Below are 56,622 nucleotides of genomic sequence, written 5' to 3' on the forward strand. Positions count from 1 at the left end.
GNNNCTCAAAAGCTGCATCACCAGCCGCCTTGCTTCAATGAGGCCGCAGCTCTTCGCTGCGGATCACAGTCCATCCGCAAGTCGTTGCGCGGGTTGACTGTTTGGTGGTTGCTTGCGAGAGGTGTCTGCCACGGTGGGATGCCAAGCTAACGCGCGTGTTGCCGGATGGCAACAGGGGCGGGTAACAGCTTGATTGTCAGAGAGCATTGAGGTGCGAGCGGTGACCGGGTTTCGCGGTGTCACTGGAGCGCTCGCGGCGATAGGGCGAAAGAGGACGGGTGTGAAGGTCAAACGATGATGGGCTCCCTGGCGGCGGGTTCGAACTTGTCTCCAAGGCTGACCACGCGAGGCTTGACCTTGTCGGCGGGGCCGATGTCGATGATCAGCAGGGCATCGGTGCGGCGCAGGATGATGCCGTCGAGCAGCTGCAGCATTTCGGCGTGCCGACGCCGGCTCAAGCGGCACTGGAAGACCGACAGCTGCAGCCATTCCCCGAACCCTTTCATGGTCTTGAATACGCGCCGCCATCGTTTGTCGTCGCGGATGTCGTAGGTCACCAGATACAGATGTTCGTCCATGGTCGTCTCGCCGGTTGCGACGCGCTCAGCGTGTCGTGAAGTTGGGGTAGTCGTCGAGTTCGCCGAGCAGGAAGCGCCCGAGCAGGCGAGCCTGCAGCTCCAGCAACCGGCGGTAGCTCAACCGGTAACCGAACAAGGGATGGGTGATCTCGTGGCTGAGCCGGCGCTCGAAAGCGGCGATGAAGCGCTTGCGGCCACTGGCATCGAGGTTGACGCTGCCGGCGGCACTGACGAAGTCGCTGGGGTGCACCTCGCCGTTGTTGATGACCTGCATGACCACCGAATCGGCCAACAGCGGTCGGAACGGCTCCATCATGTCCAGCGCCAGTGCGGGGCGGCCGTAACGGGGTTGGTGATAGAAGCCGCGGAATGCATCGAAGCCCACGGCCGTCAGCGTCGTTGTCCAGGTGCGGGCCAGCATGGTGTAGGCAAACGAGAGCATGGCGTTGACCGGGTCGGTGGGTGGGCGCCGGTTGCGCAGGGTGAAGTCGAAGGCAAGCAATGCCTCATCACTCGGCGCGGCGGGCTTCAAGGTCTGGCGGAACTGACCGAAATACAGCGCGGCGGCCTGGCCCTCGATGCCAAGCAGGGTTTCCAGGCTTTCGGCCCGCTCGGCTTGCTGGCGGATGCGTTTCAGGTCGGCGAGCAGCCGCTCGGGTTTCTCCTCCGGCTTCCAATTGCGGCGGATCTGCGTGCGGCAGTTGGTGATCTTGGCGGCCACCAGGCCGCGGGCGATGCGCAGGCAGGTGGCGTCGTTGAAGCTGGCGCGGTACTGCCCGGTGCGCAGCTCCACGTTCTTGTGTCCGTTACCCTGGGTGTGGCCGAAGAAGAAGCCGCCATAGCTGTGCCAGCTCACCGGGATGTCGCGCTGCATCAGTTCCTGCAGACACGGCGTGGTGACGTAGACGTTGCCCTGGATGACCACCTGCGAAACCTCCCGCAGGCGTGCGCTGGCAAGCAGGTGGCCGTCCTTGTCGGTTACCTCCAGCACCTCGCCCTTCTTCGCCAGCTTGGCGCTGTAGTGCTGGATGTACAGCGGCAGTGCCTCGTGATGCGGCACGGCCAGCGGACGCGGCGCCAGCTCGGTCTGGTGCAGGAACTGCACCTCGTCCGGCAGGCAGATGGTCACCAGCGAGCAGCGCGGGCACTTGGGGCTGTCCACCAGCGGCGCGGGGATGCGCCCGCCGGCAGCCATGGCACGCAGCTCGGCAATGGCGTTGCGGGTAAGCGAGAGCAGCTCGTCGTCGAAGGCAACGGCGACGCGCTCCTTGCTGGTCACGTAGTAGATGGCGCCTTCCTCGCAGGTGTAGCCGTGCTCGCGCAGCAGCAGGCCCTGGGCGCACAGCTGCACGCGCTCCGGGTCGTAGACGCCGCGCGCGGTGTGCGGGCGCCTGCCGCGCTTGTAGTCGACGGGAGTGACCGTGCTGCCTTCGCCTTCGATCAGATCGAGCTTGGCGACAAGCCCGAGCTTGTTGGACGACAGGGTGATCGAGCGCGCATGGATCTCGGCGCGTTCTTCCTCGGCGGTTTCGGCATCGGGCAGGTCGCCGGATGGTTTGTCCACGCGCTGGTGCTTGTGGCGACCATCCACGGTGTCGGCCGAATCGGCCCACTCGCCTTGCACCCATTCCAGGTAGGCCAGGCGCGGGCAGTACACGTGCTCGTTGAGCATCCGCACCGGAATCGGCGGCTGGTCGCCGCCCAGTTCCGGAAACGGAAGTTCCAGATCCCCCTGCTTCGGTTCCATCGAAAGCCGCTCCCCTGTGGCGTCCGCTGATCCGTCTTCGGGTTTTACTCCCGCTCGGCTGGGGCGGCAACTTCTTGCGCCCTGCGTGGCAGCTTCAATCCCCGATCAAGGCCGCCAGTTGATCGCGTGCCGTGCGCGGCAGCTTCAGTTCGGTGGCGATCGCCGGCCAATGCGCTACGGCGTCGCGCGCTTCGGCCTCGATGGTTTTCGCCTGCACCGCATTGAGACGGTAGAAGGCATGGGTGGCGCGCAGGTTGGCCAGCCGCGGGCTGGGATCGTGTGCATCGATCGCCAGCGCATGTTCGTGCTTGTCCGGGTTCGGATTGATGTCGAAAGCGGGCGCCATCCGCCATCCATCGGGTGTGCGCAGGAAACCGTGGTTGCGCAGGTGGTCGTCACGGTTGCCGATCAGAATGGAGAACGCGACGCGCCGGTAGAGCTGGGCCAGGTCGTGGGCGAGGGTGGCCGGGTCGCCGTGGGTCTGGATCGCCTGTGCGATGTCCAGATAGCTGCCGCCATCGCCGTCGTTGCGGCCGGTGAGAGTCATGGTCGAGGCATACAGGCGACGCGAATCGCCCTGGCGGTCGAAGCGTCGCACGGCAAAACTCCGGTAGCCGCGGCCAAAGCGCAACAGCCGGGCATCGGGAACGATTACGCCGGCAGCCTTGGCGAGCCGCCAGGCCAGATATTCCCAGGCGCCGATGTCGCGACGATCGTCGTAGGCAGGAAACTTGGCCAACCACAGCGCTCCGTGTTCGTCGGTGAACGAAGCCTTCGGGCGTGCTCCGCCCATGCTGGTGCCGGGAGCCACCAGTTGCGCCAGCCAGCGAGCGTACTCGGGGCGTTCCTCGACGTCCTCCCGCCCCAGTTCGCGGGCAATCGCTTCCAGCTCGCGCAAACGCGTTGCTGGCGGAGCGCTGCGCTCGCGCTCATCGACCCAGGCGTGCGGCGGCGCGGTTCGGCGAAGGCGCAAGGCGCCCATGCGCGTGCAGTCATCAACGCCCGTCAGGAAGTCCCACTCGGAGAGACGCCGCAGGCGCCGCTTCGCTTCGCGCGCCTCCAGTGCCTCACGCCGCTCCATCAGCATGCGGCCCCAGCGATCCGGCGAAATGTCGCGGAAGATGCCGAACAAGGCCTGCTCGCGCGCAGGCCACGACGGTCCGGCGACCAGGGGCAGGTCGGGCGCGATGGCCACGCTCCGGCGTCGTTCGATATAGTCGCGGTGGTAAGCGAAGCTGATCGCCTCGCTGCCACCGTGCCGCTCGCAACGCAAGCTGCCGATGGCTATGGTTGGCCCGAGCATGGCGTCGTCCAGCACCACGTCCAGTACGGTTTCCGAGCGCGCACTCACGACTTGCGCCTGCCGCGCGGCGCACCCACCTGTCGAATGTCCTGCAGGCGGCGGCCGAGTTCGTCCTCCTTGGCCAGCAGGTCGAGGTCGTGATCCAGCCCCAGCACCTCCGTCGCCCGCAACAAGGTGGCCAGACTGCTCGAACCTTCGCCTTGTTCCAGCTTGCGCAAAGTGGGCAACGACACGTCGGCCCGCGCCGCCAGCGCCGCCTGCGTCATGCGCCGCCGCAAGCGAGCAGCGCGCAACCGGGCGCCGAGGGCTGTCAGACGCTCGGCGGCGGCGGGGAAGATGGGTGGGGTGCGCTTTGACATGGAAAATAAACTAGCCGTTTTTAAATCAATTAGCAATTTTATTTACTATTTTGCGCTGAGCTATCGAATCCGGCGGACTAAACAGCCCGGATCGAAGTGACCAACGAAACCAAGTGCCAGCGGTTCTTGAACCGGTTTCGTGAAAGTCAGGTACCAGCAGTTGTCGGGGCGACGAAGTTGGCAATGATGCAAGTGCTGGAAGTGGGTGAGACAGGGGTTTTCGCCTTTTGTCGATCGATTTCATGGGTCGGTTCGACAAGAGATGGCGAGCAGGTTGGACAGAAATCGCCACGGCCGAATGTATGTGAGCTTGACTTCTCAGGAATGCGGGATGGGTGCGCCCATCGTGAAGTTGCGGAATTTCCCGGTGGTCAGGCGACGACTGCGATAGACCTCGGCGATTCCGCGGGCGCCGAGTTCCTTAGGCTGCATTCCGGCTCGGTCGCTGCGCTGTACGTCAGTCATGTCGAGCAGGGAGCGCACCGTATCCACTCCCGCGAACACATCCCAGATTGGCCAGGTCCAGTGCGTCTTGCGCGCTCCTTGCGTGTGAAAGCCGACCGTTTCCAGTTGTCGATGCGTAGGCAGGGTCGGGAGCAGAGGAAGCGCCTCGATCGCCAGGCGATTGGCGCCCCACATCGAGCCGGTCGTCTTGCGATCCGGATCCCCGCTTGGGTCGGACCAGCGCAAGGCGTAGCGGTTGTCGTCAGATGGGTCCCAGCGCAAGGTCATGTTCTGCACCGGGTCGTCGTAGCGCCAGTGATCGAACAGCGTCTTGCGCAGGTGCTCAGGTTGCACCTGTTCGATGAAGTTGCGCATGAACTTGAGAAAGTGCTGATGCCCGGCGCCGCTCATCGTGCGAAGCGCGGTATCCGGAACCTTGCCGTCCTTGTCGACGGGATACTCGCCAGCGAATGCCGTGGCGAAATCCGAACAAGTGCGGTCGCCGTTCAGGGCCGCTTGTGCACTGGCCCGTGCATAGGGTCGGAAAATGCCGAGTGGGACGGAAGGGTTGTCGCCCAGCGCGAAGACTTCCGGAGGTACCGAGGAGGCCAACTTCGCGGAAAGGTGTTCGACAAGAGTCTTTTCTTCGAGCGCCATGTCCATTGCCAGGACGGGACGCCAAGCATTTTCGTGTTTTGTCCATCGTAATTGGGCGCCACCTGCGTCGAGCGACAATACGCGCAGGGTGCCGATCGCAGCGAGAAAACCGAGTGGATTCGCGCCATCGATGCCGCGTAGAAGGATGCTATTCGTCATTGTTGACCTCCCCTTCCGGTTCGCTGGCCGTTCGTTCCTCGAACTCACTGCGTCGGTGGTCGGCGAGCATGTGGATGGCCTCGAGGTAGGCCAGTCCCCACCAACCATACTTGCGCACCAGTCGCCAGAAGCGGTCGCTGATGCCGCTGTTGATGCGCTCGGCACCGGTCGGCCCGGTGTAACGGTATGAACGGTCGTTATCGGCCAAGGTCAGTTCACAACCATAGGCATCTTCGACAACGGGTGCGAATGGACGGCAACGGCCGTGATGACTGGCGATCAGGTGCAGCACGAGGTCGAGGTCGTGCGCCAAGACTTTCACTTCGTCGCTCGACTGCGCAAATTTCAGCGAAAGCAATTCGTGGCGGCCACCCTCGGGATAACCTGAGCGGCGGCGGGCGCGATCGCGGGAGCGCCGATCCTGCGCGCCGCTCGACTTCGCTAGCAGGCCATCGAACGTGCCCGAGGTGAAAGTCGGCGCACCACCGCGCAACATTGACTGGAAACGTGGATCGGCTTTGCCGAGGTCATGCAGACTTGCTGCGAGCGTGATGTCGTCAACGAGCGATGCGGGCAGTCCACAGGCTGTCGCATAGGCATGTGCAAAAGTGGAGACGCCATCGAGGTGCTTTTTCAGTGGTACCACGGTGGTGAAGGACGAGCTGTCGTCCTCGGTAGTGAAGTCGCCGGAGCGAGCGAGTTCACCGAGGTTCTGCATTAACTGGCGTGGGAGCGGATGCCTGCGCTCGATGACCCAGCCTTTGCCATGGGAGCCGTTCGTCCCTGGGTACTTCTTGATGCGGAGCGATGAACGTCCCTGGCGCGTGTCGAGAATGCGTGCGGCTATGGAGCGCCAGTCGGCATTGGCATTGGCGCTGGCGTCGAGAGGCGTCAGAGCATCGGCCAGCGCATCGAGCACGTCGACGATGTCCGGATCGGTTTCCTCGGTATCGGCCTGTTGCTTGAGCAGGTCGGCGAGCCGTTGCCGCGATGGTCCCTCGAACCGGTCGAGCAACGTCGGATGCACACGCATGACGAGCCGCCAGCGCGCTTGCAGCATGGCCTGCTCGGCTAGATCGATATTCTTCTCGTCGGCCTGTGGTGCGTAACCGAGCGAATTCCAACCGCGTCGCATCGCTGGGACGACCAGTGTGTCTCCCGGGCGGATTTTCCGAGGTTCGTCGGCAACGAAACTCTGGTCGCCACGCCAGACAAGCACGCTTCGATCGATCGCCTCTCCGTCACTTTCAGCAGCATTATCCGATGCGTCGAAACCTTCGACATCGCCTGCGGACGCATCCTTTTCGCCACGCATCCAACGCCGAAATTGCACCAGCGGCACGCTCATGCACTCGCCGACGCTAGGAGGACACATCGCTACCACGTCGGCCCAGGCTTCGGGTGTGTCCTTATCGAGATCGGCACGCCAGCACACATGCACGTCCGGCGAATCGTCGCGTGTCCCATGCAGGAAAAGCGAGGGCTCCGCTTCATGCTCGGGCTTCGGGCTGGTTTGTACCCATTGGTCAAGGTAGGCGGGGTGCATGATCGGCGCGTCGATCGCCTCGACCAAGGTTTGCGTCGGTGCGCCACCTTCGAGACAAAGCTTCATCGCCGAAACGCCGAAATCCACGCGGCCCTGTTCATCGGCTTGTTCCTCAAGCCAAGCCCAGGTGTTGCGCAAGGCAGAGCCGTAGATCGGGTCGTCGTCCTTCAGGCTATCTTTCGCGATGACGACGATGCCTGGTGGATGCGTTTGGGGGTCGGCGCCATCGGGTTCGCCAAGGCGATACAGGCGCCCGAAGCGTTGGCGCAACGCATCCAGACTCGCGCATTCGGTGACTATGGCGTCAAAGTCGAGGTCGGCACCCACCTCGATGCATTGAGTCGCCACAACGAACACCGGTTTGTCCGGCGACACGGTGGAGCCGCTGCGTAGCGTGTCGTGCCATTGCCGGATACTCGCGTCGCGGTCGAGTGGGCGCATGCGGCCGATGAGCAGCGCCTTCTGCGCGGGTAGAGCGGACAGGCGATCGAATACAAGCTGGGCGCTGCGTACGCGGTTGACGATGATGCCAATGCGAGTCGCGCCCGTGTCGGCTAAAGCTTTCGCTTGTTCAACCAGACGGTCGGCAAACTGGACGGTAGCGGTGCGCTCACCGAGTTCGATCATGCGTGCTGGCTTACGTGCGCTGAGCCGGCGTCCCAGTGTGCCGTTTGCCTCGTCCGCGGCATCCAACCCGAACGATGCAGGCGTTCCAGCACCGTCTTCGCCCGCGGCTCGGGGTGTTGCCGACAACAGGGCGTACGCGAACGGTGCCGGCAGCGCGGGCGATTCGGACAATGTCCGATACTTAGCAATCGCTTCCAACGTCTGCCGGAACGGGTTGGAGCAATGCGCTTCGTCGAGCAGGATCAACGTGTCGTTGGCGATGAGCGCGGCGTGAAGCGGTTGCAGATAGTCGCTTATACCGTAGCCGCGGAACAGCAGGCGCGAGCCGACTTGGTCCACGGTCGAGCAGATCACCGTCGGCTGGCTCGGCGTGCGCGCCCAGGCATTGTCGCGATAGGTGCCGCCGCGCAACTGGAAGCAGGCGAGAGGGTCGGTATCGCCGCTTGGGTCGGTGCCGCGACGTTCACGCAAGCCATCGGCGACTTCGCGGAGAATGCCGTTGTCCGCGTGGCGAAGGCGGTGTGCGATGTCGTTGGCGTGTTGGAAGGCTTCGTCCACGATGACGCGACGGTCCACAACGAACAGGATGCGCCGTGGTGCCCGCGGTGCACCGGTCGCGAGCGCATACAGCGCGATGTCGATGCATGAGGTTTTGCCTGTCGCGGTTGGCAGCGACAGCGCATGGGGCCATTCGCCCTGCATGACGGCGCAGCACAGCCGCGCTTGCCATGGAAATGCCTGTTGCCTGGGATGCAGTGCCGCGAAGAAATCTCCGAATCGTTCTGGCGTCAGGTTCATGACATGTTCCCCCGGTACGGCATGCACAGACCGTAGCCTCGGAAGCGGCCGGCGCCGATCAACACCGGGCCGCGCACGGCCTCCGGGAATTCCAGGCAAACGTGAACCTGCTGGCGTGCACTGCCGTCCTTGCGGAGCAGGGCGGGCACGGAACGGCAATGAGGAACGCCGGTCAGGAAGCCGGTGGACGAGATGAGGATCTTCGTGGGGTGCGGCAGCCCAATACGGGCGCAGGCATGGGCGATCTGCTCCCTCGTTTCATCGTCGAAACGACCATGCTTGCTGTGCCGGTCGAGCGCGACAGGCGTGACACTGGCCCACACGCTTGCACCGCCGACGTCGCCACACCAGCGTTGCGTTCGGAACGCCTCGCGTTCCGATTCACCAAGATCGAAGACCACATCAATATCGAAGTCGTGGCCTTGGTAGACCGATAGAGGTCTTGGATTGCCGTCGGGACCGAGATCGAACAGGGGCCCCAGACAATGGCCGACCTCGTTATCCGGCACGTCGCGCGGTATGGCGAGCGCGACGCCCATCACATGACCTTGCGCGTGCGGATTGGCGACGTTCGCGATCGGCAGTACAGCGAGATGCGACTGAGTCGTCGGCGTGCCATCGGTGCGGTGGCCGCACAGCCATTCCGGCGGCGGCTGAACCTGGCTGCGTGCCATGACGGTATGGCGCCATGCGGCCATCAGCAGCGGCGTGTTGTCGAGCCATAGCCGTTTTCCGGCGGTTTCGGCGCGATCCTTCGACAGTCTGCCGGAGTCTTCGCGGGAAGGCTGGCGTGGTACCTGTCGGAACATCAGCAGGCGATCGCTGAATACCGTCTGGGGGATGACTGGCTGTTGGGGGGGGTAAGTGCGTACGCGATGGCGGTTGCTGGTGGCGGGCGGCGCGATGGCGGTGCGCCCTTGCCGAAACGCGCTTCTTGCTCCTCGCGAAGTTTTTTTCTGGCTGCGCCCTTGGTGTTGGCTATGGCACTTTCGAGCGCAATCCATGCCAAGCGTTCGCTTTCGTTGTAGGCCTGTTCGAGTTGGGTCAGCCGGCCTGCGCCCGCCACGCGCAGCGGCAGTCCAGAGCCGTTCACGGGTTGCATCGTTGGTGCTGGCGGCTCCGATTCGATCCAGCCTTGTATCAGCGAAGCCGAATGGCCGAGGCAAGTCAGCTTGATGCACAACGCGGCCAGTGCCGCGCGGATGCCTTCGCCGGGCTCGGCATCCGGCCAGATGAAATGTACGGTATCGTTCTTTGGCACGACGACCGGAAATTGTCGAGCCTGGCGCAGTCGTCGTTCCGGCAACAGAAGCAGCCCTTCGGCGACTTGCTTGGGGGTGGCGTTTTCCGCAGAGCGCGGTGGAACGACGTCGTTTACTGGCACATAGTGTGTGACGATGGCGCGGCGCGAAACGTCTCGGTCCATGCTGGCGTGCAATGCGGGAGCAGGCTGTTGCTCCAGCCACAGCAGTGCCGTGCGTTCGGCGGGATCGCGGTCGGTTTCGAAGTGGGCGGCGGCCAGGGCCATGAACAAGCGATCCGGGTGCGGCGGCCATTCGGCCGTCGACTTGTCCGATCCCTCCGCCGTTGCCGCCATCGACCAACCGTTCAGGTAACGGATGCCGATGGCGATCATCAGTCTTCTCCCACCTCGGCCGTGGCGACCGCCAGGTCCTGGCTCTTGCGCACCAGTGCAGCGAGTTGCGGCGACGGCACCAGTTCGAGCGGCTCGTCAAGCCACGGCAGGCCGGCGGCCTTGGCGGCCTGGACAGCGTCACGGTACAACGCGATCGCGTCGGCACGATCGAGCGCATAAGACTTCGGTTCCCCGCCTGGCACGTCGAGCAGTTCCCAACGAGGGAGCTCCGCCGGTACCAGGTGGCAGCGCGAGCGCAGGTCGCTGCCGGCCGATTGCGCCAACGTCGCTCCGCACAATGCGAGTGCGACCAACGCGGTCTGCGCGGCACGATCGCGTGAGGAGTCGCGCTGACCGTCGATGGGGAAACGCAGGCGGCGCAGTGCGGGCAGTGACAGCGTGCTGGTGCGCAGAGCGTAGGCGATCGTGAAACCGCCGTCACTGATGGTCGGCGTCACGTTGCCGTGGTTGACCTCGGATGGCTTGCCATCCTTTCCTGCTTTCGTGGGTTTGCCTTTCTCCTTGGCGGCTTCCTTCTCATCGAGTGTCCAGCCACCGTCGGCGCGCAGATATACCGGGCCTGCGCCGCGGCGGATGTCTGCAGGATCGATGCGACTTGCAGTTTTCGTGCCCAACACTGCATCGATGCCGACCACCTCGGATACGTAGGCACGCGCGAACTTCGCGCCGAGACCGCCGCGCGGTCCGGTGGAGTCCCACAGGCCGAACACGAGCGCGGTCGGACACAACTCGAACAGCGCGGTCGCATTGCGCAGATCGACATGATCGATTTTGCTGCCGTGCGTTGACTTACGGAATTCCACACCGTTCAGCAGGCTGTCGCGCAGCAGTGCATCGGCGATGCGATGCGGCGCTTCCAGGCTGGTCACGCGCAGGTCGCGGCGCAGATCCTGCCCAGCGAAATCGACCACGATCACCGGCAGCGGAATCTCCTTGTCGTCCCACGCATCGAGCAGCGCAAGCTCGGCGTGGTTTGCCTCCGACTGCACCGAATTCAACACCACGCATGACACCGGGGCTTCACGCTCGGGCAATCGCCGCTCCTCGGTGGCGTACTTGCCGCCTTCGTAGGTGGCAGGAAACACCGGGCTTCCCTCGCCACCGGCCGGCTGTAGCTTCTGGCGGCAACGAAAAGCTGCGGCCGAGCTGGAAACAGCGTTACTGATGAGATCGAGTGTGAGCTTGTCGTTCATGTGGATTCCCCAGTTAGTGATGGCGCATCAGCGCCTATGCAACTTAGGAGGCATGTGTCTCCTGTCGTGAGACAAAATCGTGAATGGAATGAGGCCCGGCTAGCGGGAGTGCTCGCTTTTGGCGAAGAGGCGAGTTGTTACGTTCAAGCTTCAATGGAGCCCAGGCTGCCTGGGATGATCGCGCTGTTCCATCTTCATGGAAATTGGCTGACCAGCTTGACTGGAGGTGTCAAGGGAGTAGTCTGCTTCCAAGACTACAGAGAAATCAAGTCGTGATGTTCTAGAGAATAGTCTAGTTGTTACTTTAAATAAGTTAACTCTCGGGTCCCTGCCGTGCTCTAGACACGACAGGGGTGCGCGATTCCACCGCTCGGATGAATTTGCGCGTTGCCATAGTGATTCCCTGGCTCGGGCAGCATATCGCTTTCGCGTCAGTTGGCAATCCGTTAATCCGGGTGCTGACGTTGAGTGGAGGCGAAAGGTCATGCCGAGAAGATAACGCGAGTGCGTAACAGAGGGCGGCGGACCCAACAATTCGCCGTCCTCTTCTATATATAGAACGAGGTCAAGCCTACATCCCCCCGAACAACGCCTCCAGATCCTTCTCGTCAAACCGCAGTCGCGTGCTGGCGCCGCCACTTTCGAGCACGGCACGGGCCAGTTCGGCCTTGCGGCCTTGCATGGCCTGGATTTTTTCCTCGACGGTACCGGCGCAGATCAGGCGGTAGACGAACACCGGCTTGTCCTGGCCGATGCGGTGGGCACGGTCGGTGGCTTGCGCTTCCACGGCGGGATTCCACCAGGGGTCGTAGTGGATCACGGTGTCCGCGGCGGTGATGTTGAGGCCGACGCCGCCGGCTTTGAGGCTGATCAGGAACAGCGGCACGCTGCCTTGCTGGAAGCGCTTGACCATGGCGGTGCGGTCGCGTGCCGGGGTCTGGCCGGTGAGGGTCTGGTGGGCGACGCCGCGTTTGTGCAGGGCCGCTTCGATCAGGCTGAGCATTTCGGTGAACTGCGAGAACAGCAGTACGCGGCGGCCGTCGGCGAGCAGGCCGTCGAGCAGTTCCAGCAGGGCGTCGAGCTTGGCGCTGGTCTTGACCTTCTGCGCGCTGGCGAGCTTGACCAGGCGCGGGTCGCAGCAGGCTTGGCGAAGTTTCAGCAGGGCGTCGAGCACGATGATGCCGCTCTGCGCCAGGCCACGTTCGGCCACCGCCTGGCGCACGCGCTCGTGCTGGGCCAGGCGCAGGGTTTCGTACAAGGCGCGCTGGTCGTCTTCCAGTTCCAGCTTGAGCACGATCTCGGTCTTGGGCGGCAGGTCGGTGAGCACGTCGTCCTTGCGCCGGCGCAGCAGCAGCGGACCGATGCGGCGGTTGAGCCGTTGCTGGCGATCGACGTCGCCATGTTTTTCGATCGGCGTGCGATACAGCCGGGTGAACTGGTGCTGGGAGCCGAGCAGGCCCGGTTCCACCGCGTCGAATTGCGCCCACAGTTCGCCCAGGTGGTTTTCCAGCGGCGTGCCGGTCATCGCCAGCCGGCGCGTGGCGGGGATTTCGCGCACCACGCGCGCAGCCTGGCTTTTCGCGTTCTTGATCGCCTGCGCCTCGTCCAGCACCAGCAGGGCGAAGCGTTGCGCCAGCAGTTGTTCGCGATCGCGCGGCAGCAGCGGGTAGGTGGTGATGATCAGGTCGTGACTGGTGATCTCGTCGTAGCGATCGGCGCGCGCGATGCCGTGGATCACCAGCACTTTCAGCGCAGGCGCGAAGCGCGCGGCCTCGCTCTGCCAGTTGCCGACCAGACTGGTCGGAGCGACCACCAGTGCGGGTTGCTCCAATCGGCCGCGCTGCTTTTCGCCGAGGATGTGCGCCAGCACCTGCACGGTCTTGCCCAGGCCCATGTCATCGGCGAGGATGCCGCCAAGGCCCGCCGCACCGAGAAAGTCCAGCCAGGCCAGGCCTTCGCGCTGGTACGGGCGCAAAGTGGCCTTGAAGCTTTTCGGTGCCCTGACGCTGCGCGTGGTGCGCTCGAGCAGGGCGAGCTGCGCGCGCAGCGCGTCGCCGCCGCGCCAGTACAACTGGGCGTTGTCGGCCAGCGCCTGCAGCGTGCGTGCCTGGCTGCGATGCAGACGCAGCGCCTCGCCGCCTTCGAGCCATTCAAGCAGCGGCTCGATCAGCACACGCAGGCGTGCCAGCGGGATCTCGACGCTGCGGTTCTCGTCCACAGCAACGCGCCAGCTAGCGTCCCTGCTTTCGCGCGCGGGGGCGACGCGGGGAAAGGCCGGATCGGCCAGCACGCGGCGCAGGATCGGCAGCAGGTCGACGCGCTGGCCGCCAACGTCGATGCCCAGCGAGACGTCGAACCAGGCGTTGCCGCTGGGCTGGATGTCGGCGTGCCAGGCGTCGATGTCGACCAGTTCGTCGTGCGGGAAGCCGGCTTCGTATTCGATGCGGAAGCCGGCGGCGGCGAGCCGATCGATGCTCTCGCGCCAGTCGCGCGGCGCCAGCGGCGGCTTGCGCGGATGGGGGCGCAGCAGCACATCGTTGGCGGCGAAGTCGAGGCCGCGGGTGACGTACTCGTACAGGGCCGGGCCGCAGCGCATGGCGCCGAGCTGTTCCAGCAGCTGGACCGCCTGCTGCTCGGCCGGCAGGTCGCGATGGATTTCCCGCAGGCGGCCTTCGTGCAGACTTCGTTCGACGGCATGCTCGCGGGTGGCGGGTGGCAGGCGCACGCCGGCGTAGTCGAAGTCGACACGAGCGATGCCGATGTCGTGTGATTTTCCGGCCCATTTGCGCAGGGTGACGGAGCGCAGGCGCAGCACCGGCACCGGGCGCTCGCGCACGACCTCGACAGGGCCACGGTCGATCGGCTCGGGCAGCGTCGTGCCGCCGCGTTGCAGGCGCTGGCGCAGCGCGGCGACCTGCGGGGGTTGCAACACCGGTGCGTGCGGCAGGCGATCGAGCAGGTGCAGGTCGCCGTCGACGCGGCCGTAGCGCCCCTGCGCGGGCTGCACATACCACAGGCCGGCGCCGCGCAGCAGCACGCTGTCGCCGGCGTCGATCCGTGCGCGCAATTGCTGGCTGCCGTCGGTGGCCTCGTGCCAGTACAACTGCAGCGATTGCGGTTCGGCACGCTGCAACGGCGCCGAGCCGCGCTCGAACCAGACCGGAAAGTGCGCTAGCAGGTACTCCAGCGCCTGCTCCTCGTGGACGGCACGGATCGGTGCCCAGCGCTGGCTGCCGACCAGCACGTACTGGCGCGGAATCAATGTGGTCAGCGCGGCGGCGGCTTCGCTCGACCAGCCGCCGGGCGGGGTGGGCACCGCTCCGCGGCGGTCGTTCAGTTGCAGCGGCTGCGGGTCGACCAGCTCGTTGCCGCTGCGTCGCTTCGACGGGCGCAGCCACGCCGGCCAGGCCAGCAGGTCGGCGACCGGCGATCCGCCGCCGCCGCGCAGCATCACGCCGAAGCGGCGGTCCGGCTCGGCCTCGTGGCTGGGCGCGGGCGGCTGCAGTGTGTACAGCCAGTCTTCCCACGAGGCCAGATCCGGGCTGCCGGTGTCGGGCGCGTCCGCTTCGTCGCGCGGCGCCTGCAGCCAGGCCGGTGTGGCGAGTGCTGCCGCCCGTACGACCTCGCCGGCCGCCACCATCAGCATGGCGGCGGCGTGTTTGCAGTCGACCCCGACCGGGCAACTGCAGTCGCAGTCCACGGTCAGCCACTCGCCGTGGTCGTGCACGTCCACCCGGCATTCGTATTGTTCGCCGTGGCTGCCATCCACCAGCGCGCTGAGCATCTGGACGCCGTTCTCGATGCGGCTGCGCAGTTTCGACACGCTGCCGTCTGCGGCATAGGCGCGGGCGCGTTCCAGCGTGCGGTCGCCAAAGTTCGAGCGCCATTCGGCGCGTTGCAGCAAGTGGGTGAGTTCGTTGTGCATGTACCGAGGAATCAAAAGCGTCCGGCAAACGCCGATTCTTGCATGCGGACCGCGGCGCCGGTGGCCCCATGTCGGCATTCGCGCGACAATGGAACATTGCCATCCGCGGTTCTGCCGCTCTTGCCAGGGAATCCCCGCACGCCATGTCCCAGACGCCCAGGATCATCTACACGCTGACCGACGAAGCACCGTTCCTCGCCACGCAATCGCTGCTGCCGATCGTCGCCGCGTTCGCCGGCACCGCCGGCATCAAAGTGGAGACGCGCGACATCTCGCTGGCCGCGCGCATCATCGCGCTGTTCCCGGAAGCGCTGAAAGAAGGTCAGCGGTTGCCCGACGACCTGGCCGAACTGGGCAAACTCGCCACCACGCCGGAGGCGAACATCATCAAGCTGCCGAACATCAGCGCCTCGATGCCGCAGCTGAAGGCAGCGATCAAGGAACTGCAGGGCCAGGGCTATGCGCTGCCGGATTACCCGGATGCACCGAAGGACGACAGCGAGAAAGACATCAGGGCGCGCTACGACCGGGTCAAGGGCAGCGCGGTGAACCCGGTGCTGCGCGAGGGCAATTCCGACCGCCGCGCGCCGGCCTCGGTGAAGAACTACGCGCGCAAGCATCCGCACAAGATGGGCGCGTGGAGCGGCGATTCGAAGACCCACGTGGCGCACATGGACGGCGGCGACTTCTACGGCACCGAGAAGTCCGCGCTGATCGGGCAGGCCGGCAACGTCAGCATCGAGTGGTTCGGCAAGGATGGCAGCCACGCCGTGCTGAAGCCGAAGACCGCACTGCTGGCCGGCGAAATCATCGACGGCGCGGTGATGAGCCGCAAGGCGCTGGCCGCGTTCGTCGACGCGCAGATCGCGGACGCGAAGCGGCAGGGCGTGCTGTTCTCGCTGCACCTGAAGGCGACCATGATGAAGGTCTCCGACCCGATCATGTTCGGCGTGGCGGTCGGCGAGTTCTACCGGGACGTGCTGGCGAAACATGCCGCTGCGCTGAAGCAGGTCGGCTTCAACCCGAACAACGGCATCGGCGACCTGTACGCGCGCCTCGGCTCGCTGCCGGAAGCGCAACAGGCGGCGATCAAGGCCGACCTCGACGCCGAGTACGCACAGCGCCCGGGCGTGGCGATGGTGAACTCGGACAAGGGCATCACCAACCTGCACGTGCCCAGCGACGTGATCGTCGATGCGTCGATGCCGGCGATGATCCGCGACTCCGGCAAGATGTGGAACGCGCAGGGCCAATTGCAGGACGTCAAGGCGGTGATCCCCGACCGCAGCTACGCCGGCGTCTACCAGGCGACCATCGACGACTGCAAGGCGCACGGCGCGTTCGATCCGGCCACCATGGGCAGCGTGCCGAACGTGGGCCTGATGGCGCAGGCGGCCGAGGAGTACGGCTCGCACGACAAGACCTTCCAGATCGCCGGCGACGGCGTGGTGAAGGTGCTCGACGAAGCCGGCACGGTGCTGCTGCAGCATGACGTGGAAGCCGGCGACATCTGGCGCATGTGCCAGACCAAGGACGCGCCGATCCGGGACTGGGTGAAGCTGGCGGTGAGCCGTGCGCGGCACACCCCGGCGGTGTTCTGGCTCGATCCGGCCCGCGCGCACGACGCGCAGGTGATCGCCAAGGTCGAGCGCTACCTGAAGGACCACGACACCAGCGGCCTGGACATCCGCATCATGGACCCGGTGGCGGCCACCAAGTTCTCGCTGGAGCGCATCCGCCAGGGCCTGGACACCATCTCGGTCACCGGCAACGTGCTGCGCGACTACCTCACCGACCTGTTCCCGATCATGGAGCTGGGCACCAGCGCGAAGATGCTGTCGATCGTGCCGCTGATGGCCGGCGGCGGCCTGTTCGAGACCGGTGCCGGCGGCTCCGCGCCGAAGCACGTGCAGCAGTTCCTGCAAGAGAACTACCTGCGCTGGGATTCGCTGGGCGAGTTTCTCGCGCTGGCCGCCTCGCTGGAGTTCGTGGCCGGCCGCCAGGGCAGCGCCGAAGTGGACGTGCTGGCCAAGACGCTGGACCAGGCCAACGGCAAGTTCCTCGACACCGACAAGTCGCCCTCGCGCAAGCTCGGCGGCATTGACAACCGCGGCAGCCACTTCTACCTGGCGCTGTACTGGGCGCAGGCGCTGGCCGCGCAGGACGTCAACGCCGCGCTGAAGGCGAAGTTCGCGCCGCTGGCCAAGGCGCTGACCGAGCACGAGGCGACCATCGTCGACGAGCTGGTGCGCGTGCAGGGCAAGCCGGTCGACATCGGCGGCTACTACCACCCCGACCTGGCACGGGTGAGCGCGGCGATGCGGCCCAGCGCCACCTTCAATGCCGCGCTGGCGCTGCTGTCGGCGTGACGCGCTGAAGCATGCGCGCCTGAAACGAAACGGGGCGTCGCGAGGCGCCCCGTTTCGTTGATGCGGGCCACCTGCGGCTCAGGATCGGCCTGCCACAATGGCGACTGTCGAAGAGGAGTCGTCCGGCATGCGTTCGCTGCATCTTGTTTTCGTGCTCGCCCTGGCAGGGTTGTCGCCTGCCTTCGCACAGTCGGCGGCCACCTCGGTTGCGCCGGCTGCCGCGTCGACCGCCGCCGTCGCCGATCTTCCGGTCGTGGTGGTTACTGGCGTGCAGCCGGGGCCTGGCCTGTGGAAGGTATCGAAGGGCGACCACGTGCTGTGGGTGCTCGGCACGCTGTCGCCGCTGCCGCGCGCGATGCAGTGGCAGTCGCGCGAGGTGGACGAGGTGATCGCCGCCTCGCAGCAGGTGCTGCTGGAACCGTCGGTGCAGCTGAAGGCCGACGTCGGCTTCCTCGGCAAGCTGTTGCTGCTGCCGGCGGCCTATGGCGCACGCAAGAACGACCATGGCGCCACCTTGCAGCAGGTGCTGCCGCCGCCGGTGTATGCGCGCTGGCAGGTGCTGAAGCAGAAGTACCTCGGCGACGATCGCGGCGTCGAGCGCTGGCGCCCGCTGTTCGCGTCGCAGGAGCTGTACAGGAAGGCGCTGAAAGCGAACGGGCTGAGCCGCTCCGGCGGAATCCGGGCGAATATTGACGCGCTGGCCAAGCGCCACGGCGTGCCGGAGCTGGCGACCGACTACCACGTGCTGATCGAGCATCCGCGCGCGGCGATCAAGGCGTTCAAGCAGGCCGCGCCGCGCGACGTCACCTGCTTCATCCGCACCCTGGACAGCGTCGAGCACGACCTGCCGGCGATGACCGCGCGCGCCAACGCCTGGGCTACCGGCGACCTGCAGGCGCTGCGCGAACTGCCCGACAGCGACCGCCGCGACGCCTGCGTGGCGGCCGTCGCCGGTGCCGGCTTTGCGCAGGCGCTGGGCCTCGGCGACGTGCCGGCGCAGCAGCGCGCCACCTGGCTGGCCGCTGCGCGCAAGGCGTTGCATGACAACGCGCAGACCTTCGCCCTGCTGCCGATGGACGAACTGCTGAAGCCGGGCGGCTACCTCGCCACTCTGCAGGCCGAGGGCTATCAGGTCGACGTGCCGCAGTGAGGCCGTGCAGGAGCGCACCTTGTGCGCGATGTTTTCCGTCGCATGACGAAACAGCCATCGCATACAGGGTGCGTTCCCACACGAACGATCAGGCGCTGGCCAGATCCACTTGTGCGATCTCGTCGTCGCTCAGCTGCAAGGAGGTGGCGCCGAGCAGCTCGTGCAACTGCTCCACGCGGGTGGCGCTGACGATCGGCGCGGTCAGGCCGGGGCGGGCAATCAGCCAGGCCAGCGCGGCCTGTGCCGGGGTGGCGCCGTGCGCGGCCGCCACCGCGTCGAGCGCGGCGAGCACCTGCAGGCCACGCGGGTTGAGGTATTTCTTCACCGCGCCGCCGCGCGCGCTGCTCTTGGCCAGGTCGGCCGCGCTGCGGTACTTGCCGCTCAAGAAGCCGCTGGCCAGCGCGTAGTAGCTGATCACGCCGATGTTCTCGCGGCGGATCAGCGGCTCCAGCTCCTGCTCGTAGCCGGCGCGGCGGACCAGGTTGTATTCCGGCTGCAGGCTCTCGTAGCGCGGCAGACCGTGCCGCTTCGACACGGCGAGAGCGTCGGCGAACCGCGCCGCGCCGAAGTTGGAAGCACCGATCGCGCGCACCTTGCCGGCCTCGATCAGCCGGGCGAACGCGCCAAGCGTGTCTTCCATCGGTACGCTGGCGTCGTCCTGGTGCGCCTGGTACAGGTCGATGCAGTCGACCTGCAGGCGCCTGAGCGAGCCATCCACCGCCTGCTGGAGGTTGACCGGCGACAAGCCCGGCTGCTCAGTCCACTTGGCGACCTTGGTCGAGATCACCACTTGTGCGCGCTTGCCGCTCTGCTTCAGCCACTTGCCGAGGATGGTTTCCGACTCGCCGCCGCGGTTGCCCGGCACCCATGCCGAGTAGACGTCGGCGGTGTCGATCAGGTTGCCGCCGGCGTCGACGAAGGCATCGAGCAGTTCGAACGAGCGTTTCGCGTCCACGCTCCAGCCGAACACGTTGCCGCCGAAGGCGAGCGGGGCGATAGAAAGCGGCGAGTGGCCGAGCGGGCGTTTCTGCATGGGATGCCTCCGGAGGCAGCGAGCGGGGAATCGGCGCGCGGGGTGAACGCGCGCGCCCTCATCCAAGTGGCTGCATATCCGCGGCATTCAAGCCCGGGCGGTACTCAACGCGGGCTCATGATCCGTGGCCACACGCTGGCACAGCACGCCAGCGCGTGGCGCGCGGTCTTGGCGGCATGGCCGCTGCCGGTGGCGTCGCTGGCCGGGTCCGGCGCGGGCTCCGGTTCCGGGCGCCAGTCCAGGTCGTCCTTGTGCAGCAGATGACCGTGCAGGAACAGCAGATCTTTCCAGAGCGAGTGCATGGGGAAGCCTCCTGGGGGAGTCTTGGGCTTGGGGAGTGCTCAAGGTACGCGCGCGGCAGGCTGCCAAAAAGCGATATATTCGCAAGCCAGACTTGAGAGAGATTCAAGATGGGAAAGTTGCCGCTGGGCCTGCTGCAGCAGTTCGTGCTGGTCGCCCGGCTGGGCAATCTGTCGCGTGCCGCGGCGCAGGCCAATCTCACCGTCAGCGCGCTCAGCCACCAGATGCGCCAGCTGGAGGAACGCCTGGAACGGCGCCTGTTCGAGCGCGGCCCGCGCGGGGTGAAGCTGACCGCCGAGGGTTGCGTGTTGCTGGAAGCGGTCGGCATGCACTTCGACGGCATCGAGCATGCGTTGGCGGGGTATCGCACGCGCCACCACGACGCGCTCACGCTCAGCGCCAGCCCCGGCATCATGTCGAGCTGGCTGGTGCCGCGGCTGCCGCGGCTGGTGGCCGCGCATCCGGAACTGGAACTCAGCCTGCAATCGGGTTCGACCCTGGTGGATTTCGAGCGCGAGCCGGTGGACGTCGCCCTGCGCTATGGCCGCGGCGAGTGGGCGGGCCTGCACAGCGAGCGGCTGTTCGGCGAGTGGATCGCGCCGGTGGCCGCGCCCGCGCTGATCGCGCGGATGGACGGCGCCGATCCGCGCGAGCTGTCGCGCTGGCCGCTGCTGGGCGAGCCGAATCCGTCCCGGCGCTGGAGCGACTGGTTCGGCCGCAGCGGCGGCACGCCGCCGACACGCTACGTGGCGCAGTTCGACAGCCTCGACGCCTTGCGCCACGCCGCGCTGGAAGGCCTTGGCGTGGCGCTGGGGCGAATGGTGACCTCGAAGTCGCTGATCGATGCCGGCCGGCTGGAAGTGCTGGGCGACAACTACCTGGCGGTGGAGGAGGCCTACTGGCTGGTGTACCCGCCTCGCTCGCTGGAGCACCGCGGCCTGCAGCTGTTCCGCGACTGGCTGCTGGCCGAGGCGGACGACTACCGCCGGCAGATGTCGGCGTTCCGCCCCGACGACAAGCCGGTCGGCTGACGCGGTTCCGCAAAGCGGCCAAACGCGTCATCATCGTGGGTCGTTGTCGAACGTCAGGAGTCGAATCATGAAATCGCGCGCCGCGGTGGCCTGGGCTGCCGGCCAGCCGCTCAGCATCGAGCAGGTCGACGTGGCCGGGCCGAAGGCCGGCGAGGTGCTGGTGCGCATCGTCGCCACCGGCGTGTGCCACACCGACGCGTTCACCCTGTCCGGCGCCGATCCCGAGGGGCAGTTCCCGGTGATCCTGGGCCACGAGGGCGGCGGCATCGTGGAAGAAGTCGGCGCGGGCGTCAGCTCGCTGAAAGTCGGCGACCACGTGATCCCGCTGTACACGCCCGAGTGCGGCGAGTGCAAGTTCTGCCGCTCCGGCAAGACCAACCTGTGCCAGAAGATCCGCGCCACCCAGGGCCAGGGCCTGATGCCGGACGGCACCTCGCGCTTCTCGCTCAACGGCAAGCCGCTGCTGCACTACATGGGCACCAGCACGTTCAGCGAATACACCGTGCTGCCGGAGATCGCGCTGGCGAAGATCAACCCCGCCGCGCCGCTGGACAAGGTCTGCCTGCTCGGCTGCGGCATCACCACCGGTATCGGCGCGGTGCTGAACACGGCCAAGGTGGAGCCCGGCGCCACGGTGGCGGTGTTCGGCCTGGGCGGCATCGGCCTGTCGGTGGTGCAGGGCGCGGTGATGGCGAAGGCCGGGCGCATCATCGCGATCGACCGCCACCCGGAGAAATTCGCGATGGCGAAGGCGCTCGGCGCCACCGACTGCGTCAACGTCAACGATTACCCCGACACGCCGATCCAGCAGGTGATCGTCGAGCTCACCGACGGCGGCGTGGACTATTCGTTCGAGTGCATCGGCAACGTGCAGGTGATGCGCTCGGCGCTGGAGTGCTGCCACAAGGGCTGGGGCGAGTCGATCATCATCGGCGTGGCCGGCGCCGGGCAGGAGATCTGCACGCGGCCGTTCCAGCTGGTCACCGGGCGCGTGTGGCGCGGCTCGGCATTCGGCGGCGTGAAGGGCCGCTCGCAGCTGCCCGGCTACGTCGAGCGCTACCTGGCCGGCGAAATAAAGATCGACGAGATGATCAGCCAGGTGCTGCCGCTGGAGCGCATCAACGAGGCGTTCGAGCTGATGCACGGCGGCCAGGTGATCCGCTCGGTGATCCACTACTGACGTAGAATGCCCGCACCCCGCCGGCGCCATCCTGCCGGCGGCGTGCCTCGTTTTCATGTCCGCACACGCCACGCACAAGGCCGTTCCATGAACCGCACCGCCATCCTCGTCGACGGCGCCTTTTTTCTTGCCCGCTACCGCAAGGTCTACGGCGAGCGCGACGCCGGCGACGCGCGCGCGGTGGCGAAGACCCTGTTCGGCATGGCGCTGGAGCACCTGAAGGCGGTCGACCGCCCGCGCGAGCAGCTCTACCGCATCTACTTCTACGACTGCCCGCCGCTGGAAAAGAGTCTGGTCAAGCCGATCAGCGGCGACAGCGTGGACTTCGGCCGCACCGGCGCCGCCGCGTTCCGCCGCGAGCTGCACGACCAGCTGCGCCGCCAGCGCAAGATGGCGCTGCGGCTGGGCCGGCTGGCCGAGCGCGGCGAGTGGCAGCTCAAGCGCAGCGCCTACCAGCAGCTGCGCGAGGGCAGCCTGCGCTGGGACGACCTGCGCGACGAGCACTTCGAGCCGGACATGCGCCAGACCCAGGTCGACATGAAGATCGGCATTGATATCGCCGCGCTGACCTACAAGAAGCTGGTCGACCAGATCATCCTGGTCGCCGGCGACGCCGATTTCATTCCGGCCGCGAAACTGGCCCGCTACGAAGGCATCGACTTCATCCTCGACCCGATGTGGCAGGGCATCGCGCCGGACCTGCACGAACACATCGACGGCCTGCAGTCGGTGTGCCCGCGGCCGTTCTGAGCCGTTTACCAGGATTGCACATGCTTTTCGCGACATTGCAGCAAATTCGGATGGCCAACGCGCCAAGGAGTCAACGATGAACCGCGCAACACGAGTGGCAAGGACGGGTACGGTGCGACTGGCCGCGGTGGTGCTGCTGGCCGCTGGCCTGGGCCTGCCCGCGCTGGCCGGCGCGCAGGCGGCACGGGTCGCCTCGACCGAAACGGACCAGCCGGCGGACGAACTGGTGCCGCCGACCAGCGCCAGCGACTTCACCGCCTCGCAGTTGGACAGCGTGCTGGCCGGCAGCTGGCGTTCGGCGGCGAACCGCGCCCGCGATGCGTACCGCCACCCCAAGGCCACCTTGCAGTTCTTCGGCGTGCGGCCGGATCGCACGGTGATCGAGATCACCCCCGGCGGCGGCTGGTACGCCGAGATCCTGGCGCCGCTGCTGCACGACAACGGCCACTACGTCGCGGCCGAAAAGGCGCCCGCGGCCGACAGCGAGGCGCGCAGCGACGACAGCGCCCTGCGCCGGAAATTCGCCGCCGACCCGGCGCACTACGGCAACGCCAGCATCGTGACGTTCGATCCGCGCTCGCCGGTGTTCGGCCCGCCGGCCTCGGCCGACCTGGTGCTGACCTTCCGCAACGTGCACAACTGGGTCATGGCCGACACCGCTCCGGCGATGTTCAAGGCGTTCTTCGCCGTGCTCAAACCCGGTGGCGTGCTCGGCGTGGTCGACCACCGCGCCGCCGATGGCGCCTCGCTGGAGGCGGTGAAGTCGAGTGGCTACCTGCCCACCGATTACGTGGTGAAGCTGGCCACCGGGGCGGGCTTCACGCTGGACGAGAGCAGCGAGATCAACGCGAACCCGAAGGACACCAGGGACTACCCGAAGGGCGTGTGGACGCTGCCGCCCACGCTCACGCTGGGCGAAAAGGACAAGGCGAAGTACCAGGCGATCGGCGAGTCCGACCGGATGACCCTACGCTTCGTCAAGCCCGCGGCGCCGACGGCGGCATCGCGCTGAACCGAAGCGCAGCATGCTGCTCGCGCTGAACAAGCCGTACGGCGTGCTGTGCCAGTTCACCGACGAGCGCGGCCGCCCCACGCTGGCCGATTTTGTCACGCAAAAGGACGTCTATGCGGCTGGACGGCTGGACCGCGACAGCGAGGGCCTGCTGTTGCTGACCGACGATGGCCGTCTGGCGCACCGGCTCACCGACCCGCGCCACAAGCAGGCCAAGACCTACCTGGCGCAGGTCGAGGGCGTCATCGACGAAGCCGCGCTGCAGGCCTTGCGCCGCGGCGTGGTGCTCAACGACGGCCCGACCCTGCCGGCCGAAGCCGCGTTCGCCGTCGAACCGGACTGGCTATGGCCGCGCGATCCACCGGTGCGCTTCCGCCAGGCCATTCCCACCAGCTGGCTCAGCCTCACCCTGCGCGAAGGCCGCAACCGCCAGGTGCGCCGGATGACCGCCGCGGTCGGCTTCCCGACCCTGCGGCTGGTCCGCGTGCGCATCGGCGAGCATGCGCTGGATGGGCTGGCGCCGGGCAAAACGCGGGTACTGGCGGGCTAGGAACACCCCCTTTCCAGCCTGCCCATGCAGGTGCATGCATGGGCAGGGCGTACGGCACCTCACGCCAATCCGAAGAACGCTTCCGCCGTCGCCGTGCTGTTCGCCGCCGTGACTTCCGCGCTCTCGCCGCGGTCGCGGGCGATCTCCTCGCAGATGTGCTTCAGGTACATCGGCTCGTTGCGCCGGTGGCTGGGCGGCGGGCGTACCGTGCGCGGCAAGAGGTAGGGCGCGTCGGTCTCGATCATCAGGCGGTTGGCCGGAATCGTGCGCACCAGCTCGCGCAGGTGGATGCCGCGGCGCTCGTCGCAGATCCAGCCGGTGATGCCGATGTGGCAGTCCAGCGCGAGGTAGTCGGCAAGCGCCTCGCCGGTGTCGGTGAAGCAGTGCACCACCGCAGCGGGCACCCGGTCGCGCCAGCGCCGCAGCAGCGCGACGAAATCCGCGTGCGCGTCGCGCTGGTGCAGGAACAGCGGCATCTGCAGCTCGGCCGCGATGCGCAGCTGGCGTTCGAACACCCGCAGCTGCACCTCGCGCGGCGAATAGTTGCGGTTGTAGTCCAGCCCGGTCTCGCCGACCGCGCGTACCTGCGGCTGCAGCGCCAGTTCGCGCAACGCCGCATCGGTGGCGTCGTCGTAGTCGAGCGCGTGGTGCGGATGCACGCCGGCGGTGGCGAACAGCGTGCCTGGGTGCGCCTTCGCCAGCGCCAGCGCGTGTTCGCTGCCCTCGCGCGAGGCGCCGGTGACCACCATCCGCATCACGCCGTGCGCCTGCGCGCGCTGCAGCACGGCGTCGAGGTCGTGGTGGAACGACTCGTGGGTGAGGTTGGCGCCGATATCGAGCAGTGGCATGGCCTGGCCGGTCATCGAAAGCGGCATTGTCCCAGACCCCCGCAGCGGCGCAAATGCGTGACCGGCGGCGGGCGCGTCGCGGGCCGGCGATCCGCATCACGCCGGCGGCGGCACAGGAAATTTTCCTAGGCCGCGGATGTCCCACGCTGTGGGCGCATGCCCCACAATGGACGTTTGTGCCGCCGTGGTGGCCGGCGTGGACGGCATTCACCTGCTGCCAGCCGGATGTGCTAACTATGGTGCGTGCCGTTTCGCCGCAGGGGAGCGTCGACGGCTTTTCGCGGTTATCGAGCGGGGTGGAGGATGTCGGCAGCGATCGAGCCGGCGGTCGGCGGGTCGGGTCAGGTGGCGGATGACCGCGAGACGGAAGTCTGCGCGTGGCTGGTCGCGCGCGGGCGCCTGAAGGACAGCGACCTGGGCCGCGCACGCCGCCTGCACGAGGAATCGGCCGAGGGCACGCTGACCACCTTGATGGCGCGCCTCGGGCTGGTCTCCGAGCGCGACCTGGCCGAGGCCTGGGCCGACCTGCTGCAGGTGCCGCTGCTGGCGGCGCGCGACGCGCCGGAACTGCCGCCGGCCGACCTCGAGGTATCGCTGCGCTTCCTGAAGCAGCAGCACGTGGTGCCGGTGCAGGATGACCAGCACGGACTGGCGTTGATCGTGGCCGATCCGGCCGATCCGTATCCGTTGCAGGCGGTCGAACTGGCGGCGGGCCGGCCGGTGGCGTTGCGGGTCGGCCTGCGCTCGGAAATCGACGGCCTGATCGAACGCTATTACGGCAGCGGCCGTTCGGCGATGGGCACGATCGTGGAGAACCTCGACGGCAGCGCGGCGGAAGAGGACGACGTCGAGCACCTGCGCGACCTGGCCTCCGAGGCGCCGGTGATCCGCCTGGTGAATCTCATTCTGCAGCGCGCGGTCGAGCAGCGCGCGTCCGACGTGCACATCGAGCCGTTCGAGAACCGGCTGAAGGTGCGCTACCGCATCGATGGCGTATTGCATGAAGTGGAAGCGCCGCCGTCGTCGTCCACCGCCGCGGTGATCTCGCGGGTGAAGATCATGGCGCGTTTGAATATTGCCGAGCGCCGCTTGCCGCAGGACGGCCGCATCCAGCTGCGCGTGCAGGGCAAGGAGCTCGACTTGCGCGTGTCGACCGTGCCGACCAGTTTCGGCGAATCGGTGGTGATGCGCATCCTCGACCGCGAATCGGTGGTGTTCGACTTCGCCTCGCTCGGCTTCACCGACAGCTTCCAGCAGCGCTTCGTCGACGTGCTGGAAAAGCCGCACGGCATCCTGCTGGTGACCGGCCCCACCGGTTCGGGCAAGACCACCACGCTGTACACCGCGCTGTCGCGGATCAACACCAACGACGTGAAGATCATCACCGTCGAGGACCCGGTCGAATACCAGCTCGAAGGCATCAACCAGATCCAGGTGAAGCCGCAGATCGGGCTGGACTTCTCCGGCGCGCTGCGCTCGATCATGCGCCAGGACCCGGACGTGATCATGATCGGCGAGATGCGCGACCTGGAAACCTGCCGCATCGCGATCCAGTCCGCGCTCACCGGCCACCTGGTGCTGTCCACGCTGCACACCAACAGCGCCGCCGGCGGCATCACGCGCCTGCTCGACATGGGCGTGGAGGACTACCTGCTCGGCTCCACCATCAACGGCATCCTGGCGCAGCGGCTGGTGCGCAGGCTCGATCCGGAAACGGCGATTCCGTACGAAGCGCTGCCCGAAGTGATCGAGCAGTTCGAACTGCACAAGTATACCGACGAGCGCCCGATCCGCCTGTGGAGGCCGGGCAGCAGCGCGGCCAATCCCAGCGGCTACCGTGGCCGCCGCGCCATCATGGAGTTCCTCACCATGAGCGATCCGCTGCGCCGGCTGGTGATGCAGCGCGCCAACGAGGGCGACATCGAGAAGCAGGCGCGCGCCGAAGGCATGCGCACGATGTACGAGGACGGCATCGCCAAGGCCGTGGCCGGCATCACCACGCTGGAAGAGGTCCTGCGCGTGACGCAGGAAGGCTGAAGTGGCGCAGTTCCGTTACAAGGCGGTCAACGATGCCGGCGAGACGCTGCAGGGCCAGATGGAGGCGGCCAGCGTCGAGGAAGTGATCGGCCGCCTGCAGGACCAGGGCCATACGCCGCTGGAAGCGCTGCCGGCCGACGGTGCTGGCGGTGGCAGCGGCTTCGCCGCGCTGTTCAAGCGCGGTCCGTTCAGCGGCGACCAGCTGGCCCAGTTCACCCACCAGCTGGCAACCCTGCTCGGCGCCGGCCAGCCGCTGGACCGCGCGCTCGGCATCCTGCTCGAACTGCCCGAGGGCGAGCACGCGAAGAAGCTGGTCGAGCGCGTGCGCGATCGCGTGCGCGGCGGCAACAGCCTGTCGTCGGCGCTGGACGAGGAACATGGCGTGTTCCCCAAGCTGTACGTCAGCCTGGTGCGCGCCGGCGAGGCGGGCGGTTCGCTGGAAGAAACGCTGCGCCGGCTGGCCGATTACCTGGAACGCGCGCAGCAGCTGCGCGGCAGCATCGTGAACGCGCTGATCTACCCGGCCTTCCTGCTGGTCGGCGTGCTCGGCTCGCTGGTGCTGCTGTTGGCCTACGTGGTGCCGCAGTTCGTGCCGATCTTCGAGGACATGCAGGTGCCGATCCCGTGGATCACCGCCGCGGTGCTGGCACTCGGCAACGCGCTGCAGTCCTGGTGGTGGCTGATCCTGCTGCTGTTCGGCGGCGGCGCGTTCGCCTGGCGCGCGCGGCTGCGCGATCCGGTGGCGCGGCTGGCCTGGCACGCCCGCCTGTTGCGGCTGCGCCTGGTCGGCCCGCTGCTGCTGAAGGTGGAGACCGCACGCATCGCGCGCACGCTGGGCACCCTGCTGAAGAACGGCGTACCGTTGCTCAGCGCGTTGACCATCGCCCGCCAGGTCACCGGCAACCGCGCGCTGGACGCGGCGCTGGAGGCGGCGCACGAACAGGTCAAGGGCGGTGCGGGCCTGAGCCTGGCGCTGGGCCAGTCGAAACTGTTCCCCCGGCTGGCGATGCAGATGGTGCAGGTCGGCGAGGAAGCGGGCCAGCTCGACACCATGCTGCTGAAAGTCGCCGACACGTTCGAGCTCGAGTCCAAACGCGCGATCGACCGCCTGCTGGCGGCGCTGGTGCCGGCGCTGACCATCGTGATGACCGTGCTGGTGGCGATCATCATGGCCGCGATCCTGCTGCCGCTGCTCAGCCTGACCAGCAATATCCAATAGAAACTCCATTCGCACATTCGAGGTGATCCCCATGCAGCACAGGCAACCACGACGCCCCGGTTCGAGCGCCGGCTTCACTCTGCTGGAGATGCTCGCGGTGATCGTGCTGATCGGCATCATCGGCGCGGTGGTGGTGACCCAGGTCGGCAAGAACGTCGACAAGGGCAAGTACGGCGCCGGCAAGGCGCAGCTGATGACCCTGAGCCAGAAGATCGAGAACTACGCGCTGGACAACGGCGCGCCGCCGCAGCAACTGGAAGGGCTGGCGGTGAGGCCGGCGAACGCGCCGAACTGGCAGGGCCCGTACGCGAAGGCCTCCGACCTGAAGGACCCGTGGGGCCACCCGTTCGGCTACCAGTATCCGGGCCAGCACGGCAGCTTCGACCTGATCTTCTACGGCCAGGACGGCAAGCCGGGCGGCGACGGCTACAGCAAGGACGTGGGTAACTGGCAGTAAGCATGTGAGAGTCTCGCGCGCCAACGGCTTCACCCTGCTGGAAATGCTGGCGGTGATCCTGTTGATCGGGATTGCGGTGGCAGCGGTGTCGGTCTCGGTGAGCCAGGGCCTGGCCAGTGCCCGCGTGCGCGCGGCCAGCAGCGAGCTGGCCGGCGCGCTGCGCGCCACCCGCGCGCAGGCGATCGTGCGCGGCGAGGAACAGCATTTCGACGTGGACACCCGCGCCAACAGCTACGACGGCGCGAAGCGGCAGGACGTGCGCCTGCCGCAAGGCCTGCGCGTTAGCATCACCAGCGCCAAGGACGATCAGCCGAACGACCACACCGGGCGCATCCGCTTCTTCCCCGACGGCAGCTCCACCGGCGGGCGCATCACGCTCAAGAGCGGCCGGCGCGAGTGGCACGTCAACGTGTCGTGGCTGACCGGCGAAGTGCGCGTGGTCGACACGGTGGCGGCGCGATGAACGGCGCCCACCCGCAACGCGGCTTCAGCCTGCTCGAGGTGATCGCCGCGATCATGCTGCTGGCGATCGCGTTCACCGCGCTGATGAAGGTGGCTGGCGCCTCGATCAGCCTGAGCCACAACGCGACTGAACACAGCGCGGCGGCGATGCATGCGCGCAGCCTGCTCGACAGCGCGTTCGTGGGCGAACCGGTCAAACCGGGCAGCCGCTCCGGCCGCTTCAATTCGCAGTACCGCTGGCGGCTCGACGTGACGCCGTGGAACGCGGCCGGCCCGAGCGCGCCCGGCGCGTCGCTGCAGCTGTACCAGCTGGACCTGACCGTGTCGTGGGGGGCGGTGGCGCATCCGCGCACGGCGCACTTCCGCACGCTGCGGCTGGGTACGCCGGCGCCCGCCGGCAATGCGCAGGCATCGCGATGAAACGCGCCGCCGGCTTCACCCTGCTGGAAGTGCTCGCCGCACTGGTGCTGCTGGCGCTGCTGCTGGTCGGGGTGTACTCGGGTATCCGCACCGCCAGCCACAGCGTGCGCTCGGGCACCGCAGCGATCGAGCGGACCGACCAGGTGCGCTCGGCGCAGCAGTTCCTGCGCCGCGAACTGGCGCAGAGCATGCTGCAGCCGATCGGCCGCACCGACCAGGGCGAGCCGGTCTACTTCCAAGGCAGTGCGCGCGAAATGCGCTACGTGGCGCCGCTGCCCGGCTACCTCGGCAAGCTCGGCCCGCAACTGCAGCGGCTGCAACTGGTCGACGACGGCCACGGCGGCCTGCGGCTGGAACTGAGCCTGGCCCTGCTGCCGCCGGACGGCCAGCCGCCGCAGCCGCTGGGCGAACCGCAGGTGCTGCTCGACCGGATCAAGGCCGGCGGCTTCGCCTACCGCGGCGTCGATCGGCAGGGCGCCGCGCTGCCGTGGTCGCCGGCGTGGGCCGACGGCCGCCTGCTGCCGCAGCTGGTGCGGATCGAACTGCAGGCGCCGGGCGCGCTGGGCTGGCCGCAGCTGGACGTGCCGCTGCGCGCGAATCCGGCGCAGACTGAGCTGTCGCGCATGCGCATGCGCGGCGGGAGCATACGATGATGCATCGGCCACGGCGGTTGCCGGCCAGCCAGCGCGGGGTCGCCCTGCTGCTGGTGCTGTGGGCGTGCACGCTGCTGGCGATCCTGCTCGGCGGCTACGCCGCACTGGCGCGCACCGAGGGCCTGCAGGCGCGCTACCAGTTCGCCCAGACCCAGGCGCATTACGCCGCCGAGGCCGGCCTGATGCGCGCGCTGTACGCCTTGCAGGATCCGCAGCCCAGACAGCACTGGGCCGGCGACGGCCGGCCGTATGTGTTCAGCTACGACCATGCCACGGTCGTCGTGCGCGCGATCGACGAGAGCGGCAAGGTCGATCTCAACGCCGCCTCGCCGGAGGTGCTGCGCGGCCTGTTCCAGGCGGCCGGGCTGAAGGCGGCCGCGGCGCAGGCGCTGGCCGGTCACGTGCTGGACTGGCGCAACCCGCCCGCCCCCGACGGCGAAGGCGCCGGCTCGCGCGCGGCCTACAAGGCGGCCGGCCGCGATTACGGCCCGCGCGGCGGCCCGTTCGCCAGCATCGAGGAACTGCAGATGGTGCTGGGCATGACGCCGGCGCTGTACCGGCAGGTGGCGCCGGTGGTGACGGTCTGGGCCGGCACCGCCAGCCCGGACCCGAACACCGCCCCGCCGCTGGCGCTGGCCGCGATCCCCGGGATCACGCCGGAGCAGCTGAACGAGATCCGCGCCGCGCGGCAGCGCAACGCGGCCGACCCGCGGCTGGTTCTCAACAACGGAACCACGCATAGTATTCGTTCGGAGGCCACGCTGGCCGACGGCACGCGCGCAATCCTGCGCGCCACGGTTCGCCTGCAGGCGGGGCAGGCGCAACCGTACATGGTGCTGCGCTGGCAGGAGGGGGAGGCAGAATGAGTACGGCAACGCCGTCGCTGCGGCCGTGGGTGGAGCGTATGCGCCGGGGCTGGCGTGCCTCGCCGTTGCCGGGCTTCCTCGGCTGGTGGGGCGGCCAGTTGCGCGAGCTGCTGCCGCCGCGCTGGCGCGGCTGGTTCGGCGGCGGTGCGGACTGGCACCTGCTGCAGCACGCGGGCACGCAGTGGAGCGTTCGCCGCAGCGACCACGCCGAGGTGCTGGCGAGTTGGGACGACGGCGCCGACACCGCCGCCGATGGCGTGCGCGTGGCGCCGGTCGCGTTGAGCGCGGCGCTCAAGCGCGTGGATCGCGAGGACCTGCGGCTGGCCCTGCTGCTGCCGCCGGCGCGGGTGCTGCGGCGCACGCTGGCGCTGCCGCTGGCCGCGCGCGACAACCTGTTGCAGGTGGCCGGATTCGAGATGGACCGGCAGACCCCGTTCACCCTGGCGCAGGTGTACTACGCCGTGCGCGAGCTGGCCGCGCCCGCGCCGCCGGGCCGCTTCAGCGCCGAGCTGGTGGTGGTCACCCGCGACACGCTCGATCCGCTGCTGGCGCGCCTGCGCGCGCAGGGCATCGCGGTCGACGCGGTGGACCTGGCCGCGGGCGACGGCCGCCTCGGCGCCAACCTGCTGCCACCGGAACAGGTGCCGCACCGCGCGCGCCCGCGTCGCCGGCTGAACCTGATCCTGGCCGCGGCCAGCGTGCTGCTGGCGGTGCTGGTGCTCGGCGAGTGGCTGCACAACCGGCAGCTGGCACTGGCGCAGATGCAGGCCGAGGTCGAAGCGATGCGCGGCGAGGCGCAGCAGGTGGCCGGCCTGCGCCAGCAGCTGCAGGACAACGCCGGCGCGGCCGGTTTCCTGGCCCGCCGCAAGCGCGACACGGTGGCCATGCTCGGCCTGCTGCAGGAGGTCACCGGGCGCCTGCCGGACAGCGCCTGGCTGGAACGCTTCAGCGTCGACAACACCGGCCAGGTCGGCCTGCAGGGGCAAAGCCAGCAGGCCGCGAAACTGCTCGACGCGCTGAAGGATTCGAAGCTGATCACCGACGCCAGTTTCCAGGGCAGCATCCAGCCGGACCCGACCACCGGCAAGGAGCGCTTCTACCTGACCGCGCGCGTGAACCAGCCGAAGCCGCCGGTATCGCCCCCGGCGGCCGGCGGGAGCGCACCATGAAGACGATCGCCATGAACCCGCGCGACAGCCGCATCGCGGCGATCATCCTGCTGCTGCTGGCGCTGGCGCTGGCCTACGTGGTGCTGCTGCGCTGGTGGTTCGTGGTGCCGCTGCGGCAGGTGCGCGCCGAGATGGCCGACCTGCGCGACACGCACAGCCGCTACGCCGCCGCGATCGCCGAAAAGCCGGCGCTGCAGCAGCGCCTCGCCGCGCTCGGTGCCGGCCAGGCCGCCAGCAGCGCATTCCTCGCCGCCGACGATCCGAACACCGCCGCGGGCGACCTGATGCAGCGCGTGATCGACGTGGTCGCCGCCAACGCCGGCGGCGGCCAATGCACGGTGACCCAGAAGATGCCGCTGCCGAGCCCGGCCCCCTCGGCCGGCGAACCGTACCGCAAGGCGGCGGTGAGCATCAGCCTGAACTGCGACATGGCACCGCTGGCAGCGGTGCTGCAGGCGCTGGAGCAGGGCACGCCGTACCTGTTCGTCGACGACCTCAGCATCTACCGCAACCCGGTGGTCGCGCAGCAGAACAACGCCGCGGCACTGGAAGTGCAGTTCAGCCTGTCCGGCTACGTGCGCCCGGCGCGCACCGCGCCGGCATCGTCCGATCGCGCGCCCGACGACGCGGGAGGCGTGCCATGAACGCCGCCAGCCAGCGTCAGCTGACCCCATGGCTGGTCGCGCTCGTGCTGCTGCTGGGCGCGGTGCTGCTGGCGCTGCTGGCCGGGCTCGGCCGCGGTGTGCGCTGGGATGCGCCGCGCCCGTCGGCACCGTTGCCGCCGGCCGGGCGGCAAGCCGATCTGCCGCCGCCGGTGCCGCTGGCGCATTACGCGCTGGTCTGGCAGAAGCCGCTGTTCAGCCCCGACCGCAAGCCGACCGCACGTGCCGACGGCGGCAGCAGCCTCGGCGACCTCGACCTGACCGGCATCATCCTCACCCCCGGCCTGCGCATGGCCCTGTTGCACGACCGCAACGGCGACAAACAGGTGCGCCTGCGCGAAGGCGAGGCGCTGCCCGACGGCAGCGTGAAGCTGGTCGAGCTTCGCCCGCGTTCGGCGCTGTTCGAATCGCCGGCCGGGCGCACCGAACTGAAGCTGCCGGCCGGCGCACCGATCGATTCGCCGCGCGGCGCGGCAGACGTGCGCGGCCAGCCGGCCGGCGCGGCGGCGATGCAGGTGGCGCCCGCCGATGCCGGGGCCGCGGCCGACCGCCGCAGCCCCGCCCGTGGCACGATCGAGCCGATGCGTGGCGCCCCGGCGGCCACGCCGCCGCCCGCTACGGAATCGGCGGCCGAGCGGCTGCGCCGGAGCATCCAGAAACGTCGGGCCGCCCGTGCTGCGGCGACCCACGAAGGAGAACATTGATCCATGTCCCGCATGCTCATCCAGCAAGTCCTGCGCAGCGCCACGCTTGCCCTCGCGGTGGGCCTGGTCGCCTCCTGCGCCAGCCTGCCGCAGCCACACGACGACGGCGCGCTGCAGCGTGAGGCGATCGCCGGCACGCAGAATCCGGTGCCGGCGCCGCTGCCGTTGAACAGCGGCAGCGCTAGTCGTGGGACGGCGGCGACCACCGAGCTCAGCCACGGCAGCGGCCAGTTCATCCGGCCCGGTGCGCTGATCGCGCCGCGTCCGGCGGCCGGCGGCAACGGCGCGGTCACCTTCAACTTCGAGAACCAGCCGGTGCAGGCGGTGGTCAAGGCGATCCTCGGCGACCTGCTCAAGCAGAACTACACGATCGTGCCCGGCGTGCAGGGCAACATCTCCTTCGCCACCGCCGAGCCGGTCGATGCCAGCCAGGCGCTGCCGATCCTGGAGACCCTGCTGTCGTGGACCGGCAACGCGCTGGTGCACCGCGACGGCGGCTACGTGGTGATGCCGCAGAAAGACGCGGTGGCCGGCAACCTGGTGCCCAGCCTCGGCGCCAGTGCGCCGGCGGGCGGCCTGCAGGCGCGGCTGTTCCCGCTGCACTACATCTCCGCCAGCGAGATGCAGAAGCTGATCAAGCCGTTCGCGCGGCCGGACGCCACCTTGCTGGTCGACCCGGCGCGCAACCTGCTGGTGATGTCCGGCACGCCGCAGGAGCTGGCCAACTACCAGAGCATGGTGCGCACCTTCGACGTCGACTGGCTGCGCGGCATGTCGGTGGGCGTGTTCAACCTGCAGTACGCGAACGTCGGCGAGCTGATGCCGAAGCTGGATGCCATGTTCGGCGAGCACGGCAACACCCCGCTGGCCGGCATGCTGCGCTTCATCCCGATCGAGCGCACCAACGCGCTGGTGGTGATCAGCACGCAGAGCGACTACCTGCAGGAAGTCGGCGACTGGATCGCCCGCATCGACCGCGGCGGCGGCAACGAGCCGCAGCTGTTCGTCTATGACGTGCGCAACATCAAGGCGTCGGACCTGGCGCGGTACCTGGCGCAGATCTACACCAACGGCGCCGGCAGCGGCGGCGGCGATAGCGGCGGCCAGGTTGGGCCGGGCCTGGCCGGCGCCACCCTGGGCAGCGCCGAAAACGCCGGCGCGACCAGCATGGGCAGCACCGCCGGCAGCTTCGGCAACCCCGCCGATGCGTCGCGCGGCGGCGGCCAGGTGAACGCCAACGCGGGCGGCGGCTTCGGCGCGAGCGGCGGCGGCCGCGACGGCGGCGCCGCGGCTGGCGGCAGTTTCGGCAGCGGCTCGGCCGGTTTCGGCAGTTATCCCGCGGCGGGCGGCGGCAGCAGTGCGGCCAGCGAGCCGCAGTACAGCTCCAGCGACGGCAGCGTGCGGATCAGCTCGGTCGACGGCAGCAACCAGTTGCTGGTGCGCGCGCGCCCGTCGCAGTGGGAGGAGATCAAGGGCGCGATCGGCAAGCTCGACAACGTGCCGCTGCAGGTGCAGATCGAGACGCGCATCCTGGAGGTGAACCTCACCGGCGAGTTCCAGTTCGGCGTGCAGTGGTACCTGGAGGGGCTCACCGGCAGCACCACCGACAGCAGCGGCAACATCATTCCCGGCCAGCCGTACCGGCACCGTCAGCTCGGCCTGGGCCAGGGCGGCAACGCGTTCCGCGGCGAGCCGTTCTTCTACTCCTTCCTCAACAGCGACCTGCAGGTCGCGGTGCGCGCGATGGAGACCAGCGGCAACACCAAGACGCTGTCGGCGCCATCGATGGTGGTGATGAACAACCAGGTGGCCAGCATCGCGGTCGGCAACCAGATCCCGATCAACCAGACCAGCGTGAATACCGGCATCGGCACCACCACCAGCTACAGCCAGGTCAGTTACCTCAACACCGGCGTGATCCTCAACGTGCAGCCGCGGATCAATCCCGGCGGCCTGGTCTACATGAACATCAGCCAGGAAGTGAGCCAGGCCGACCGCTCGGTGCCGCTGGTCAACGGCAACCCGGCCATCTCGCAGCGCAAGCTGGCGACCCAGGTGGCGGTGCAGAGCGGCCAGACCGTGCTGCTCGGCGGCCTGATCGAGCAGGCCGAGGGCAACACCGATACCGGCATCCCGGGCCTCAACCGCGTGCCGGTGCTGGGCCGGCTGTTCGGCAACACCAGCCGCAGTCGCAACCGCACCGAGCTGATCGTGCTGATCACCCCGCGGGTGATCCGCGGCGGCGCCGACGCCAAGCAGATCACCGACGACTACCAGAGCAAGTTCGAGTCGCTGGCGCCGCTGCGCGCACCGGCGCGCGCCGACAGCAAGCCGTAGCAGACGGGCGCCCCGGCGCATCGCCGGGGCGCTTGCGCGGCGGCGCCCGCTATCATCGGCGCGATGAGTGCGCTGCCTTCGTTCCCGATCACCCCGCTGCTGCCCGAGATCCGCGCGTCGCTGGCCGCGACGCCGCGGCTGGTGCTGGAGGCGCCGCCGGGCGCCGGCAAGACCACCCAGGTGCCGCTGGCCCTGCTCGATGCGTCGTGGCTGGCCGGGCAGAAGATCGTGATGCTGGAGCCGCGCCGGATCGCGGCGCGCGCCGCCGCACAGTTCATGGCGCAGCAGCTCGGCGAGGACGTGGGCCAGACCGTCGGCTACCGCATCCGCTTCGAGTCGAAGGTGAGTGCGGCGACCCGCATCGAGGTGGTCACCGAAGGCATCCTTGCCCGCTTGATCCAGCACGATCCGGAGCTGGGCGGGATCGGCGCGATCGTGTTCGACGAGTTCCACGAACGCCACCTCGCCGGCGACCTCGGCGCTGCGCTGGCGCTGGAGGTGCAGGCCACGCTGCGGCCGCAGCTGCGCCTGCTCGTGATGTCGGCCACGCTGGACGGCGAGCGCATCGCGGCGTGGCTGGACGCACCGCGGCTCACGAGTCCCGGCCGCAGCTACCCGGTACGCATCGAGTATCCGCCGGCGCGCGCGCAGGAGACGCTCGAACAACAGCTCGCCCGCGTGGCGAAGCAGGCGCTGGAACAGAACGACGGCGACGTGCTGGCGTTCCTGCCCGGCCGGCGCGAGATCGCGCGTGCGCAGGCGGTGCTGGCGCAAGTGCTGGCACGCGACGACGTCGAGCTGGTCGCACTGCACGGCGAGTTGTCGCTGGCCGAGCAACAGGCCGCGCTGGCGCCGGCCGAGCCGGGCACGCGCCGCATCGTGCTGGCCACCAACGTGGCCGAGTCCAGCGTCACGGCGCCGGGCATTCGCGCGGTGGTCGACAGCGGGCTCGCGCGCGAGCCGCGCTTCGATCCGAACTCCGGCTTCACCCGCCTGCAGACCGTAAACATCGCGCAGGCCTCGGCCGACCAGCGCGCCGGTCGCGCGGGACGGGTGGCCGCGGGCACGACGTACCGGCTGTGGCCGCAAAGCCGGCGGCTCGACCCGGCGCGCAGCGCGGAGATCGCGCAGGCGGAACTCTCCGGGCTGGCGCTGGAACTCGCGGCCTGGGGCAGCGATACCTTGCCGTGGCTGGACCCGCCGCCGCCCGGCGCGCTGGCGCAGGCACGCGAGCTGCTGAAGAGTCTCGCCGCGCTGGATGCCGACGGCCGCATCACTGCGCTGGGCCGGCGCATGCTGGAACTCGGCGCCACGCCGCGGCTCGGCGCCGCCGCGCTGCGTGCGCCGCCGGAACTGCATGCGCTGGTAGCCGACCTGCTGGCGCTGATGGAAGCGCGTTCGCCGCTGCGCGGCATGCAGGCGCGCAGCGACGATTTCCGGGCGCGGGTGGCCGCCCTGCATGCGTGGCGCGATCGCCGTGGTGCAGCCGCGCGCGGCGAGGTCGACAGCGCTGCGCTGGCCGCGATCGAGCAGGCCAGCAAGGGCTGGCGCCGGCGCCTGGACGTGCGCAGCGCCGCCAGCGGCGTGCCCGACAGCCATGCGGTCGGCGACCTGTTGCTGCACGCCTTCCCCGACCGCATCGCACGCCGCGACGAGCGCAACCCGCTGCGCTACACGCTGGCCAACGGTCGTGGTGCACGCCTGCACGAGCACACCGCGCTGCTGGGCGAGCCGTGGCTGCTGGTGCTGGACCTGCGCCTGGAGGCGCGCGACAGCCTGGTGTTCGCCGCCGCGCCGTTCGATCCGTGCGTGCTGGAACGCGACTATCCCGCGCAGTTCTGCCGCGAGCGCACGCTGCGCTGGAACGACGAGCGCGGCGCCGCCGAGGCGTTCGACGAGCGGCGCTTCGGCGCGATCGTGCTGGAGCGCCGCAGCGTGCCGGTGAAACCCGCCGACGCGCTGCCGGCGCTGCTCGCCGCCGTGCGCGCGAAGGGCCTGGACGCGCTGCCGTGGAGCGAGCATGCGCGGCGGCTGCTCGCGCGCATGCAGGCGCTGCGTGGATGGATGCCGGAGCTGGGTCTGCCGGATGTGTCCGAGCCGGCGCTGCTGGCCTCGCTGGAAGACTGGCTGGCCCCGCATCTCGAAGGCAGCCATCGCCTGGATGCGCTGAGTACGGAGCAACTGGCGCAGGCGCTGGCGTCGCGGTTCGACCACGCGCAGCGCCGCACGCTGGATGCGCAGGCGCCAGAAAGCCTGGTGGTGCCCAGCGGACAGAACCGCCGGCTGGAGTACGCCGAAGGTGCGCCGCCGGTGCTGGCGGTGAAACTGCAGGAGCTGTTCGGCCTAGCCGACACTCCCCGCATCGGCGGCGGGCGCATCCCGGTCACCCTGCACCTGCTCTCGCCGGCCGGCCGGCCGATCCAGGTGACCCAGGACCTGAAGGGTTTCTGGGAACGCACTTACCCGGAAGTGAAGAAGGAACTGAAGGGACGCTACCCGCGCCACCCGTGGCCGGACGACCCGTGGACCGCTACGCCCACGCATCGCGCGAAACCGCGCGAGCGGAACTGAGTCGCCGCCAGGCACGTCTCGTCGACGGCGCACTTGTGTACCATCGCAGGCCACGGTATCGCGTGGTGGATCCCTTGCCCCGACACAAGGATTACGACGAATTCCACTTGATGACGGCCCACGGTCGTGGCGACCCCGATGGCGCGCTTCCGCGGCCCTCGCCATGGCGGCTGGCGGCCTGGCTGTGGAGCCTGCTGGCGCTGCTGTCCGGGCTGGCGCTGACGATGGTCATGCACCATCAGCAGCAGCAGCGGCTGCAGGTCGAACGCACGCTGATCCGCGACGAGCTGGCCAACAAGACCTATGCCTCGCTGCAGAGCAGGCTGTACGCGGCCGAGTCGCTGCTGCGTGCGGCGCAATCGCTGTTCCTCTCCTCGGAGGAGGTGGACGCGGGCGAATACGCCGGCTTCTACGCCAACATGCGCCCGCGCGAACAGTTTCCCAACCTGCTTGCGCTGGCCTACGCGCAGCGCGAGCGGCGGCCCGACGGCGAGCATTACGTGACCCGCTGGGTGCAGCCGGCGTCCGGCAACGAGCGCGTGGTCGGGCTCGATGTCGGCACGCAGCCGCATAACCTTGCCGGCCTGCTGGCCTCGCGCGACAGCGACCGCGCGACCCTGTCGGCGCCGTTCCACCCGGTGCAGCTGGCGGCATCCGGCATGGCGGGCATTGGCGCCACGCTGCGGCTGCCGATCTACAGCTCCGGGCCGCCGCCGCAGACTGCCGAGGAACGGCGCTCACGCATGCGCGGCTCGATCGCGGCCTCGTTCCGGCTGCACGACCTGATCGCCAGCGCGCTGCCCGAGCGGCTGGCGCACAACCTGCGCCTGCAGATCAGCGACGTCACCGGGCCGCAGGCGCTGCCGCTGTACGACTCCGGCACCGGCCCGTGGTGGTCGAGGGACGGCTACCGTTACGAGCGCAAGCTCGCCTACGGCGGACGCGTGTGGAGCGTCGAGCTGCGGCCATTGCCGCACCGCGTCGGCGTGATTGGGGGCGGGCGGGCGATCCTGCTGGCCGGCGTGCTGGCCAGCGTGCTGCTGGCACTGCTGGTGTATTCGGTCGCCAGCGCCCGCCAGCGCGCGCTGGCGCAGGGCTGGCGGATGAGCCGCCGCTATCGCGAGAGCGAGGAGCGCTTCCGCGCGCTGAACGACCTGCTGCCGGCGCTGGTGCTGCTGGCCGAGGCCGGGGACGGGGCGATCACCTATGCCAACCAGGCGTCGCGCGACCGCCTCGGCCAGCACGTGACCGAGCGCAAGCTGCCCGAGCTGTTCGAGGACCGGGACCTGCGCACGCAGCTGCAGCAGGATGACACCCGCGGCTGCGGCCGGGTCGACGCGATCCTGCGCAGCGACGCCGGCGACGGTTTCTGGGCCAGCGTGGCGATCTCGCGGGTGATGCTGAGCGGGCGCAGCAAGCTGCTGATGGTGGCCAGCGACATCAGCGAACAGCGCCAGCTGACCGAGCTGCTCAGCCACCAGGCCAGCCACGACGCGCTGACCGAGCTGTACAACCGGCGCGAGTTCGAACGCCGCCTGCACCGCGCGCTGGACGCGACCGTGGCCGGCACGCCGCTGGCCGTGCTGCTGTACATCGACCTGGATCAGTTCAAGCTGATCAACGACACCTCCGGCCACCTCGCCGGCGACCAACTGCTGGCCCAGCTGGCGATCGTGATGCGCAAGCAGCTGGGCGGCACCGACATGCTGGCACGGCTCGGCGGCGACGAATTCGGCGTGCTGGTGACCGGGGTGGCCGATCGCGCGGAAGCCGAACGGATCGCCGAGCGCGTGCGCCGCTGCATCGACGGCTACGTGTTCATCTGGGAACAGCGCAGCTACATGATCAGCGCCAGCATCGGCGGGGTCATGATCGACCGCCCCGGCATCCTGGTGAAGGACCTGCTGGCGCAGGCCGATACCGCCTGCTACATGGCCAAGGAGCTCGGCCGCAACCGCGTGCATTTCTATTCCGAGCGCGACGACCAGACGTCACGCCGGCACAGCGAGATGGAGTGGGCGAACCGCCTGCGCTGGGCGGTCGACGAGCATCGGCTGGTGCTCACCTACCAGGAGATCTGGCCGCTGCCGCTGGCCGCCGGCGGCGATACCGATATCGAGATGCTGCTGCGCTTCCGCGAGGAGTCCGGCCAGCTGGTGGTGCCCGGCGTGTTCATGCCGGCGGCCGAGCGCTACGGCCTGATGCCGGTGGTCGACCGCTGGGTGATCGAGACCACGCTGGCGAACTTCGACCGGTTGCACCCGAGCGGCGGCATGCTGCGCATGGTGGCGATCAACCTGTCGGGCGCCAGCGTCGAGGACGAGCGGCTGGCCGGTCGCATCATCGATCTGCTGCGCCGCTACCGGGTCGAACCGTCGCGGGTGTGCTTCGAGATCACCGAGACCGTGGCGGTGCGCAACCTGTCGCAGGTGGCGCGCTTCATGGAACAGCTGCGCGCGGTGGGTTGCCGGATCGCGCTGGACGACTTCGGTGCCGGGATGTCCTCGTTCACCTATCTGAAAAACCTGCCGCTGGACATCCTCAAGATCGACGGCAGCTTCGTGCGCGACATGCTCACCGACCCGGTCAGCCACCTGATGGTCAGGGCGGTCACCGACATCGGCCACCGGCTCGGCCTGGAAGTGGTCGCCGAATGGGTGGCCGACGCGGAAACCGTGCAGGCGCTGGCGGCGCTGGGAGTGAACTGGGTGCAGGGCTTCAGCCTGCACCGGCCCGAGCTGGCACTGTTCCAGCGCGACTGAACCGCGGACGCTGTGCCGCCCGTCGGGCTTCCTCGACCCGAGCGGCGCGGCCGCATGGCTGGCGGGCGGCGCTTTTCCCGCCATCGGCCGGTCGCGAAGCGGCGTCTTGCCAGGAAAAAAATGGCCCGATCGTCGCCGATCGGGCCATCATCCTTGCGTCTGCACGGAGCCGCCGGGCCGCCTGCAGGCGCCGACGGCGGATGCCGTGTCTTACAGCACGATCGGGTGCGTGATGTCGCACTCGTTGGTGTCGTTCGACCAGGTGCTCTGCATGGCGTAACTGCCGTTGCCCATCACCACGTTCTGGGACTTGCCCTGGCCGGAGCTGATCCAGGCGCACTCGTCACCGTTCTCCTGGCCCTTGCTGCGGGAGCCCTTGACGTGGTTGGTCCAGCCGCCGGCCGGGTTCTGGTCGGTCACCGTCTCCGCGTACTCGTGGCCGTTGACGATCGAGAAGCCGTCCACCAGGCCCTGGGCGCCGCTGTTGACGAAGTTCTCGCCGCAGCTGGTGCCCATGTCGTAGACGTACGGCATGTTGGTGAAGGCCACGTCGCCGACCGGCGAGGTGATGCCGTAGTTGTCACCCTGCCAGTCGTGCCAGGCGCAGAAGTTGCCGGTGGAGGTGTTGAAGCCGTCCGGGTGCGTGCCGGTCGGCGACAGGATGATGTACTGCGCGTAGCGGTTGGTGGCGGCGGTGGTGTTGCCGAAATGCTGCGCGGCCTTGATCGCCTCCTGCGCCAGCTGCGCGCCGGTGGCGTTGGACGGCGAGGCCACCGAGTTGTCGTACCAGACGGAGACCAGCGCGCCGTTCGAGGGATAGCCGATGTGGCTGGCGCTCGTCGCGCAGAAGGTGGCGCCGGTGGAGACGCCGCTGCCGTCGCAGTACTGGGTCATCACGCCCGACCACAGCTCGCCGCCGGTGCCCAGGCCCTTGAACAGGTTCTGCAGGTACGGCACGGCGTTCACCGGGTCGTTGCTCAGGGTCATGTTGCCGTTGGCGTCGGTGCCGGCGGTGCCCCACTGGCTGCCGTAGACCACGATGTAGACCTTCGGCGTGCCGCTGGTGACGCCGATGCCGTCCACGCCGCCGCCGTAGCTCAGCGTTTTCGAGCTGGTGGACGTGCCGCTGCCGGGTTTGGCGGCGTGCAGGTTGTCGTACTGGCGCATGCGGGCCAGCGCTTCCTGGGTGGGCACCGCGCCGTGGCGATAGGGGTGCCCGTACGAGGGCGCATACGGGTTCGGTGCGAATTCATCCGTGTTGCCGGCGACCGCCGAGGAGAGGGTGGCGGCGAGCAGGGCGGTGCTGGCGAATGCGATGAGCAGATGGCGCTTCAATAACGTCGACATAGGACTCCCCGTGGATTTTCAGGACAAACGGACCCGATGCGGCCGAATGGCCCCATGCAGGAATAGCCGCATCACTCGCGGCGACTGGTGTTGTTGCGGACCTGACCGGGATCCCGTGGCTATCAGCGGTCGTCCTTGATTGCGTCCATCGGACAAGACCGCCGCCGCTTTTCCGGGATACCGGTTTTGCCGGGCCTCCCTCGGGGATCATTCGCCCACCTCCCAATGGGCGAATCCCGCCAAACTAGGTCAGGCGAATGAAAACCGTCAATAGGATTTTTTCAAATATGGAATCGAATACACAGGGCTTCGCTGCGGAAAACGCCTTCGATTCCATCAGCAACTCATGGATGGGTTGTTTAATCGTCATCAGTTAATTGCGGTTAATACGAAAATTATTGCGAAAGGAAGGTGTCTTTCACTGCCGCTGATAATCTTCAAGGGCGAATTCGACGGCACCCCCCGGCGTTGCAGCGGCGCGGCTGCGGCAGCGGGCTCAGGGCTGGCCGGCGGGCGCCGGCGAACGCGCGAAGCTGCCGGCGTCGCCGGGAAACACCACCGGGCTCTCGTAGCCGTCGACCGAGACCGACGACACGCCGAAGAACCAGTCGTCGATCACCACGTCCGGCAGCACCGCATGATCGACGTCGCCCACCGCGCGCGCGTATTGCCACTTCGCCGCGGTGGTATCGCGCCAGTGCACGCGGTAGCCGGCGGCACCGGGCACCTTGCGCCACTTCAGCGTGGTGTCGGTGGCCACCGCGCCCGCGATGTCGATTCCCTCCGGCGGCGCCGGCGCACGACTCAACGCGGCCATGGTGATGGTGTTCAGCGCGGTGACCCGGGCGAGGTAGCGGAAGTCGATGCCGTCGATGGTGTCGCCGTAGTGAATGCCGTGCTCGGTACGCAGGTCCTGGTGCTGGCGGGTGTAGTCCTCGTGCGCCTCGGTGACCCGCACGGCGGGGTAGCCCGCTTCCAGGAACGGCACCTGGTCGCCGCCGCGGCCGTAGCGGTCGGTGCGGTAGACCATGCGCACGCGGAAGTCCGGCAGATAGGCGTCGGCGAGCGCCGCCATGGTGCGGGCCACATTGCGCGAGGGCGAATCGACCTCGCCGCCGTGATAGCGGCGATAGTTCGCCTGCGCCGGCGTCTCGTTGCTCCTGGTGCCTTCGGAGAACACACGCACGGTGCTGCTGTCGGCCACGCCGTTCTGGCCGCGGCTGTTGCCGACGATGTCGTTGTTGAGGTCGGCCTCGACCCGCCAGCCGTGGGCCGCCGCGTAGTCAGCCAGCACCTTGCCGCCGTACAGGCCCTGCTCCTCGCCGGACAGCGCGGCGAACACCAGGGTGGCGTCGTTGTCCTGCTTCGACAGCAGCCGCGCCGCCTCGATCAGGGCGGCCACGCCGGAGGCGTCGTCGTTCGCGCCGGGCGCGTCGCTGCTGGCGTCCATCACGTCGCTGACGCGCGAGTCGAGGTGGCCGGTCATCACGATCACCCGCTGCGGGTCGCGCTTGCCACGCTTGATCGCGACCACGTCCATCACCTCGGTGGGCGTGGGCATGCGCTTGCCACTGAATGCCTGCGCGGGCGTGACTACCTCGATGCAGCCGCCGCAGTCGCGCGCGATCGCCTCGAAGCGCGACTTCACCCAGCGCCGCGCGGCGCCGATACCGCGGGTGTCGGACTTGGTGTCGGACAGCGTGTGGCGGGTGCCGAAGCCGACCAGCGTGGCGATCGTGGCGCGCAGCTCTGCTTCGCTCGGTGCGCCGGCCAGCGCGTGCAACGCCGGCTGTTCGCGCGGCGCGGCCGGCGCCTGTGCGGCGCGGCCGGCGCCGGTCGCCGCCAGCAGGATGAAAGGCAGTAGTTGCATCGGTCGAAGCATCGTTCGCATCCCTCGGCATCGGAGCGCTCACGATACAGCGTGGGTGGTGTCCGGGCACCCGCAAAGGAAGAGGCCCGATCGTCGCCGATCGGGCCTCGGGTCCTGGAGAGGGTCCGGCGCGCGTCCCTGCGTGCCGTTTCGATGCAGTGTCGCTTACGGCGTGTAGCTGCCGGTCAGGCTGACACCCGAATAGCTCTGGTAGGCGCGCACCATCACGTAGTACGTGCCGGCCTGCACATTGCTGATCGTGCAGGTCTCGTTGTCGCCGGTCAGGTACGGCCGGCAGTCATAGCTCGACGTGGTCGGTGCGGAACCGAACTTCACGTACAGATCCGCGTCACCCACGCTGCCGGCAATCTTGAAGCTCAGGTTGGTGGCGCCGGCGGTCACGACCATGGTGTAGTTGACGCTGTTGCCGGTGGTTGCAGTCAGGCCGGTGGCCGCCACGCCGTTCTGCAGCACATTGCCGCCACCGCCACCACCGGTGCTCCAGGTGGCCTTGAGGGTGACGCCGGAGAACGCGGCGTAGCCGTTCAGCATGATGTAGTAGGTGCCTGCCTGCGGCGAGGCCACGGTGCAGCTCTCGTTGTTGCCGGTGATGTACGGACGGCAGTCATAGCTGCTCAGGGTCGGAGCAGCGCCGAACCGGGTGTACAGATCCGCATCGCCGGTACCGCCGGAGATGGAGATCACCAGGTTGGTCGCGCCGGCCGGGATGTTCACGCTGTAGGCCAGCTGCGCACCGGTGGCTGCCGCCAGGCCGGTCACCGGCACCCCGTTCTGCAGCCCGCTGCCACCGCCACCCGCGGAAACCGTCACCGATTTCGTCGTGGTGCTGGTCTGCGCGTTGACGCTGTCGGTCACCGTCTCGCTGACGCTGTAGGTGCCGCCCGCCGCATAGGTATGGCTCGGGTTGGTGGCGGTCGAGCTGCTGCCGTCGCCGAAGGTCCACGAATGTGCGGAGAGCGTGCCGCCGCTGTCGGTGGAGCTGTCGGTGAAGTTGGCGGTGAGACCGCTGGTGGTGTAGCCGAAGTTTGCCACCGGGGTGCCACCCGTCGGCGTTCCGCCGCCCACGATCGGATGGGAGAGGTCGCACTCGTTGGTGTCGTTCGACCAGGTGCTCTGCATCGGGTAGGTGCCGTTGCCCATGGTCACGTTCGCCGTGGCGCCCTGGCCGGAGCTGATCCAGGCGCACTCGTCACCGTTTTCCTGGCCGTTGTAGGTCGCGTTGCCGGTGTGGTTGGTCCAGCCGCCGGCCGGGTTCTGGTCGGTGACGGTCTCGGCATACTCATGACCTTCCACGATCGAGAAACCGTCCAGCGCACCCGCGCTGCCGTTGACCGAGTTCATGCCGCAACTCGTGCCCATGTCATGCACGTACGGCATGTTGGTGAACGCGACGTCGCCCACCGGCGAGGTGACGCTCTGGTCACCGTTCCAGTCGTGCCAAGCGCAGAATTGCCCAGTGCTGGTGTTGAAGCCGTCGGGATGGGTGCCGGATGGCGACAGGATCACATACTGCACATAGCGGTTGGAGGCCGCCGTGGTGTTGCCGAAATGCTGCGCGGCCTTGATCGCTTCCTGCGCGAGCTGCGCACCGGTCGCCTGCGATGGCGAAGCCACCGAATTGTCGTACCAGATATTGACGAAGGCGCCGCCGGTCGGATAGCCGATGGTCGGAGCACCGCTGGGGCAGAAGGTGGCGCCGGTGGATACCGAGGAGCCGTCGCAATACTGCGTCATTACGCCCGACCACAGCTCGCCGCCGGTACCCAGGCCCTTGAACAGGCTTTCCAGGTAAGGCACGGCGCCGTAGGCGTCGCCCGAGAGGGTCATGTTGCCGCTGCTGTTGGTGCTGGCCGTGCCCCACTGGTTGCCATAGACGACGATGTAGACCTTCGGCGTGCCGCTGGTGACGCCGATGCCGTCGACGCCGCCGCCGTAGCTGAGCGTTTGCGTGCCGGTGGCGGCCGTGGTGGTGGTCGCCTGCAGCGCCTGGTACTGCTTCATCCGGGCATGGGCTTCCCTGGTGGGAAACACGCCGTGGCGGTAGGGATGGCCGTAGGCCGGCGAGTACGGGTTGAGCGTCCGATTGCCTGCCGCCGCTGGCGTGGCGGCACCTTGTGCGGGTACTGCATTGGTGGCCGCCGCGCTGGACGCCGCCATGATGGCGACCCCCGCCGCGATGGCCCACGACTTCAATTGAAAATTGCCTAGCATGTGGAACTCCCGAAGTTTTTGAGGCAAACGAAGCCCGCTGGGGCCGTGAGGGCCTCATGTCATGGAGTGCCGTGGACAGACGCGGCACCGAGTTTTCCTGGATTGCCTTGCGATCCCGTGCCTCGCGCCCGGGTCCCCGGTTTTTCCTCGGGGCCGAATGCAGATTCGCAAATGGTTTTGCAAAGGCGTGGCGGCAGAATCATTCGCCAAGCTCCCCATTGGCGAATGCGGCGACGGTATGAGTTGCAGATGAAACCAGTCAATAGGACTTTTTGAAATGACGGGTGATCGCTGTCACATAATCATGGAATTACGTGGTCGCGGTTGTGCCGTAAATATCTTCGATAATCATCCGGCTGGCGCCGGTGGCGCAAAAGCACGTGATTCGCGACACGATCGGCCGCCGCTGCGGCGGTATTTTGCGTACGGATCAGCCAGATGGATCCTGGGTGCGCGGGGCTGGTGCAGGCGTTTCGCCTCGGCATGAATGCGCGTGGCGCCGTTCATTCCGGGCCGGGAATGGCTGGCGGGTACGCAATTATCTGCGTCTGCGGTGATTTTGTCCGGCGCGATTCGCAATATATCGCGCGATTTTGGCGAAGGTGCCCGCGGCGAACCGTTTCGCAAATCCGCGGGAATCGTCCTGCCCGGTTTATTTCTGATTCAGTTGGCCCGGACTGGCGGCCGTTTCCGTTGCCGCATGATGCGCCTTTCGCCGCTGCAGTCGCGCCGGCGGCATGCGACCATGCGCGGATGACCCGGCAAGCTTCTCCCCGACTGGCGATCATCGGCGGCGGTCCAGCGGGACTGATGGCGGCCGAGGCCGCCTGCGCGGCCGGGGTGGCGGTCGACCTGTACGAGGCGAAGGGTTCGGTCGGGCGGAAATTCCTGCTGGCCGGCAAGGGCGGTCTCAACCTCACCCACGGCGAGCCGCGCGCGCGTTTCGTCGAGCGCTATGGCGCGCGTCGCGATGAGGTGGGGCGCTGGCTGGACGCGTTCGACGCGGAGGCGTTGCGCGCCTGGGCGCGCGGGCTCGGCGTGGAGACCTTCGCCGGCAGTTCCGGCCGGGTGTTTCCCGCCGACCTGAAGGCGGCACCATTGCTGCGCGGCTGGCTGCGCCGCCTGCGCGAATCCGGCGTGGCGTTCCACGTGCACCACCGCTGGCTGGGCTGGAGCGATGGCGCGTTGCGCTTCGCCACGGCGCAGGGCGAACGCACGCTGCATGCCGAGGCCACCGTCCTCGCGCTCGGTGGCGCCAGCTGGCCGCAACTGGGCTCCGATGGCGCCTGGGTGGCGCCGCTGCGCCAGGCCTGCATCGACGTCGCGCCGCTGCAGCCGGCGAACTGCGGCTTTGAGCTGGCGTGGAGCGAGCATCTGGCCAGCCGTTTCGCCGGTGCCCCGCTCAAGCCGGTGGTGGCGCACTGGGTCGACCGTTGCGGCGTGGCCCGTTCGCGCCAGGGTGAGTTCGTGCTCAGTGAGTACGGCATCGAAGGCAGTCTGATCTACGCGATCGGCGCCGAGTTGCGCGAGCAGATTGCCGAACGCGGCGAAGCGCTGCTGAAGCTGGACCTGGTGCCCGGCTACCCCGAAGCGGTACTCGCCGAGCGCCTGGCTGCGCCGCGCGGCAGGCACAGCCTCGGCGACTGGCTGCGCCGGCGCGCCGGGCTGGACAAGGCCAAGTGCGCGCTGCTGTTCGAACTCGCCGACAAAGCCATCCTGGCCGATCCGGCGACGCTGGCGACGCGGCTCAAGGCCTTGCCGTTGCGCCTACGCGCGCCGCGACCGGTGGCCGAGGCGATCAGCACCGCCGGCGGCGTGCGGCTGGAGGCGCTGGACGAAAACCTGATGCTGCGTGCCCGCCCCGGCGTGTTCTGCGCCGGCGAGATGCTGGACTGGGAGGCGCCGACCGGCGGCTACCTGCTCACCGCCTGCTTCGCCAGCGGCCTGCTCGCCGGCCGCGCCGCGGCGCGCCGGCTGCTGGGCGCGGGCTGACGCCGCCGACCGCGACGTGGCTTCAGCGTGCGGGCCGCTTCACCAGCGCGATCTCGAACAGCTGCGGCCAGCACTTGCCGGTGACGAACAGGCGCCGGCGCGCCGCGTCCCAGGCGATGCCGTTGAGCACGTCGTCCTCGGGGTTCGGCAGCTGGCTGCTGTCGAACAGACCGGTGAGGTCGATCCAGCCCGTCACGTGGCCGCTGGCCGGGTCGATCCGCGCGATGCGCTCGGTCAGCCACACGTTGGCGTAGATCTCGCCGTCGACCCACTCCAGTTCGTTGAGGTGGGTGACCGGTGCGCCGTCGGCGGTGACCGTGATGCGGCGGATCACCTCGAGCGTTTCCGGATCCAGCACGCGCAGCACCGGCGTGCCGTCGCTCATGTACAGGTGCTTGTCGTCGCGGGTCAGCGCCCAGCCCTCGCCCGCGTAGCGGAAGCGGCGCTGCGGCGTAAAGCTGGCCAGTTCGTAGACGAAACCGGTGCCGCTCTGCCAGGTGAGCTGCACCAGGCGGTCCTTCCAGTCGACGATACCCTCGCCGAAATACTGCTTCGGCAGGCGCTGGCGCTGCACCACCTCGCCGGTTTCCAGCGCCACCTTGCGCACGGTCGATTGGCCGACCTGGCCGGTGCTCTCGTAGAGGAAACCATCCTTGTAGAACAGTCCCTCGGTATAGGCGCCGGTGTCGTGCGGGTAAGCATGCACGACCCGGTAGCCGTAGACCGGGATGTCGGCGGCGTGCGCGGCGGCGGTGCAGGCGAGCAGGGCAAGGGAGAGGAGGCGGATGGACCAGCGCGGCATCGGGTCGGCTTCCGGAGGGTGGGGCACCTAGCCTAGCGGACGCACGCGGAAGTTGCGGCCCTTGATCCGCCCCGCGCGCAGCCGCTCCAGCGCTTTGGTCGCCAGCGCGCGGCCGATCGCCACGTAGGCGCGGGTGGCGAACACGTCGATCTTGCCGATGTCCTTCGCGTCCAGGCCGGCGTCGCCGGTGAGCGCGCCGAGGATGTCGCCGGGGCGCAGCTTGTCCTGGCGGCCGGCGTCGATCACCAGTGTCTTCATCGGCGCCAGCTGCAGGGTCTTGCCGCGCGGCGGCGCCACTTTCAGCGTGCGCCACGACAGCGGCACGCCGCCGGCCTCCTCGATGTTCGCCGCCTTCGGCCGTTCGCGCGGCGTGCACAGCGTGATCGCCAGCCCTGTTTCGCCGGCGCGGCCGGTGCGGCCGATGCGGTGGGTGTGGGTGTCCGGGTCGTGCGCCACGTCGTAGCAGAGCACCAGCGGCAGCGCGGCGATGTCCAGTCCGCGTGCGGCCACATCGGTGGCGACCAGCACGTTGCAGCTCTTGTTGGCGAAGCGCACCAGCACCTCGTCGCGGTCGCGCTGCTCCATGTCGCCGTGCAGGGCCAGCGCGGAGTAGCCGCGGCGGTCCAGTTCCTGCGCCACCGCGTCGACGTCGCGGCGCATGTTGCAGAACACCAGCGCGTGTTGTCCGCGCTCGCCGGCAAGCAGTTGCGCCAAGGCGTCGAGCTTCTGTGCGGGCTCGACCTCGATGAACTGCTGCTCGATCGCCGGCTTCTGCTCGGCCGGCGCGTCCACCGTGACCACCACCGGGTCGGTCTGCACGCGTTGACTCACCGCGCGGATCTCCTCCGGATAGGTGGCCGAGAACAGCAGCGTCTGGTGATGTTTGGCGATACGCCCGACGATGTCGTCGATCGCCTCGCTGAAACCCATGTCGAGCATGCGGTCGGCCTCGTCCAGCACCAGTACCTTGATGCCGCCGCCGTGCAGGCTGCCGCGCTTGAGGTGTTCCTGCACGCGGCCGGGCGTGCCGACCACGATGTGCGGGTCGTGCGACAGCGAAGCCAGCTGCGGCCCCAGCGGCATGCCGCCGCACAGGGTCAGCAGCTTCACGTTCGGGATGTTCGCGGCCAGCTTGCGGAGCGCCTTGCTGACCTGGTCGGCCAGCTCGCGCGTCGGGCACAGCACCAGCGCCTGCAGGCGGATCGTGTCCACGTCGATCGACTGCAGCAGGCTCAGCCCGAACGCTGCGGTCTTGCCGCTGCCGGTCTGCGCCTGCGCGATCACGTCGCGCCCGGCCAGCATCGGCGGCAGGCTCTGCGCCTGCACCGGGGTCATCTCGGTGTAGCCGAGGGTTTCCACGCTGGCGAGCAGGGCGGGTTTGAGCGGGAGCGTGTTGAAGGCGGTCATCCGCACATGATCGCATGGCGGCCATCGCGGCACGGGCTTGCATCTGGCGGCCGGCTCGCGGACCCTGTACGGCTACCGCCTCTCGCTGATCGCCGCCATGGATACCGTTTTCATCGAAGACTTGCGCATCGACGCCGTCATCGGCATCTACGACTGGGAGCGCCGGGTGCGCCAGACGCTGTCGTTCGACATCGAGATGGCGTTCGACAACACCGTGCCGGCGGCCAGCGACGACATCGCGCACACGCTGAACTACAAGGATGTGTCCAAGCGCCTGATCGGCTATGTGGAGGCGTCCGGCTTCGGCCTGGTCGAGACGCTGGCCGAGCGCTGCGCGGCGATCGTCCGCGAGGAGTTCGGCGTGGCCTGGGTGCGCCTGAAACTGTCCAAGCCCGGCGCGGTGCGCGGCGCGAAGGCGGTCGGCGTGTGCATCGAGCGCGGCACGCGAACGCTTTGATGGCACGGGTCTACCTGAGCCTGGGTTCCAACCTCGACCCGCAGCAGTACCTGCCTGCGGCCGTCAGGGAGTTGCGCGAGCGTTTCGGCGAGCTCACGGTGTCGCCGGCGTATCGCAGCAAGTCGGTGGGTTTCGATGGGGCGGATTTCATCAACCTGGCGGTGGGGCTGGATACCGATCTTCCACCGGAAGCGTTGAACGACTGGCTGCACGCGCTGGAAGACCGCCACGGCCGCCGCCGCGACGTGCCGCGCTATGCGGACCGCACGCTGGACGTCGACATCGTGTTCTACGACGCGCTGGTGCTCGATGGCCCGGGCCACCTGCAGATTCCGCGCAAGGAATTGCGGTATGCGTTCGTGCTGCGGCCGATCGCGGACATCGCGCCGGCGTTGCGGCACCCAGTCAGCGGGCGGAGCATGGCCGAGCTGTGGGCGGCGTTCCCGGCCGCCAGCGAGCCGCTGCAGGTCGAGCCACTGGCGGATTGAGCGGCGCACTGTCGCGCGCGTGCGGCGGGTGCTAGAAAGGCTGCTCACGATCCACGGATGAAGGGGAGATACGCATGGCCGGCAAATTTGCACGCAGTTGGGCGCTGCTGAAGGCGAGCGCGGCGGTGTTGCGTTCGGACAAGTCGCTGCTGGTGTTTCCGCTGCTGTCGGGGCTGTGCACGCTGTTGGTGGCGGCCAGTTTCCTGGTGCCGGTCGGGTTGATGGTGATCGGCGGCGGGCACGCCGGGCAGCGCTTCGAGCAGGGCATGACGGCAGGCGCCTACCTGCTGATGTTCGGTTTCTACCTGGTGCAGTACTTCGTGATCGTGTTCTTCCAGACCGCGCTGACCGGCGTGGCGCTGATGCACCTGCGCGGCGAGCCGGCCAGCGTGGGCGCCGGCTTCGCGCTGGCGCGCACACGGCTGCCGCAGATCCTCGGCTACGCGCTGATCGCCGCCACCGTCGGCCTGCTGCTGCGGATGATCCAGGAGCGGCTGGGCCTGATCGGCCGGCTGGTGGTCGGCTTCATCGGGCTGGCCTGGACCGTGGCCACCTTCCTGGTGGTGCCGGTGCTGGCCAGCGAGGGCACGGGCCCGGTCGATGCGGTGAAACGCAGCGTGGAGCTGCTCAAGCGCAGCTGGGGCGAGAACCTGATCGGCAACGGCGGCATCGGCGTGGTGTTCGGCCTGCTGATGCTGCTGGCGGTGCTGCTCGGTGCGGTGCTGCTCGGCGCGGCGGTGGTGTCACAGTCGGCCGTGGCGATCGTGCTGGCGGTGGCCGTGGTGGTGCTGGGGCTGACCCTGCTCGGGCTGGTCCAGGCGTCGCTGCAGGGCATCTACTCGGCCGCGTTGTACCGTTACGCGGAAGCGGGCGAGGCCAGCGTCGGTTTCGACCAGGCGCTGCTGCAGCAGGCTTTTGCGCCGAAGCAGCGGTAGTCGGCGGCGCGAACCTGCAACCGCGCAGGGCGCGCCTGCCGCGGTGCCCGTCTACGGCTTCTCCAGCCGGCGCAGGAACACGCCCATTTCCTTCTCGGCCTGCTTGTCGCCGCGTTGCGCGGCGGCGGCGATGCCGCTGCGCCAGGCCGCGGCGGCGGCCGCTGCGTCGCCGTGGGCAAGGCAGGCCTTGCCGAGCAGTTTCCACGCCGCCGAATAGGCCGGGTCGAAGCCGACGGCACGACGCAGTTCGTCGACCGCTGCGCCGGCATCGCCTTCGGTCAGCAGCGCGCTGCCCAGCGAGAAACGCAGCAGCGCGCCGTCGCGTGGGCCGCCGCACTGTTGGCGCAGGCTGGCGATCAGCTTCGCGCTCATGGCTGGGTGCGGTAGCGCCAGTCGTCGGCCGGGTAGACCCGGGTCGGCTGCGCGGGTTCGGGCGGGGTGTGGCCGCTGCGCAGGTCGGCCAGCGAGACGGCGGGCCAGGCCACCAGCCAGGAGGAGCGGAACGGCTGCGCCAGCAGGGCGTAGCGCAGGTCGTTCGCGTCCGGCCGGTGCACGTGCAGCACGATCACGCCGTCCGGGTGGGCGCGGGCGAAATCCTGGATGGCCTGGTCACCGAACAGTTCGCTGATCGGCCGGGTCAGCCGCCCCTCGAAATGGAACTGGCCTTCGTAGTTGCCGGTGTAGGCGAGCGGGTGGCCGGCCTGCTCGGCGGCGCCGAGCAGGTGGGCGATCGGGCGCAGGTCGTAACGCGACCACAAGGTCAGCGTGAACAGCGCGTTGAGCGCGAGTACACCGATCAGCCCGGCCACCGCCAGCCGGCGCAGCTCGCCGCGGCCGCGCAGCAGCAGCAGGCCGCCGAGCAACAGGAACACCACGCTGAAGTAGCGGCTGTACGGCGCCGCCGAATCGACCCACTCGCCGTGCAGGCGGTTGCTCGCCACCAGCAGCGGCAGCATGAACAGCGCCACGGCGAACGCGATGCCGCCCACGCCCAGCGGCCAGGTGCCGAGCCAGCCGTTGTCGGCCAGGTGCGGCCGGCGTTCGCGCAGCACGGCGATCGCGCCGGCCATCAGCAGTGCGGCGCCGGCGAGTTCCGGCAGCGGGTAGTACAGCTGCTTGCCGCTGATCAGCGAGAACACCACGAAGGTGGGCAGCAGCCAGCACAGCGCGAAGCGCAGGCCGGGTTCCAGCGGCCGGCGCAAGCTGGCCACGGCCACCCAGATGCGCGGCCAGCCGCTGAACGGGAACAGCATCAGCGGCAGCCACAGCAGGTAGAACCAGAACGGCTCGGCGTGGTTCTGCAGGTCCTTGCCGGCGGCCAGCTTGTCGACCACGCGGCCGGCGGTCTGAGTGAAGAACAGGCGTTGCCGGTACGCCTCGCCGCCGGAGAGCCCGGCCGGCAGCGCCCACGCCAGCAGCATCGCGCCGCCGAGCAGCAGCGCCAGCGCGCCGCGGCCGTACCAGCGCGCGCGGTGGCGGTCGGCCCAGTCGTTCCACAACGGGCCGAGCAGCCAGGGGAAGGCCACGTGCAGCAGCATCACCGGCCCCTTGGTCAGCAGCCCCAGGCCCACGCACACGCCGAACAGCAGCCAGCGCGGCTCGGCCCGCTGCATCCTCGGCGTCAGGCACAGCAGCGCGGCCAGCGCCCACGTGGCCAGCAGCACGTCGTACATGATCTGCAGGCCGAACAGGAACGCGTAGCCGAACGCCAGCAGCATCCACGGCGTCGCCTTGGCCATCCACGGCCGGTCCGGGAACAGCCGCCGCGCCAGCAGCGAGGCCAGCACCAGCTGCGCGCCGCCTACCAGCACCTCGAGCACGCGCGGCCACGCGTCACTGACGCCGAACGCGAACCAGCCGGCGTGGATCAGCCAGAACAGCAGCGGCGCCTTCTCGCTGTACGGCTGGCCGTTGATGTGCGGCACCAGCCAGTGACCCTGGTTCCACATCTCCCAGGCCACCGCCAGGGTGCGGGTGGAATACAGCGGCATCGGCCCGTGCGAGAAGATCGCCAGCAAGGCCACGGCGGCCCACAGCGGCAGCCAGGGCCAGACGGCGCGCAGTTGTTCGTAACGGCTGTAGGAGGGGCTCAATGACACGGGCAGGCTCTTAGCGGGCAGGAGACGGATTCTAGACTGCGCGAGGCGGCGGCAAGGCAACCGGCCCCGGGCGCCCGGCTCAGGCCGGGCCCCAGTAGCCGATGCGCCGGCGGATCTTCAGTTTGCGCCACAGGTTCAACGGTTTGCGCCGGCGATTCTTCGCGCCGCGGGCGACGAAGGCGTCGATCGCCTCCAGCACGCGTTCGCTGGAGCGGCCGTCGCGGTAGGGGTGGATCGCGTCGGCGTACTCGCGGATCGCCTGCAGCAGTTCCGGCGGCCGCGCCAGCGCGCGCCCGATCGCGCTCTCGAACTGCGCCGGGTCGTCGATGTCGATCAGCTGCGGGCCGGGCCGGCGGTTCTTGAATGTCACCACCGGCTTGCCGGTGAGCAGGAACTCGTTGAGCGCCGAGGAGGTGTCCGAGCACATCAGGTCGACCTGCGGGAACAGCTCCAGAATGTTGTCGTTCTCGGCGAAGCTGAGGTACTCGTTCTGCAGCGCCTTGAACTTCGCGGTGGTCTCCGGGTTCATCTTCGGATGGAAGGTGACGATCCAGCGCCAGCGGCCGTCGCGCGACAGCCGCTTCACTTCCTCGTACAGCGTTTCGGCCGCGCTCCACGACGGCGAGAAGGTGGAGTGGTACAGGATCACCGGCGGCTGGCGCACCGGCGGCAGCGGGCCGCTGATCTCCTGCATGAACGGGTCGAGCTTGGGGAACCCGGTCTCGGTCACGCTGAAGTGGCCGACCCTGTCGGCGATCGCCTGGAACTGCGCGGTGTCGCGCGGGCCGGTGGTGCAGTACAGGTCGAAGAAGCCGCGCACGTAGATGTGCCGCGGCTTGCCGGCGTCGAAGCCGTGGAAGGTCTCCACCTTCACCCCGGGGAAGAAGTGCGGCACCGCGTTGGACGAGGTGATCACCGCGAGCGGCTTCCACGCGCGCACTTCCTCGACCGTCAGCAGGCGTTCGCCGGCGACCATGTCCTCCGCGCCGGGGCCGTCGAAGAACCAGGCGGCCTCGGCGCCGCGGGCGCGTATGGCTTCCTGCAACGGGCGCAGGATCGCCAGCGCGTAGCGCTCGGAGCCGTACAGCAGGTAGTGCTTGGGAGCGGGCTTCGGGTCGGTCATCAGCGGTCGATATCGTGTTGGTGGAGCAGGTCGGCGGCGCTTGCCACCGACTCCGGGTGGCTGACCATCTCGTAGTACCGCATGCGCTTGTACAGCGCGTAGCTGGCCGCGGTCTGCGCGATCAGGAAGCCGCGCCAGCCGTCCAGGAAGGCCAGCCGGAACAGGTAGTCCTTGACGAAGGCCAGCAGGTAGACGAACGGTGCCTGCCACATCCGCACCGGCTTGCCCTTGTCCAGCCAGTCGCGGCATTTCAGCTCGGCGTAGCGCAGCACCTTCAGCTGCTTGTGCGGCAGGGTCGGGTTGTTGGCGTGGTCGAACGGGGCGCGCAGGGTCGG

The 56,622-nt window shown here is 68.5% G+C and carries 47 protein-coding genes and 1 CRISPR repeat array (2 of these 48 cut by a window edge); of the genes, 25 read left to right on the forward strand and 22 right to left on the reverse strand.

What is annotated here, in order from left to right; genetic code table 11:
* Window positions 1-67: direct repeats of the CRISPR family, unit length 36 nt; unit sequence GCTTCAATGAGGCCGCAGCTCTTCGCTGCGGATCAC (it extends 1,125 nt beyond the left edge of the window).
* 220 nt (window positions 68-287) lie between these two features.
* The 10 genes from cas2 to RHOOR92_RS0112430 form a co-directional block, all read right to left on the reverse strand.
* Complete coding sequence (gene cas2 / locus RHOOR92_RS0112380; protein WP_007512320.1) at window positions 288-578, reverse strand: CRISPR-associated endonuclease Cas2; 291 nt, start codon at window positions 576-578, stop codon at window positions 288-290.
* A gap of 25 nt (window positions 579-603) precedes the next feature.
* On the reverse strand, window positions 604-2,325 hold the full coding sequence (locus RHOOR92_RS0112385) for a CRISPR-associated endonuclease Cas4/Cas1 (RefSeq protein WP_027490359.1): 1,722 nt from the start codon (window positions 2,323-2,325) through the stop codon (window positions 604-606).
* Between the two features lie 94 nt (window positions 2,326-2,419).
* Complete coding sequence (locus tag RHOOR92_RS0112390) at window positions 2,420-3,676, reverse strand: type II toxin-antitoxin system HipA family toxin (protein WP_027490360.1); 1,257 nt, start codon at window positions 3,674-3,676, stop codon at window positions 2,420-2,422.
* Window positions 3,673-3,987: a helix-turn-helix domain-containing protein gene (locus RHOOR92_RS0112395; protein ID WP_027490361.1), complete on the reverse strand. Its 315-nt coding sequence runs from the start codon at window positions 3,985-3,987 to the stop codon at window positions 3,673-3,675. The genes RHOOR92_RS0112390 and RHOOR92_RS0112395 overlap by 4 nt, the downstream gene beginning before the upstream one ends.
* Window positions 3,988-4,305: 318 nt before the next feature.
* A complete protein-coding gene (locus RHOOR92_RS0112400) occupies window positions 4,306-5,247 on the reverse strand; it encodes a hypothetical protein (RefSeq protein WP_155950247.1) in 942 nt (313 codons plus the stop codon).
* A complete protein-coding gene (gene cas3u / locus RHOOR92_RS18820; protein ID WP_007512307.1) occupies window positions 5,237-8,218 on the reverse strand; it encodes a type I-U CRISPR-associated helicase/endonuclease Cas3 in 2,982 nt (993 codons plus the stop codon). The genes RHOOR92_RS0112400 and cas3u overlap by 11 nt, the downstream gene beginning before the upstream one ends.
* Entirely contained in the window at window positions 8,215-9,123 is a 909-nt protein-coding gene (gene csb2, locus RHOOR92_RS19685) for a type I-U CRISPR-associated protein Csb2 (protein ID WP_231378395.1), read from the reverse strand. Before csb2 (RHOOR92_RS19685) ends, cas3u begins: the two co-directional genes overlap by 4 nt.
* The gene (gene csb2 / locus RHOOR92_RS19690; RefSeq protein WP_027490364.1) at window positions 9,027-9,854 is read right to left on the reverse strand and encodes a type I-U CRISPR-associated protein Csb2; all 828 of its coding nucleotides are present in this window, start codon (window positions 9,852-9,854) and stop codon (window positions 9,027-9,029) included. The genes csb2 (RHOOR92_RS19685) and csb2 (RHOOR92_RS19690) overlap by 97 nt, the downstream gene beginning before the upstream one ends.
* Window positions 9,854-11,068: a type I-U CRISPR-associated RAMP protein Csb1/Cas7u gene (gene cas7u, locus RHOOR92_RS0112425; RefSeq protein ID WP_027490365.1), complete on the reverse strand. Its 1,215-nt coding sequence runs from the start codon at window positions 11,066-11,068 to the stop codon at window positions 9,854-9,856. The genes csb2 (RHOOR92_RS19690) and cas7u overlap by 1 nt, the downstream gene beginning before the upstream one ends.
* A gap of 571 nt (window positions 11,069-11,639) precedes the next feature.
* On the reverse strand, window positions 11,640-14,993 hold the full coding sequence (locus RHOOR92_RS0112430) for a DEAD/DEAH box helicase (protein WP_027490366.1): 3,354 nt from the start codon (window positions 14,991-14,993) through the stop codon (window positions 11,640-11,642).
* Window positions 14,994-15,136: 143 nt separating this feature from the next.
* Between RHOOR92_RS0112430 and RHOOR92_RS0112435 the strand changes: the two genes are divergently transcribed.
* Both RHOOR92_RS0112435 and RHOOR92_RS0112440 read left to right on the forward strand, forming a co-directional pair.
* Window positions 15,137-17,362, forward strand: a complete 2,226-nt coding sequence (locus RHOOR92_RS0112435; protein WP_027490367.1) for an NADP-dependent isocitrate dehydrogenase — start codon at window positions 15,137-15,139, stop codon at window positions 17,360-17,362.
* Window positions 17,363-17,489: 127 nt separating this feature from the next.
* Window positions 17,490-18,512, forward strand: a complete 1,023-nt coding sequence (locus RHOOR92_RS0112440; protein ID WP_027490368.1) for a TraB/GumN family protein — start codon at window positions 17,490-17,492, stop codon at window positions 18,510-18,512.
* A gap of 88 nt (window positions 18,513-18,600) precedes the next feature.
* Here RHOOR92_RS0112440 and RHOOR92_RS0112445 read toward each other — a convergent pair whose 3' ends face one another.
* Together RHOOR92_RS0112445 and RHOOR92_RS0112450 are read right to left on the reverse strand one after the other, a co-directional pair.
* Complete coding sequence (locus RHOOR92_RS0112445; RefSeq protein ID WP_027490369.1) at window positions 18,601-19,545, reverse strand: aldo/keto reductase; 945 nt, start codon at window positions 19,543-19,545, stop codon at window positions 18,601-18,603.
* 104 nt (window positions 19,546-19,649) lie between these two features.
* On the reverse strand, window positions 19,650-19,847 hold the full coding sequence (locus RHOOR92_RS0112450; protein ID WP_015449049.1) for a hypothetical protein: 198 nt from the start codon (window positions 19,845-19,847) through the stop codon (window positions 19,650-19,652).
* A 108-nt stretch (window positions 19,848-19,955) separates the two neighbouring features.
* Here RHOOR92_RS0112450 and RHOOR92_RS0112455 point away from each other — a divergent pair, with 108 nt between their 5' ends.
* From RHOOR92_RS0112455 to RHOOR92_RS0112475, 5 genes are all read left to right on the forward strand, one after another.
* Entirely contained in the window at window positions 19,956-20,876 is a 921-nt protein-coding gene (locus tag RHOOR92_RS0112455; RefSeq protein ID WP_015449048.1) for a LysR substrate-binding domain-containing protein, read from the forward strand.
* 67 nt (window positions 20,877-20,943) lie between these two features.
* The gene (locus RHOOR92_RS0112460; RefSeq protein WP_027490370.1) at window positions 20,944-22,056 is read left to right on the forward strand and encodes an S-(hydroxymethyl)glutathione dehydrogenase/class III alcohol dehydrogenase; all 1,113 of its coding nucleotides are present in this window, start codon (window positions 20,944-20,946) and stop codon (window positions 22,054-22,056) included.
* An 87-nt stretch (window positions 22,057-22,143) separates the two neighbouring features.
* On the forward strand, window positions 22,144-22,806 hold the full coding sequence (locus tag RHOOR92_RS0112465) for an NYN domain-containing protein (protein ID WP_007512282.1): 663 nt from the start codon (window positions 22,144-22,146) through the stop codon (window positions 22,804-22,806).
* A 76-nt stretch (window positions 22,807-22,882) separates the two neighbouring features.
* The gene (locus RHOOR92_RS0112470; RefSeq protein ID WP_027490371.1) at window positions 22,883-23,818 is read left to right on the forward strand and encodes a class I SAM-dependent methyltransferase; all 936 of its coding nucleotides are present in this window, start codon (window positions 22,883-22,885) and stop codon (window positions 23,816-23,818) included.
* A gap of 13 nt (window positions 23,819-23,831) precedes the next feature.
* Window positions 23,832-24,368 carry a pseudouridine synthase gene (locus RHOOR92_RS0112475; RefSeq protein WP_027490372.1) on the forward strand — a complete coding sequence of 179 codons (537 nt, stop codon included), beginning with the start codon at window positions 23,832-23,834 and terminating at the stop codon, window positions 24,366-24,368.
* Between the two features lie 59 nt (window positions 24,369-24,427).
* On the opposite strand, the gene RHOOR92_RS0112480 is transcribed toward RHOOR92_RS0112475, so the two are convergent.
* The gene (locus tag RHOOR92_RS0112480; protein WP_027490373.1) at window positions 24,428-25,216 is read right to left on the reverse strand and encodes a TatD family hydrolase; all 789 of its coding nucleotides are present in this window, start codon (window positions 25,214-25,216) and stop codon (window positions 24,428-24,430) included.
* A 303-nt stretch (window positions 25,217-25,519) separates the two neighbouring features.
* Between RHOOR92_RS0112480 and gspE the strand changes: the two genes are divergently transcribed.
* The 13 genes from gspE to RHOOR92_RS0112545 all read left to right on the forward strand — a co-directional run bounded on the left by gspE (window position 25,520) and on the right by RHOOR92_RS0112545 (window position 41,535).
* A complete protein-coding gene (gene gspE / locus RHOOR92_RS0112485; RefSeq protein WP_037115418.1) occupies window positions 25,520-27,253 on the forward strand; it encodes a type II secretion system ATPase GspE in 1,734 nt (577 codons plus the stop codon).
* A 1-nt stretch (window position 27,254) separates the two neighbouring features.
* On the forward strand, window positions 27,255-28,472 hold the full coding sequence (gspF, locus tag RHOOR92_RS0112490) for a type II secretion system inner membrane protein GspF (protein WP_027490375.1): 1,218 nt from the start codon (window positions 27,255-27,257) through the stop codon (window positions 28,470-28,472).
* A 31-nt stretch (window positions 28,473-28,503) separates the two neighbouring features.
* Window positions 28,504-28,929: a type II secretion system major pseudopilin GspG gene (gene gspG / locus RHOOR92_RS0112495; RefSeq protein ID WP_027490376.1), complete on the forward strand. Its 426-nt coding sequence runs from the start codon at window positions 28,504-28,506 to the stop codon at window positions 28,927-28,929.
* 4 nt (window positions 28,930-28,933) lie between these two features.
* Window positions 28,934-29,392, forward strand: coding sequence for a GspH/FimT family pseudopilin (locus tag RHOOR92_RS0112500; RefSeq protein WP_015449040.1), 459 nt, complete (start codon window positions 28,934-28,936; stop codon window positions 29,390-29,392).
* Complete coding sequence (locus tag RHOOR92_RS0112505; RefSeq protein ID WP_007512268.1) at window positions 29,389-29,811, forward strand: prepilin-type N-terminal cleavage/methylation domain-containing protein; 423 nt, start codon at window positions 29,389-29,391, stop codon at window positions 29,809-29,811. The genes RHOOR92_RS0112500 and RHOOR92_RS0112505 overlap by 4 nt, the downstream gene beginning before the upstream one ends.
* On the forward strand, window positions 29,808-30,464 hold the full coding sequence (locus RHOOR92_RS0112510; RefSeq protein ID WP_007512266.1) for a prepilin-type N-terminal cleavage/methylation domain-containing protein: 657 nt from the start codon (window positions 29,808-29,810) through the stop codon (window positions 30,462-30,464). The genes RHOOR92_RS0112505 and RHOOR92_RS0112510 overlap by 4 nt, the downstream gene beginning before the upstream one ends.
* Window positions 30,461-31,330 carry a type II secretion system protein GspK gene (locus RHOOR92_RS0112515; protein ID WP_007512264.1) on the forward strand — a complete coding sequence of 290 codons (870 nt, stop codon included), beginning with the start codon at window positions 30,461-30,463 and terminating at the stop codon, window positions 31,328-31,330. Before RHOOR92_RS0112510 ends, RHOOR92_RS0112515 begins: the two co-directional genes overlap by 4 nt.
* The gene (locus RHOOR92_RS0112520) at window positions 31,327-32,499 is read left to right on the forward strand and encodes a PilN domain-containing protein (RefSeq protein WP_027490378.1); all 1,173 of its coding nucleotides are present in this window, start codon (window positions 31,327-31,329) and stop codon (window positions 32,497-32,499) included. Before RHOOR92_RS0112515 ends, RHOOR92_RS0112520 begins: the two co-directional genes overlap by 4 nt.
* Window positions 32,496-33,143 (forward strand): type II secretion system protein GspM, encoded by a 648-nt coding sequence (gene gspM, locus RHOOR92_RS0112525; protein WP_007512259.1) that lies wholly within the window; start codon window positions 32,496-32,498, stop codon window positions 33,141-33,143. The genes RHOOR92_RS0112520 and gspM overlap by 4 nt, the downstream gene beginning before the upstream one ends.
* The gene (locus tag RHOOR92_RS0112530) at window positions 33,140-33,865 is read left to right on the forward strand and encodes a general secretion pathway protein GspN (protein ID WP_027490379.1); all 726 of its coding nucleotides are present in this window, start codon (window positions 33,140-33,142) and stop codon (window positions 33,863-33,865) included. Before gspM ends, RHOOR92_RS0112530 begins: the two co-directional genes overlap by 4 nt.
* A 3-nt stretch (window positions 33,866-33,868) precedes the next feature.
* Complete coding sequence (gspD, locus tag RHOOR92_RS0112535) at window positions 33,869-36,202, forward strand: type II secretion system secretin GspD (RefSeq protein WP_027490380.1); 2,334 nt, start codon at window positions 33,869-33,871, stop codon at window positions 36,200-36,202.
* Between the two features lie 63 nt (window positions 36,203-36,265).
* Window positions 36,266-38,773 (forward strand): ATP-dependent helicase HrpB, encoded by a 2,508-nt coding sequence (gene hrpB / locus RHOOR92_RS0112540; protein ID WP_027490381.1) that lies wholly within the window; start codon window positions 36,266-36,268, stop codon window positions 38,771-38,773.
* 110 nt (window positions 38,774-38,883) lie between these two features.
* Window positions 38,884-41,535, forward strand: coding sequence for an EAL domain-containing protein (locus RHOOR92_RS0112545; protein WP_051281214.1), 2,652 nt, complete (start codon window positions 38,884-38,886; stop codon window positions 41,533-41,535).
* 210 nt (window positions 41,536-41,745) lie between these two features.
* Here the strand turns inward: RHOOR92_RS0112545 and RHOOR92_RS0112550 are convergent, their stop codons facing one another.
* From RHOOR92_RS0112550 to RHOOR92_RS0112560, 3 genes are all read right to left on the reverse strand, one after another.
* The gene (locus RHOOR92_RS0112550; protein WP_027490383.1) at window positions 41,746-42,882 is read right to left on the reverse strand and encodes a hypothetical protein; all 1,137 of its coding nucleotides are present in this window, start codon (window positions 42,880-42,882) and stop codon (window positions 41,746-41,748) included.
* Between the two features lie 496 nt (window positions 42,883-43,378).
* Window positions 43,379-44,752, reverse strand: a complete 1,374-nt coding sequence (locus RHOOR92_RS0112555; protein WP_196802024.1) for a M20/M25/M40 family metallo-hydrolase — start codon at window positions 44,750-44,752, stop codon at window positions 43,379-43,381.
* Window positions 44,753-44,917: 165 nt separating this feature from the next.
* Complete coding sequence (locus RHOOR92_RS0112560) at window positions 44,918-46,984, reverse strand: pre-peptidase C-terminal domain-containing protein (protein WP_027490385.1); 2,067 nt, start codon at window positions 46,982-46,984, stop codon at window positions 44,918-44,920.
* 493 nt (window positions 46,985-47,477) lie between these two features.
* Between RHOOR92_RS0112560 and RHOOR92_RS19695 the strand changes: the two genes are divergently transcribed.
* Window positions 47,478-47,741 (forward strand): hypothetical protein, encoded by a 264-nt coding sequence (locus tag RHOOR92_RS19695; RefSeq protein ID WP_155950249.1) that lies wholly within the window; start codon window positions 47,478-47,480, stop codon window positions 47,739-47,741.
* Window positions 47,738-48,976, forward strand: coding sequence for a TIGR03862 family flavoprotein (locus RHOOR92_RS0112565; RefSeq protein WP_027490386.1), 1,239 nt, complete (start codon window positions 47,738-47,740; stop codon window positions 48,974-48,976). Before RHOOR92_RS19695 ends, RHOOR92_RS0112565 begins: the two co-directional genes overlap by 4 nt.
* 22 nt (window positions 48,977-48,998) lie before the next feature.
* Here RHOOR92_RS0112565 and RHOOR92_RS0112570 read toward each other — a convergent pair whose 3' ends face one another.
* Window positions 48,999-49,778: a glutaminyl-peptide cyclotransferase gene (locus RHOOR92_RS0112570; protein ID WP_027490387.1), complete on the reverse strand. Its 780-nt coding sequence runs from the start codon at window positions 49,776-49,778 to the stop codon at window positions 48,999-49,001.
* A gap of 27 nt (window positions 49,779-49,805) precedes the next feature.
* Complete coding sequence (gene dbpA, locus RHOOR92_RS0112575) at window positions 49,806-51,185, reverse strand: ATP-dependent RNA helicase DbpA (RefSeq protein ID WP_027490388.1); 1,380 nt, start codon at window positions 51,183-51,185, stop codon at window positions 49,806-49,808.
* Window positions 51,186-51,282: 97 nt separating this feature from the next.
* Between dbpA and folB the strand changes: the two genes are divergently transcribed.
* The 3 genes from folB (at window position 51,283) to RHOOR92_RS0112590 (ending at window position 53,065) form a co-directional block, all read left to right on the forward strand.
* Complete coding sequence (folB, locus tag RHOOR92_RS0112580) at window positions 51,283-51,642, forward strand: dihydroneopterin aldolase (protein ID WP_007513495.1); 360 nt, start codon at window positions 51,283-51,285, stop codon at window positions 51,640-51,642.
* Complete coding sequence (gene folK / locus RHOOR92_RS0112585) at window positions 51,642-52,130, forward strand: 2-amino-4-hydroxy-6-hydroxymethyldihydropteridine diphosphokinase (protein WP_015449024.1); 489 nt, start codon at window positions 51,642-51,644, stop codon at window positions 52,128-52,130. Before folB ends, folK begins: the two co-directional genes overlap by 1 nt.
* A 74-nt stretch (window positions 52,131-52,204) precedes the next feature.
* The gene (locus RHOOR92_RS0112590) at window positions 52,205-53,065 is read left to right on the forward strand and encodes a DUF6159 family protein (RefSeq protein WP_007513499.1); all 861 of its coding nucleotides are present in this window, start codon (window positions 52,205-52,207) and stop codon (window positions 53,063-53,065) included.
* Between the two features lie 51 nt (window positions 53,066-53,116).
* Here the strand turns inward: RHOOR92_RS0112590 and RHOOR92_RS0112595 are convergent, their stop codons facing one another.
* The 4 genes from RHOOR92_RS0112595 to RHOOR92_RS0112610 form a co-directional block, all read right to left on the reverse strand.
* Entirely contained in the window at window positions 53,117-53,437 is a 321-nt protein-coding gene (locus RHOOR92_RS0112595) for a tetratricopeptide repeat protein (protein WP_027490389.1), read from the reverse strand.
* A complete protein-coding gene (locus RHOOR92_RS0112600; RefSeq protein WP_231378388.1) occupies window positions 53,434-55,164 on the reverse strand; it encodes a glycosyltransferase family 39 protein in 1,731 nt (576 codons plus the stop codon). Before RHOOR92_RS0112600 ends, RHOOR92_RS0112595 begins: the two co-directional genes overlap by 4 nt.
* A 79-nt stretch (window positions 55,165-55,243) precedes the next feature.
* Window positions 55,244-56,287, reverse strand: coding sequence for a CDP-glycerol glycerophosphotransferase family protein (locus RHOOR92_RS0112605; protein WP_027490391.1), 1,044 nt, complete (start codon window positions 56,285-56,287; stop codon window positions 55,244-55,246).
* Window positions 56,287-56,622 carry the 3' portion of a glycosyltransferase family 2 protein gene (locus tag RHOOR92_RS0112610; RefSeq protein WP_027490392.1) on the reverse strand. The gene runs 480 nt beyond the window's last position, so only the last 336 of its 816 coding nucleotides appear in the window; its start codon lies beyond the right edge, outside the window; it ends in the stop codon at window positions 56,287-56,289. The genes RHOOR92_RS0112605 and RHOOR92_RS0112610 overlap by 1 nt, the downstream gene beginning before the upstream one ends.

Origin of the sequence: Rhodanobacter sp. OR92, assembly GCF_000427545.1 — a bacterium.
In the GTDB taxonomy this organism is placed as follows: domain Bacteria; phylum Pseudomonadota; class Gammaproteobacteria; order Xanthomonadales; family Rhodanobacteraceae; genus Rhodanobacter; species Rhodanobacter denitrificans.

Excerpts from the sequence above, each read along its gene's own strand:
- cas2 (WP_007512320.1), bottom strand. The coding sequence starts at position 578 with ATGGACGAACATCTGTATCTGGTGACCTACGACATCCGCGACGACAAA.
- RHOOR92_RS0112385 (WP_027490359.1), bottom strand. The coding sequence starts at position 2,325 with ATGGAACCGAAGCAGGGGGATCTGGAACTTCCGTTTCCGGAACTGGGC.
- RHOOR92_RS0112395 (WP_027490361.1), bottom strand. The coding sequence starts at position 3,987 with ATGTCAAAGCGCACCCCACCCATCTTCCCCGCCGCCGCCGAGCGTCTG.
- RHOOR92_RS0112400 (WP_155950247.1), bottom strand. The coding sequence starts at position 5,247 with ATGACGAATAGCATCCTTCTACGCGGCATCGATGGCGCGAATCCACTC.
- cas3u (WP_007512307.1), bottom strand. The coding sequence starts at position 8,218 with ATGAACCTGACGCCAGAACGATTCGGAGATTTCTTCGCGGCACTGCAT.
- csb2 (WP_027490364.1), bottom strand. The coding sequence starts at position 9,854 with ATGATCGCCATCGGCATCCGTTACCTGAACGGTTGGTCGATGGCGGCA.
- cas7u (WP_027490365.1), bottom strand. The coding sequence starts at position 11,068 with ATGAACGACAAGCTCACACTCGATCTCATCAGTAACGCTGTTTCCAGC.
- RHOOR92_RS0112430 (WP_027490366.1), bottom strand. The coding sequence starts at position 14,993 with ATGCACAACGAACTCACCCACTTGCTGCAACGCGCCGAATGGCGCTCG.
- RHOOR92_RS0112435 (WP_027490367.1), top strand. The coding sequence starts at position 15,137 with ATGTCCCAGACGCCCAGGATCATCTACACGCTGACCGACGAAGCACCG.
- RHOOR92_RS0112440 (WP_027490368.1), top strand. The coding sequence starts at position 17,490 with ATGCGTTCGCTGCATCTTGTTTTCGTGCTCGCCCTGGCAGGGTTGTCG.
- RHOOR92_RS0112445 (WP_027490369.1), bottom strand. The coding sequence starts at position 19,545 with ATGCAGAAACGCCCGCTCGGCCACTCGCCGCTTTCTATCGCCCCGCTC.
- RHOOR92_RS0112450 (WP_015449049.1), bottom strand. The coding sequence starts at position 19,847 with ATGCACTCGCTCTGGAAAGATCTGCTGTTCCTGCACGGTCATCTGCTG.
- RHOOR92_RS0112455 (WP_015449048.1), top strand. The coding sequence starts at position 19,956 with ATGGGAAAGTTGCCGCTGGGCCTGCTGCAGCAGTTCGTGCTGGTCGCC.
- RHOOR92_RS0112460 (WP_027490370.1), top strand. The coding sequence starts at position 20,944 with ATGAAATCGCGCGCCGCGGTGGCCTGGGCTGCCGGCCAGCCGCTCAGC.
- RHOOR92_RS0112465 (WP_007512282.1), top strand. The coding sequence starts at position 22,144 with ATGAACCGCACCGCCATCCTCGTCGACGGCGCCTTTTTTCTTGCCCGC.
- RHOOR92_RS0112470 (WP_027490371.1), top strand. The coding sequence starts at position 22,883 with ATGAACCGCGCAACACGAGTGGCAAGGACGGGTACGGTGCGACTGGCC.
- RHOOR92_RS0112475 (WP_027490372.1), top strand. The coding sequence starts at position 23,832 with ATGCTGCTCGCGCTGAACAAGCCGTACGGCGTGCTGTGCCAGTTCACC.
- RHOOR92_RS0112480 (WP_027490373.1), bottom strand. The coding sequence starts at position 25,216 with ATGCCACTGCTCGATATCGGCGCCAACCTCACCCACGAGTCGTTCCAC.
- gspE (WP_037115418.1), top strand. The coding sequence starts at position 25,520 with ATGTCGGCAGCGATCGAGCCGGCGGTCGGCGGGTCGGGTCAGGTGGCG.
- gspG (WP_027490376.1), top strand. The coding sequence starts at position 28,504 with ATGCAGCACAGGCAACCACGACGCCCCGGTTCGAGCGCCGGCTTCACT.
- RHOOR92_RS0112505 (WP_007512268.1), top strand. The coding sequence starts at position 29,389 with ATGAACGGCGCCCACCCGCAACGCGGCTTCAGCCTGCTCGAGGTGATC.
- RHOOR92_RS0112510 (WP_007512266.1), top strand. The coding sequence starts at position 29,808 with ATGAAACGCGCCGCCGGCTTCACCCTGCTGGAAGTGCTCGCCGCACTG.
- RHOOR92_RS0112515 (WP_007512264.1), top strand. The coding sequence starts at position 30,461 with ATGATGCATCGGCCACGGCGGTTGCCGGCCAGCCAGCGCGGGGTCGCC.
- RHOOR92_RS0112520 (WP_027490378.1), top strand. The coding sequence starts at position 31,327 with ATGAGTACGGCAACGCCGTCGCTGCGGCCGTGGGTGGAGCGTATGCGC.
- gspM (WP_007512259.1), top strand. The coding sequence starts at position 32,496 with ATGAAGACGATCGCCATGAACCCGCGCGACAGCCGCATCGCGGCGATC.
- RHOOR92_RS0112530 (WP_027490379.1), top strand. The coding sequence starts at position 33,140 with ATGAACGCCGCCAGCCAGCGTCAGCTGACCCCATGGCTGGTCGCGCTC.
- gspD (WP_027490380.1), top strand. The coding sequence starts at position 33,869 with ATGTCCCGCATGCTCATCCAGCAAGTCCTGCGCAGCGCCACGCTTGCC.
- hrpB (WP_027490381.1), top strand. The coding sequence starts at position 36,266 with ATGAGTGCGCTGCCTTCGTTCCCGATCACCCCGCTGCTGCCCGAGATC.
- RHOOR92_RS0112545 (WP_051281214.1), top strand. The coding sequence starts at position 38,884 with ATGACGGCCCACGGTCGTGGCGACCCCGATGGCGCGCTTCCGCGGCCC.
- RHOOR92_RS0112550 (WP_027490383.1), bottom strand. The coding sequence starts at position 42,882 with ATGTCGACGTTATTGAAGCGCCATCTGCTCATCGCATTCGCCAGCACC.
- RHOOR92_RS0112555 (WP_196802024.1), bottom strand. The coding sequence starts at position 44,752 with ATGCAACTACTGCCTTTCATCCTGCTGGCGGCGACCGGCGCCGGCCGC.
- RHOOR92_RS0112560 (WP_027490385.1), bottom strand. The coding sequence starts at position 46,984 with ATGCTAGGCAATTTTCAATTGAAGTCGTGGGCCATCGCGGCGGGGGTC.
- RHOOR92_RS0112565 (WP_027490386.1), top strand. The coding sequence starts at position 47,738 with ATGACCCGGCAAGCTTCTCCCCGACTGGCGATCATCGGCGGCGGTCCA.
- RHOOR92_RS0112570 (WP_027490387.1), bottom strand. The coding sequence starts at position 49,778 with ATGCCGCGCTGGTCCATCCGCCTCCTCTCCCTTGCCCTGCTCGCCTGC.
- dbpA (WP_027490388.1), bottom strand. The coding sequence starts at position 51,185 with ATGACCGCCTTCAACACGCTCCCGCTCAAACCCGCCCTGCTCGCCAGC.
- folB (WP_007513495.1), top strand. The coding sequence starts at position 51,283 with ATGGATACCGTTTTCATCGAAGACTTGCGCATCGACGCCGTCATCGGC.
- folK (WP_015449024.1), top strand. The coding sequence starts at position 51,642 with ATGGCACGGGTCTACCTGAGCCTGGGTTCCAACCTCGACCCGCAGCAG.
- RHOOR92_RS0112590 (WP_007513499.1), top strand. The coding sequence starts at position 52,205 with ATGGCCGGCAAATTTGCACGCAGTTGGGCGCTGCTGAAGGCGAGCGCG.
- RHOOR92_RS0112595 (WP_027490389.1), bottom strand. The coding sequence starts at position 53,437 with ATGAGCGCGAAGCTGATCGCCAGCCTGCGCCAACAGTGCGGCGGCCCA.
- RHOOR92_RS0112605 (WP_027490391.1), bottom strand. The coding sequence starts at position 56,287 with ATGACCGACCCGAAGCCCGCTCCCAAGCACTACCTGCTGTACGGCTCC.